We start from the raw sequence: 56,388 nt of genomic DNA, 5'->3' as shown, positions 1-56,388 counted from the left end.
GCTTGAAATCCACAGGACTTGCCAGGCTCTGCATGTGACATGCAGAGCTTTTTTTATGCGATTTTGCGGCGGAACAGCGCGTAGGCGGCGCTGCCGGTGGTGGCGGTGATCACCAGCAGCGGCCACAGGCTGTGCCAGATGATGCTGAAGCTGGCGTCCTTCAGATAGATCTGCTTGGTGATGTCGGTGAAGTGGCGTATCGGGTTAACCCAGGTCAGATCCTGCAGCCACACCGGCATATTCTCCACCGGCGAGACGTAACCCGAGAGCAGGATCGCCGGCATCATGAACACGAAAACGCCGATGAACGCCTGCTGCTGAGTGGCGCACAGCGACGAGATCAGCAGGCCGAAACCGACCAGCGACAGCCCGTAGATCAGCATGGTGGCATAGAACAGCAGCAGCGATCCGGCGAACGGGATCTGGTACAGGAAGATGCCGATCAACAGCACGATGCTGGCCTGGAAGCTGGCGACGACCAGCGCCGGCACCGCCTTGCCGATAAAGATCTGCCAGGTGGTGAGCGGTGAGACCAGCAGCTGTTCCAGCGTGCCCTGTTCGCGCTCGCGCGCCACCGACAGCGAGGTGACGATCAGCACGCCGATGGTGGTGATCATGGCGATCAGCGACGGCACCACGAACCATTTGTAGTCCAGATTCGGGTTATACCAGTTGCGCACCACCAGCTCGCTGTTGTTGGGTTTGGCGCGGTTGCCGAGCAGCTCGTTCTGATATTCCTGCACGATCTGCTGCACGTAGTTGGCGGCGATCTGCGCGCTGTTGGAGTTGCGCCCGTCGAGCAGCAGCTGCAGCGGCGCGGTGTTGCCGGCGGCGATATCGCGCGAGAACTGCGCCGGGAAGCGGATCAGCAGCAGCGCCCGCTGGTTATCGATGGTGGTCTTTATCTCCTGCGGGCTGCGCAGCAGCAGCACGTGTTGAAAGGCCTTGGCCTTGGCGAAGCGCTGGGTCAGCTCTACCGAGGCCTGGCCGCTGTCCTCGCTGTAGACCGCGATGGTGGCGTTGGTGACTTCCAGCGTCGCGGCGAACGGGAACAGCAGCACCTGCAGGATCACCGGCATGATTAAAATGGCGCGGGTTTGCGGATCGCGCAGCAGCGCCTGCATTTCCTTGATGATGAGCGTCAACAGACGATGAAACATCGCTCTTTCTCCTCAATCCAGCCGACGCTGGGTTTTCCAGGCCGTCAGGCCGATGAACACCACGGCGGAAGCGATCAGGAACAACAGATTGATCAGCAGCACGGTGCCGACGTTGCCCGCTAGGAACAGCGTTTGCAGCGTGCTGACGAAGTAGCGCGCCGGAATGATGTAGGTTACCGCGCGCACGATGGCCGGCATGCTGTCGATCTGGAAGATGAAGCCGGACAGCATGATCGACGGCAGGAAGGCGGCGTTCAGCGCCACCATCGCCGCATTGAACTGGTTGCGGGTGAGGGTGGAGATCAGCAGGCCCATGCCGAGGGTGCTGGCGAGGAACAGGCTGCTGATCAGCAGCAGGATCAGCAGCGAACCGCGATAGGGCACGCCGAGCACCCACACCGCCACCGCCATGCACAGCGCCATGGCGATCATACCGAGGAAGTAATATGGGATCAGCTTGGAGAGCAGCAGCTCGCTGCGCGTCACCTGGGTGGACAGCAGGGCTTCCATGGTGCCGCGCTCCCATTCGCGGGCGATCACCAGCGAGGTGAGGATGGCGCCGATCACCGTCATGATGATGGTGATGGCGCCGGGAATGATGTAGTGCCGGCTGATAGCCGCCGGGTTGAACCAGTAGCGCATCTGCACGTCAATCAGCGGCTTGTCGCTGCTCCCCCGATCGGCGGCGCGCTGCTGCTGCCAAACTTGCCATACGCCCTGGGCATAGCCTTGCACGAAGTTGGCGGTGTTCGGCTCGCTGCCGTCGGTGATCACCTGGATAGGGGCGCTGTCGTGCGGGCGCGCCATGCGCTGGTCGAAATTCACCGGGATCACCATCAGGCCGCGTATCGTGCCGGCCTGCATCTGCTGGATCAGCTGTTGGCGGTTGTCGCTGATGGTCGGTTCGATATAGGGCGAGCCGGCGAACGCCTGGGCCAGATCGCGCGCGTCTTCGCTCTGTTGCTCCATCAGAATGCCCAGATGCAGCTTGCTGGAGTCCAGGTTGATGCCGTAGCCGAAGATAAACAGCAGCATCAGCGGGATGACGAAGGCGATCAGGCCGCTGCTGGGATCGCGCAGTATCTGCCGCGTTTCCTTCAGGCACAGGGCGCGCAGCCGGCGCCAGGAGAAGCCGCTGTCGTCGATTGGGGTACGGTTATCGCTCACCGTGATTCCTCCTCGTCGTAGCCCTGCACCAGCTCGATAAACGCCTGCTCCATCGAGGGGCTGGGATTGTCGTCGCGCGCCACCTGCTGTTTGAGATCGTCCGGCGTGCCGGCGGCGATGATCTTGCCGCGATAGACCAGGCCGATGCGGTCGCAGTACTCCGCTTCGTCCATAAAGTGGGTGGTCACCATCACCGTGACGCCCTTGTCGACCATGCCGTTGATGTGTAGCCAGAACTCGCGCCGCGTCAGCGGATCGACGCCGGAAGTCGGTTCGTCGAGGAACAGGATATCCGGTTCGTGCATCAGCGCGCAGGCCAGCGCCAGGCGCTGTTTGAAGCCGAGCGGCAGCGCGTCCGGCGTCTGATCGAGGATCGGCGCGAAGTTGAAGGCGCGCGACATCTCGTCGATTTTGTCGCGCTGCGCCTTGCCGTTCAGGCCGTAGACGCCGGAGAAGAACTTCAGGTTCTGCGCCACCGTCAGGTTGCCGTACAGTGAGAATTTTTGCGCCATGTAGCCAAGGCGTTGGCGCGCCTGGCCGGAGCTGGTCTTGAGATCCATCCCCAGCACCAGCGCCTTACCGCTGGAGGGGATCAGCAGGCCGCACATCATTTTGAAGGTGGTGGACTTGCCGGCGCCGTTCGGCCCGAGCAGGCCGAAAATTTCGCCGCGCCGCACCTGGAAATCAACGTGATCGGTGGCGGCGAAGTCGCCGAATTTTTTGGTCAGTTGCACCGCTTCGATCACCGTTTCACCGCTTGCGCCGTTGACGGTCGGCATGATCTCCGCCAGCGCCGAGCGGTGATTGGGGCCGCCGCCGAGCAGATCGATAAACGCATCCTCGAAGCGCGGATCCGCTTCATCCAGTTCGGCGTTCGGCAGATCAAGCGCCTGCAACAGCTGGCGGTGATCTTCGCCTTCCTTCAGGATCAGGCGCAGGTACTTGCCCTGGATCACGCCGTCGGTGACCGCCGGCAGGCAGATCGCCCGCTGCAGCAGCGATCGATGGCTGCCGGGGGGCGCGGCGATCAACACCGTGCGCCCGGCCATACGGCGGGTCAGCGCCTGCGGCGCGCCGCTGAACAGCAGCTCGCCCTCGTTGAGCAGCAGCACTTCGCGGCACTGCTCGGCCTCATCGAGATAAGAGGTGCTCCACAGGATCAACATACCGTCGTTGGCCAGCTCGTGCACCATGCGCCACAGCTCGCGGCGCGAGATCGGATCGACGCCGACGCCCGGTTCATCCAGCAACAGCACCTGAGGTTCGCCCACCAGCGTGCAGGCCAGTCCCAGTTTCTGCTTCATGCCGCCGGACAGCTTGCCCGCCAGGCGCTCGGTGAAGCGGGTCAGATCGGTGAATTTCAGCAGCCGTTCGAAGGTCTGGCGGCGAAGATCGCCGGTGACGCCGCGCAGATCGGCGTACAGCGTCAGGTTCTCCATCACCGTCAGATCCTCATACAGCCCGAACTTCTGCGGCATATAGCCGAGGATCGCGTGCAGTTGACGATCCTGGGCGATCGGATCCAGCCCGGCGACCCGCAGTTTGCCGCTGCTGGGCTGCAGCAGCCCGGCCAGCATGCGCAGCAGGGTGGTTTTTCCTGCGCCGTCCGGGCCGATCAGCCCAATGACCGCACCGCTGCGCAGGGTGGTGGTCAGGCTGGCGACCGCCGGTTTCTCAAGCGACGGGAAGCGCTTCTCCAGCCCTTCCAGCTCAATGGTGTGCGCCTGTTCCATAGCCGGCCTCAGGGTTTGGCGAAGCGCAGGGTGACCGGCATGCCCTGGCGCAGCGCGTCGTCGGCGTCGGTGACGATCACCCGCAGGCGGTACACCAGATCGGTGCGCAGGTCCGGCGTTTCAACGCTTTTCGGCGTGAATTCCGCGGTCGGCGAGACGAAACCGATCTTGCCGTGGTAAGGCTTGTCGGGGCGGCCGTCGGTGTAGATCTCCAGTTCGGTGCCGGGCACCGCCTGGTTCAGGCTGGTTTCGTTGACGTAGGCGCGCACCCACACCGGCCGGGTCAGCGACAGGGTGAATACCGTGCCGCCGGCGCCGAGCATGGTGCCCGGCTCCACCGCGCGGGTCAGCACCGTGCCGGCGGAAGGGGAGACCAGCGTGGCGTCTTGCAGGTTCAACTGCGCCTGCGCCAGCGCCGCTTCACTCTGCGCTACGTCGGCCTTGGCCTGTTCAATCTCTTGCGGCCGGTTGCCGCTGCGGTATTGCGACAGCTTGTCCTTCGCCGCCTGCAGGTTGGCCTGCGCCTGATTGCGGGCGGTGCGCGCATCCTCCAGCGCGTCGGCGGACGTGGCGTTTTTCGCCCACAGCCCCTGTTGGCGTTTCAGGAAGCTGTCGGCATAGGCGAAGGCGGACTGGCGCTGCGCCATTTCTGACTGCACCTGGGCTATCTCTTCGGTGCGGTAGCCGGCCTGCAGCAGCGACAGTTTGGCGCGCGCGCTGCCGACGTTGGCTTCGGCCTGCTGCAGCGCGTTGCGGTAGGGGGCATCGTCCAGCTTGCCGAGCAGCTGGCCCGGCTGAACGGCATCGCCTTCATCCACCGCCAGCGACGCCAGACGGCCGTCGACGCGAAAGCCGAGGTTGACCGTGCGGATATCGACATTGCCGTACAGCGTCAACGGCTTATCCTGCCGTTGTTGGTAATGCCATACCCCGTAAGCGGCAGCCGCAATCAGCAGAATTAACAATACGATCAAGGCACTGCGTTTTTTGTTCATAACACTCCCTGCCTGAATTTACGCGCCATGACGTTGGCGCAGCCCGGTAACCAGAATCTCAATATGTTCGCTCAGCACCGCCGCGATTTGCGCCGCTTCGCCCTCGCCAATGGCTTGCCAGCCGGCCTGACGGCGGATGGTTTCGCGCGCCACGCGAAACGACAGCACCTCGCCGATCAGCGCATGGGTATGCAATACGAGGCGGGTCGCCTGTTCGTCGATGCCGGTCGCGGCCGACAGCAGGCGGCACAGCCGCTCGTGCATCGGCGCGATCACCTGGCTGTGGATTAGCGGATAGGCTTCGGTCGGGGCGAGCTGTTCGCGCGACATGATTTTGCTCAGGTTCAGCGTGTGCGGCTGGGTCATCAGTTCGCTGAAGGCCAGCAGGCCACGCTGCAGCAAACGCAGCGCCGCGTCGGGTGAGCGCTGCGTGGTGGACTGTTGCCAGAAGCGATCGGCCTCGTCGGCCAACGGGGCGAACGCCTGCTGGATGAAATCGGCGAGCGACTGCGCCACGGCCAGATACAGCCCCTCTTTGGAGCTGAAGTAGTAGGTGATGGCGGCGATATTCTGGCCGGCGCGCTGGGCGATGTCGCGGGTGGTGGCACCCTGCAGACCGCATTCGCCGAACAGTTCGGTCGCCGCGGCGAGCAGCTGCCGGCGCGTTTGCTCGCCGCGCGCTCGGCCGGCGGCCTGATGAGGGACGGAAGCTGGCATAGGTCACGCTCGAAGTTAATCAATCATATGATTAACTTTATGCCAGATTGTTTAAAATGCAACCTCTAACCACAATGAGTTATGTGATCGGCTTCAGACAATGCTGAATTTACGGCAGATTGTGCTCTGGGTGCGTAAAAGTGCTTTTTATGGCGCGACTTCTGTTACAATCGGCGCCTGGTGCACTGCAGTTTGTGCCAATCCCTCGTGGTCATGCTTAATGCCCCGTCTGATCATCCTCCCAGGAAACTGCACCGAACACCGTTAGGTTAGGGGGGATCTGGAGTTTTTCTCTTTATGTCATTTGAAACCCTCGGCTTAAGTGCTGAAATTGTGCGCGCTGTTGAAGAACAGGGCTATCGCGAACCGACGCCAATTCAGCGTCAGGCTATCCCTGTCGTGCTGGAAGGTCGTGACCTGATGGCCAGCGCCCAGACCGGCACCGGTAAAACCGCCGGTTTTACCCTGCCGCTGTTGCAGCTGCTGAGCAAGCATGATCATCCGGTCAAAGGCCGCCGCCCGGTGCGCGCGCTGATCCTGACGCCAACCCGTGAGCTGGCGGCGCAGATCGGCGAAAACGTCGATGCCTACAGCAAACACCTGCGCCTGCGTTCGCTGGTGGTGTTTGGCGGTGTGAGCATCAACCCGCAGATGATGAAGCTGCGCGGCGGTGTCGATATTCTGGTGGCCACGCCGGGCCGTCTGCTGGATCTGGAACATCAGAACGCGGTTGACCTGTCCAAAATCGAAATTCTGGTGCTGGACGAAGCGGACCGCATGCTGGACATGGGCTTTATCCACGACATCCGCCGCGTGCTGGCCAAGCTGCCGGCCAAGCGTCAGAACCTGCTGTTCTCCGCGACCTTCTCCGACGACATCAAGGCGCTGGCCAACAAGCTGCTGCACAACCCGGCTTCGGTAGAAGTGGCGCGCCGCAACACCGCGTCTGAGCAGATCGAGCAGAGCGTGCACTTCGTCGACAAGAAGCGTAAGCGGGAACTGCTGTCGCAGATGATCGGCGAAGGCGACTGGAAACAGGTGCTGGTGTTTACCCGCACCAAGCACGGCGCCAACCACCTGGCGGAACAGCTGAACAAAGACGGCATCACCGCTGCGGCGATCCACGGCAACAAGAGTCAGGGTGCCCGTACCCGTGCGCTGGCGGACTTCAAAGACGGCCGCATCCGCGTGCTGGTGGCCACCGACATCGCGGCGCGCGGTCTGGATATCGACCAGCTGCCGCACGTGGTGAACTACGAGCTGCCTAACGTGCCGGAAGACTATGTACACCGTATTGGCCGTACCGGCCGTGCGGAACGCACCGGCGAAGCTATCTCGCTGGTGTGTGTGGATGAGCACAAGCTGCTGCGCGACATCGAGCGCCTGCTGAAGCGTGAAATTCCGCGCATTGCGCTGCCGGGCTACGAGCCGGATCCGACCATCAAGGCCGAGCCGATCATCAACGGCCGCCAGGGTGGCGGACGCGGCGCCCCGCGCGGCAACGGCGGTGGCCAGCGTTCCGGTAACGGCGGCGGTCAGCGCAGCGGTAACGCGAACGGCGGCCAGCGTGAAAACCGTGGCAACGGCAACGGCAACGGTAACGCTCGCCCGCAGGGGGACGGTCAACGCCGTTCCGGCGCGCCGGCCTCGCGTCGTCCACGTAGTCGCAAACCGGCCGAATAAGCCTGATTGCTCAAAGAGTAAGCCGCCGATACGGGCGGCTTTTTTTTTGCCTGGCGGAACGGCATTTTCGTACTAGGCTGGACGGTGGCTAACCCTAGATTCCAGGAGACGGAGATGAAATTGAAGTGCGCAATTCTCGATGATTACCAGCAGGTGGCGCTCAAGATGGCGGACTGGTCGGCGTTGGCCGATCGGGTGGAGGTGTCCGCCATCAGCGCGCACTTTACCGATGAGACGGAGCTGGCGGTGCATCTGCAGGAGTGCGACATTCTGGTCATCATGCGCGAACGCACGCCGATGACCGACTCGCTGCTGGCGCGGCTGCCGAAGCTGAAGCTGCTGATCACCTCCGGCATGCGCAACGCGTCTATCGATTTGGCCGCCGCCGCCGAGCGCGGCGTGGTGGTATGCGGCACCAGCAGCGGATCGGCGGCGCCGATGGAGCTGACCTGGGCGCTGCTGCTCGGGCTGGCGAAGCATATCGTGCCGGAAAGCGTCGGGCTGCAAAGCAACGGCCCGTGGCAGCGGGATCTCGGCGTCACCCTGCAGGGCAAGACGCTGGGGCTGCTGGGATTGGGCAAGATCGGCGGTCAAATGGCCAAGGTGGCGCAGGCGTTCGGCATGCGGGTGTTGGCCTGGAGCCAGAACCTGACGGCGGAACGGGCGGCGCAGGAGGGCGCTTTGCTGGCGCCGTCCAAGCGGGCGCTGTTCGAGCAGAGCGATTTTGTTTCCATTCACCTGGTGCTGAGCGATCGCAGCCGTGGGCTGGTGGGGCGTGACGAATTGACGGCGATGAAACCCACCGCTTACCTGATCAACACCGCGCGCGCGGGGATCGTCGATCAGGCGGCGCTGGTGGACGTGCTGCAACAGCGGAAGATTGCCGGCGCCGGGCTGGACGTGTTCGAGACGGAGCCGCTGCCGGCCGACGATGCGTTTCGTCAGTTGCCCAACGTGCTGGCGACGCCGCATGTGGGTTACGTGGCGGACGACAACTACCGCGCCTACTTCACCGAGGCGGTCGAGGACATAGCGGCGTTCCTCGCCGGTCAACCGATTCGCCGGCTGGGCTGACGGCATTTTTAATGCCCGCAGAGGCTTGTCTGGCGCGGGCATTCACCCGTATCATTGCGGGTCTTTTTTTAGCTGGGATTGGTCATGCGCGTATTATTGGCTCCGATGGAGGGCGTTCTCGACTCTTTGGTGCGTGAGTTGCTCACCGACGTGAACGACTACGATCTGTGCATCACCGAATTTTTGCGCGTGGTCGATCAGCTGCTGCCGGCCAAGTCGTTCTACCGGCTGTGCCCGGAGCTGCGTCACGCCAGCCGCACGCCGTCGGGCACGCTGGTGCGGGTACAGCTGTTGGGGCAGTACCCGCAGTGGCTGGCGGAGAACGCCGCGCGCGCGGTGGAACTGGGCTCTTACGGCGTCGATCTCAACTGCGGCTGCCCGTCCAAGCTGGTGAACGGCAGCGGCGGCGGGGCGACGCTGCTTAAAGATCCGGAATTGATCTACCAGGGCGCCAAAGCGATGCGCGCGGCGGTGCCGGCCCATCTGCCGGTCACGGTGAAGGTGCGTCTGGGCTGGGACTCCTCCAACCGCAGCTTTGAAATCGCCGATGCGGTGCAGCAGGCGGGCGCCAGTGAGCTGACGGTGCACGGCCGCACCAAAGAGGATGGCTACAAGGCGGATCGCATCAACTGGGCGGCGATCGGCGAGATCCGTCAGCGGCTGAGCATCCCGGTGATCGCCAACGGCGAGATCTGGGATCACCAGAGCGCGCAGGATTGCCTGCAGACGACCGGCTGCGACGCCATCATGCTGGGGCGCGGCGCGCTCAACGTGCCGAACCTGAGCCGGGTGGTGAAGTATAACGAACCGCGCATGCCCTGGCCGCAGGTGGTTGAGCTGCTGCAAAAATACGTCCACCTGGAAAAGCAGGGCGACACCGGCCTGTATCACGTGGCGCGCATCAAACAGTGGCTGGGCTATTTACGCAAAGAATATGATGAAGCCACCGAACTGTTCAGCGAAATACGCGCGCTGACGACGTCAGGGGATATTGCGCGCGTTATCTGCCGTAGCTAAAAATAAACCCGCACGCGGCGGGTTTATTTAAATCGGTATTATCAGGCAGCTTTGTCGAGACGATTTAATTCTATCTCGATATCCTGAATGGTTTTTTCCAGCCCTTCCAGGCAGGCACCCTGTTTATTCAACAGGTCGTTAATGGCTTCGGCGAACGCCTTATTTTTGCATTCACCCTGATCGAAGGCCAGCCAGTGTGCGGAGAGCGTCTCGGTATTCGCCTGCGCATAGTGGCGCATTTCCTTCAGCTGGGAAGCGACGTTACGTAAATTATCCAGCTGCGCCTGTGCGTTTGCATTGTTGCTCATGAATTTCTCCTTGAGTTGGCCGTTAAATAATTTCGACTGCGGGATCAAGCTTACCCTATCTAAATAAAAAAATCACCCTGGGTGGCCTTGGAGGTTATTTTTTAATGAATGCGGTTATATTTATTTTTCGGCTGAACAAGGACTTGGGTAGAATTGTAAAAATAGATAAATACGGTATTTTTGGCGATTATTAACGGCCATTCCATGCGGAATGACCGTTATTCTAACGCTTAAGGGTGATGCTTATTATGCCGCGTCCGCCAGCATAAACATGCCGTAGGGGTGTATTTCCAGATAATACTGCTCGCCGACGTTCGGCTGCAGGCGAGTGGCGTTAACCTGCAGCAAAATCTGCTGCCCGTGCCATGCCACCGTCACTTCATACTGCGGCCCCATGTAGGCGACATGTTGGATCACGCAGCGCTGGCTTTCCTCGCCGTGCTCGCTCAGCGTGATCGCTTCCGGCCGCACGCCCACCGTGCCGGCGCCTTGGGTGGCAAAGTGGGCGGGACGCGGCAGGCGATAGCCGCTGATATCGACATAATCGGCGCTGAAGCCGGCCGGGAACAGGTTGGCGTCCCCCATAAAGCTCGCCATAAAGCGCGAAGCGGGCTGCCGATAGAGATCCTGCGGCGAACCCATCTGCATGATATGCCCTTTGTTCATCACCAGTACGGTGTCTGAGACCGCGAAAGCCTCGCTCTGATCGTGGGTGACGTACAGCGAAGTGATATCAAACTGCTTTTGCAGCTCGCGGATCTTTTCGCGCATGCTGCGGCGCAGGTTGGCGTCGAGGTTGCTCAACGGCTCGTCGAACAGCAGCACTTTCGGCTTGAGGATCAGCGCGCGCGCCAGCGCCACGCGCTGCTGTTGGCCGCCGGAGATCTGATCGACATAGCGATCGTCGAACCCCGCCAGATCCACCATCGCCAGCGCTTCCTGCACGCGCGCTTTCACTTCGGCGCGCGGAATGCCGAGCATCTTCAGCCCATAGCCGACGTTTTCTCCCAGCGACATATGCGGGAACAGGGCATAAGACTGAAACACCATGCAGATGTCACGCTGCTGGATGGAACGATGGGTCACGTCTTCACCATCAATGAATATCTGCCCGTCACTCGGCTTTTCCAGCCCGGCGACCAGGCGCAAAATGGTGGTCTTGCCGCAGCCGGAAGGGCCGAGCAGCGTCACCATTTGCCCCCGTGGGATGGTGAGCGTGATGTTATCGATCACCGTGTTGCTGCCGAACCGTTTGGAGACGTTGCGCAGTTCAACGAAATTTTTCTGGCTCATCATGGGCTCCATTACGCCTGGTTTTTGGCTTTTGAACGGGAGATGCGTGCCTCGCCGATCAGCCAGTCAAAGAGGAAAATAATCGCCAGCATCACCACGATCAGAATTGAACCGTAGGCGATCGCTACGCCGTATTCGCCGTCCTCCACGCGGTTGAGGATGTAGGCGGTGGCCACGCGGGTATCGGGGGTGACCAGGAAGACGATGGCGCTGACGGTAGTGATGGCGCGCACGAAGCTGTAGATCAGCGCCGACAGGATCGCCGGGCGCAGCAGCGGCAGCAGGATGTGCGTGATGGTGCGCAGCGAGCCGGCGCGCAGGCTGAGCGAGGCTTCGTCCAGCGATTTGTCTATCTGGCCCAGCCCGGCGATCCCGGCGCGAATGCCTACCGGCACGTTGCGCATCACCATCGAGATAATCACGATGGCGGCCGTCCCGGTGAGGTACACCGGCGCGCTGTTGAAGGCGAGAATGTAAGAGACGCCCGCCACGGTGCCCGGCACCGCAAAGCACAGCATGGTGGTGAACTCGATGGTCTTTTTGCCCTTGAACTGCTGACGCACCACGATCCAGGCGATCAGCAGACCGAACGCGGCGGTGATCGGCGCGGCGATCCCGGCGTACAGCAGCGTGTCGAGCAGCGAAGGCCACGCGCCGTCGCTCATGCCCTGGCCGAACAGCTTGATGAAGTTATCCAGCGTCAGCGTGTAGTCCACTCCCCAGTTGACGGTGAAGCTGCCGTAGAAAATGCTGCCGTAAAGCAGGGCATTAAAGGCTACCCACACCGCCAGCAGCGCGATCACGCCCCATACCAGTGTGACCGGTAGCGGCTGTACGTCGCCGCGGTAGGATTTGCCGGACACGGTGACGTAGGAACGCTTGCCGATCCACAGGTACTGGATGCAGAACACCAGCAGCGAGAACAGCAGCAGGAAGACGCCGAGGGTGCTGGCGGCCTGATAGTCGAGCTGCGAGCCGGTGATGTAGAAATAAATTTGCGTCGCCAGCACGTCGAAGTTGCCACCGAGCACCAGCGGGTTGCTGAAGTCGGCCAGCGATTGCACCACCACGATCAGAAACGCGTTGGCCAGCGCCGGTTTCAGCAGCGGCACGAACACGCCGTTAAAGGTTTGCCAACGGCTGGCGCGCAGGGTGTAGGAGGCCTCTTCCAGCGAAGGATGAATGGTCTTGATCGCGCCGTCGAGGATCATGAAGGCCATCGGCGTGAACGCCAGCACCTGCGCCAGCCAGATGCCGGTAAAGCCGTACAGCCAGTTGGTGTTGGTCAGGCCGAACCAGGCCACCATCCACTCGGTGACGTAGCCGGAACGCCCCATCATCAGCGTGACGCCCAGGCCGACGACGAACGGCGGCGTGACGATGGGCAGGATGGAGAAGATGCGGCCGATAATGGCGCTGCGCTTGGCGATGCGGGTGGTGTAAATCGCCAGCACCAGGCCGAAGAAGGTGCAGCCGGCGCCGACCGCGATCGACAGGGCGATGGAGTTGAGGATCACCTGAACGATATGCGCCTGCGACAGCACGTTCATAAACGCCAGCGGCGCGAATGCCCCCGTCTGGTCGGTGAACATCGGAATGAAAATCGCGATGCTCGGCCAGACGATGAAGACGCCGATCAGCGCCACGATGGTGACCAGCGCACCGATAACGAAACGGTCGCCACCCAGCCAGTCGAGGCGGGTCAGCGCCAGCGTCATGATGGCGCCCAGCGCGGTCAATTGCACCAGGGGGGCGTAGCCTAAACCGCGTCCTGCCACCGTGGCGCTGACGACGATAAAGGCCATGCACAGCAGTGCCCAGCCGGCATCGAACGCGTGGCGGCGCCGCTGCTCACGGCCCGCCGCAGCGTAAGGACGCAGCAGCAGCAGGCTCGGCAGCAGGCACCAAAGCCAGCTGATATTGCGGTGTGACCAGCCGTAGGCCGCGAGGATTTCATCGCCGGTGGATTCCAGCAGGCCGTAATCCAGGCTCCAGCTCGGCAGCAGGGCGAACGCCAGCCAGCCAAGCAAAACCCAAAGGAATATCGCATCTCGTTTTTTCACGAGATGGAGTGCATGTGTATGTGACATAAGTTTCCCGGATGTTCAGGCCGGGTAAGGCATGAGGCTTACCCGGCAACAGGCGCAGAATGTGGGTTTATTTACCCATCTTGACTTCGCTGACCCATTTATTGATCAGCGCCTTGCGGACCTCGGTCGAGCCGTACTTGTCCATGTCGTAGTTGATCAGTTTCAGATCGTCGAGCTTCAGCGAGTTCGGCGAGGTATCGGCGGTGGTGTTGGTCAGGATCTGATAGGATTTGCCTTTCTTCCACGCCAGCTCCTGCGCCTCTTTCGACAGCACCCAGTCCACGAACAGTTTGGCGTTATCGAGGTTGCGCGCGCCTTTGAGGATGCTGACGCCGCCGATTTCGTAGCCGGTGCCTTCACAAGGCGAGATCAGCTCAAGCGGCGCGCCCTGTTCTTTTTCGAGCGAGTAGTCATGCAGGAAACCGATGCCGATCGCCGTTTCACCGCGGGCGGCGTTGCGCGCCGGGGCAATGCCGGACTTGGTGTACTGCGAAACGTTGGCGTTCAGCTGCTTGAGGTAATCGAACGCCTGATCGTCCCCCCACAGTTGGGCAAAGGTCGCCAGCGCGGTGTAGGCGGTGCCGGAACTTTGCGGATCGGCGATTTGAATCTCGCCTTTGTATTCCGGTTTGGTCAGGTCTTTCCAGCACTTGGGCACCGGCAGGTTTTTCTCTTTCAGGCGCTGGGTATTGACCCCAAAGCCGAGAATGCCGACGTAGACCGCCGAGGAGTAGTTGCCTTTCAGCTTGGCTGGATCGCGGAATTGCGTCATGACTTGTTCGAGGTTGGGCGATTTGTACGGTTGCAGCAGCCCCATTTCACCGGCCTGGGATTGCGGATCGAGCGTGCCGCCGTACCAGACGTCCGCCTGCGGGTTTTTCTTCTCGGCGTCCACTTTTGCCAGCGTGCTGCCGGAGCCGTTGCGGATGAACGAGGTTTTCACGTCATATTTCTCGCCGAAGGCTTTGGTCTCCGCTTCGCACATTTCATTGGTGGCGCTGCAGTAAACCACCAGGCGGCCCTTGGCGTGCGCGGCGCCGCTCAGCGTGGCCAGCGCGATGCCGGACGCTATCAGGGTAGTGACCCACGTTTTTTTCATTGTTTTATCCTTCTCTCGGTAGAGGTGGTAACGCTCGCCATCAGCAGCGGCATCAGCAATAAACCCATAAGAACGGCGGCGATCGACAGCAAACTGAACATGCCTGACCAGCCGTAGCCTTCGATGACCTGCGACAGCGGCCAGCCCGCCAGCGCTGCCCCCAGATAGGCGAACAGGCCGAGAAAGCCGGTGATGGAGCCCGCGGCGCCTTTGTGCCCGCATTCCACGGCGGCGAGGCCAATCAGCATCTGTGGGCCGAAGACAAAAAAGCCCACCGTAAAGAAACAGCCCGCCAGCAGCGCGTAGTGATGCACCGGCGCCAGCCACAGCGCGGCGACGGAAACCATCAGCCCGAGCGTGAACAGCAAAATCATCGGCGCGCGCTGCCCGCCGAACAGCACATCCGAGCCCCAGCCGGCGAACAGTGCGCCGAGCAGGCCGCCTATCTCGAACAGCATCACCGTCGCGTTAGCGCTAAGCAGGTTGGCGCCGTGGCTTTCCGTCAACCAGAGATTGCCCCAGTCGTTCAACGCGATGCGGATCAGGTAGACCAGCACGTAAGAGACGCCGAGCAGCCAGATCATCGGGTTCTTCAGCATCGTGGTGCGCAACATCTGCCACAGCCCCATCGGCGGGCTGTGCTGTTCCTGGCGCAGCTCCAGCGGATCGTGGCGCCACTGGCCGACCGACGGCAGGCCTTCTTCCTGCGGCGTGCCTGTCAGCCGCCGCGTGAGCCAGATGCCCAGCACCATGCTGACGGCGCCCGGGATCAACATCGCCGCCTGCCAGCCCCAGCGCTGGGCGGCGAAGGCACTGATCAACGGCACGATCGCGCCGCCGAGGTTGATCGACATATTCCAGCAGCCCCACCAGAAGCCGCGTTCGTTGCGTGAATACCAATGGGTCAGCAGCCGCGCGCAGGGCGGCCAGCCCCAGCCCTGAAAGAAGCCGTTCAGCGCCCAGACCGCCAGCAGCAGCGTCAGCGATTCGCCGAAGGCGAACGCCACGTTCAGCAAACCGGTGGCGAACAGGCCGATCCCCATAAACCTGCGCTGCCCATGGCCGTCGTGCCACAATCCGGCGGCGAATTTCGACAGGCCGTAGCTCAGGTAAAACAGCGAGCCGAGCAGGCCGATGTCCCCTTTGTCCAGCCCCAAATCCGTTTGCAGCGCCGGCAACACGTAATTCACGCTTTTGCGCGTCAGGTAAAAGGCGGCGTACCCGATGACCATGTACAGCAGCAGTCGCGGGCGCAGCGCGCGGTAACGATGATCGATTTCAGATGCCGAGCGTGCCTGCATAGCCGCCTCCCTGGTGGTGACTATAAGAAGGTGAAAGGGAAAGGGGATGAGAGAAAGTCCGGAGTGGCTAAGACTTTTTCCTAGTTAGTCGGCGGTTTGTTGCAAATTTGTGGGCAGGTTAACAATTACCCGGGTACCGCGCTGCGTTTCCAGCGTCAGTTCGCCGCCGAGTGCGCTGACCCGTTCGCGCATCCCCTGAATGCCGAAGCCGGGCACCTTGTCCGCACGGATGCCGATGCCGTTGTCCCACACCTCGAGGTGCAAAAGCGCCCCCTGTTGATACAAGACGATGGCGACTTCGCTGGCTTCGGCGTGTTTGCACACGTTGTTGAGCAGCTCTTGCAGCAGCCGGTAGAGGGTGAAGCGCACCGTCTCGCCGGCGGGCGTGTCGATGAGTCGGTAGTCGAAACGGCAGCGGATGCCCCGTTCGCTAAAGGCGAATTCGCTCAGCAGGTGGTGAAGCGCGTCTTTGAACGCCAGCTCGTCCAGCGCGGGCGGGCGAAGCTGGCGCAGCAGCTGGCGCGTGGAGTGATGAATGCGCCGGGCGAGCTCGCTTATCTGGTGCGCGGCGGCCTGGGTTTGCGCCGGATCGTGCGCCCGTTTGACCAGCTGCGACTGGATTTGAATCGCGGTGATGTTCTGGCCGATTTCATCGTGCAGCTCGCGCGCCAGGTTTTTCCGCGTGTCTTCTTCGGTGTGGATCAGTTTTTCGGTCAGCGCCCGCCGTGCCGCCAGCTCTTCTTCCAGGCGTCGGCGATAGTGGTGCAGGTTTTGCGCCAGGTGCTGCTGGCGGCTGATGGCGATGCCCAGGCCGATACCGAGCAGCGCCTGCGTCGCCAGAAAGATTTCCAGCTCGACCAGATTGCCGAACCCCACGCCGACCTGCCGGGCGAGGGTGATCATCATGCTGCCGAGCAGGCCGGACAGCACGCCGCCCTGCCAACCGAACTTCCACGCCATCACCACGTTCGGCAAGAACACCACGATCAGCAGCAGGCGTTCGATTTTCGGCGACAGCACCATCTGGGTGCCGATGCCGATAACGAAAAACAGGCTGCACCAGATGATTAAGGACGCGCGCAGCGGCGGGTTGGTGGTGTCCAGCCCCAGCAGGTGGTAACGGTGCTGCTGGCGCAGAAATTCAAAGATCAGGTAGACGAACGGGGTCAGCAAGACGCCGCCGGTAAACGACGCCAGGCCGAGCAGCATCGCCGGGCTGTGCGCGAAAGGCGAAAGCAGGGCGGTATTGAGCAGCGAGGCGGCGGTTACGGTGGCCAGCAGCAGCGTCAGCCGCTGCCAGTAGAGCGGAAAACGGCGCCAGAATCGTTGCGCGACCGCAGCCGGAAGCAGGGTGATAAACGGCGCGGCCAGCAGACCGTAGCCGCTCAGCAGGCGCTCGCCGTGCAGCCAGAGCAGCAGCAGCACCGGAGGTACCAACAAGGCGGGCCAATAGCGGCGCGCCAGCAGGATCAGCAGCGCGAGATAGACGCCGTGCGGCAGAAACAGCGCCGCCTGATTGCCGTTGTGGGTCAGATAGAAACCGAGCGTCCACAGCGCCAGCCAGCCGCTGCCCCAGGCCAACAGGATAAACAGCGAGATAACCCAGGGCCGGAAGCGCGGTGCCATCAATGCCCCGCCAGCAGCTGATGATCGAGGGCGAAATGCACCAGCTCGATGGTGCTGTTGCACTGCAGCTTGCCCAGGACGTTGGCGCGATGTACATGCACCGTTTTATGACTGAGCTCGAGCTTGAAAGCGATCTCCTTTACGCTGTCGCCTCTGACCAGCAGATCGAAAATTTCGCGCTCGCGCGGGGTCAGCCCTTCCAGCGCCGTGGCCGGCTGCTCGCCGCCACGCAGCGCCCGCAGCGCGTCGGCACACAGGTAATGGCCGCCCATATCAACGGAACGCACCGCCTGCACCAGCTCTTCCGGCCCGCAGCGTTTGGTCAGATAGCCGCTGGCGCCGGCGTCCAGCGCGCTCTGCACGAAGGTGGGGGAGTCATAGATGCTGAGGATGATCGCGCGGAACTGCGGCTTCTGCGCCCGCAGGCGTTTCAACAGGCTCAGGCCGTTTTCATCCGGCATGGCGATGTCCATCACCGCGACGCTGACGTCGTCGCGCAGCAATGCCGGCCAGGCCGCCGCCGCGCTGCTGTATTGCCCCACCACGTCGAGATCGTCCTCGAGGCTGAGCAACTGCGCAAAGCCGGAGCGCACCACCACATGGTCATCCACCAGTATCACACGGATCATTTTTCGCACTCTGTTGCCGAATCATGGCCCTATGATGCCTGCCGCCGCGGTGCTGGCAATCAGCCAAGCGCGGTTATGCAATCGGTGTAACAGAATCGTAATAAAAGGGCGCCGCCGGCGCCGTCAACGATCCAAATCGATGGCGAAATGCTGCCACAGCGCGGCGCGGCGTTCCTCTTCCGAATGCAACGTCGTTTCGTGGCGCTGGTGATCTTCGGTCACGATCAGCTTCATGTCGCTGAGGGTGACCCGGCCGTGGTCCGTCGGCCGTGAACATACCAGGCGTTGGGTGAAGTGCGATTGCGGCGAGGTGCTGTGGAAGTGGCACATCTCGTAGAACTCATGCAATTCGCGCGGCTGAACGGTAAAGCGATACAGCGTTTTGGCATGCGAACGCTGGTCGCCGTTGCGGCGCTCCAGCAGGTAATACTCGCCTTCCCGCTCCAGGTGGAAGGTGCCGCTGGCCTGCGGTTGCGGCTCGGCGACGACGATCTTCAGCGGCGTCAGGAAGGAATCGCCGAAACCGACGTCCACCAGCCAGGCCTGGCCCGCCAGATCCACCCGCAGCGCCAGATGGTCGTAGCGCGGGCCGAAATGGCCGTCGCGCGCGCGGATCTCGCCGGAGATGAAGCTCACTTTGAAGCCGAGCTCCCGCAGCAGCAGGGCGAACAGCGTGTTCAGCTCATAACAGAAACCGCCGCGGTTACGCTCGACCACCTTGCTGAACAGCGCCTCCGGCGCCAGCTGAATACCCTGATGATAAATAATGCTCAGGTTCTCGAACGGGACGCTCAGCATGTGGCGATGGTGCAGCTGTTGCAACGTGGGGAGGTCAGGGCGGGCGGCGCCGGTAAAGCCGATATGCTGCAGGTAGCGTTGGGTATCCACAGGGTGTCTCGCATGAGAAAAAGTAGGCATAAAATAGCGGGCTTTGCGGCTTTTGTGAGCGCATTACGTGCTGCGCTGTCGCTGCTGCCGCAAACTGTCACTGGTCGGCGCTAGCCTGTTCCCCGGAGTTCAACATTGCAGGAGAACGGCTATGCAAGATTTCAAACATCGGGTGGCGCTGGTGACCGGCGCTTCCACCGGCATCGGTGAAGCGATCGCCGCCGAGCTGTTTCGGCGCGGAGCCACGGTGGTGATGACCGGCCGCCACGCGGCGCCTCTCGCCGCCGCCGCCGCGCGGCTCGATCCCGACGGCCGACGGGTGATGACGTTGCGGATGGACGTGCGCGATGCGCAGTCGGTGCAGCAGGGTATTGAAGAGATAGTGCGGTGCTGCGGCGCGCTGCATCTGCTGGTCAACAACGCCGGGATCACCGGCCCGCACGAGGTGGGTATCGATCGGTACGCGGTCGACGATTGGCATGAGGTGATCGCCACCTGCCTGAGCGGCACGTTTTTCGGCATGAAGTACGGCCTGCCGGCGATCGTCGCCGGCGGCGGCGGGGCGGTGGTGAACCTCTCTTCCGCCAACGGCGTGGTAGGCATTGCCGGGATCGCGCCCTATACCGCCGCCAAACATGGCGTGCTGGGCCTGACGCGCTCGGCGGCGCTGGAATTCGCCACGCGCGGCGTACGCGTCAACGCCGTCGGGCCGGGCTATGTGGATACGCCGGCGATGGGGGCACTGCCGGCGTCGGCGCGGGCGCAGATGGCCGCTTCGCACCCGATGGGCAGAATGGCGACGCGGGAAGAGGTGGCGAAAACGGTGGCCTTCCTGCTCTCGGACGACAGCAGTTTCACCACCGGCGCGTTCTACAGTATCGACGGCGGTTATACCGCGCGTTAATGGCAAACAGACCCCTTGCGGGGCCTGTGTGGTTACCAGGATTTATGTGGGTTGCGTGAGACGATATCGATCTTTTGACACAGCAGTTGGGTGATGTCCACCGAGGTGGGCTGAGCGGCGCTGCCGGTAAAGTTTTTCAGCACGATGGCGATGCGGGCGTAATTGACGTAGCCCTCAGGCAGCGGCAAATACTCGGCAACGTCGAGCGCGGTAATGCGATCCGAGGTCATCGTTGCCGACGCGGCCGGCGTTACCGTGCCGGTGCGGGCCCACTGACAGGCTTTTTCCAGCAGGGGGGTGACGCCGGCATCGCCGCTCAGGGCATATTTGCCTTGGTAGGTGCTGATGGTGACATCAAGGCTGTTCTGGCCTTTCAGGTTGGCCAACGTGGCACGCCACAGCACCAGATCGTTTTTCGCGATCGGGAAGTAGATCTCGACGCGTTTGTCCGCCGTCGTCGCCGTTTTGGTGGTGGCGGTCAGCACGCCGTTTTGCAGCGTTACCGCCAGATCGGCGGTCGCCGTTTGCGAGAGACGTGCGCCGCCGAAGGCGTAGACGTTATTCAACGCCAGCGCGCCGCTTTCTTTCCAGCTCGGCTCCGGCAGATGGTTGACGCCATCGCCCAGATAGAGCAGGCGCCACATGTTGACGTAACCGGGTGCGACGATCTTTTTCATCTCGATGTGGTTGTTGGACCAGCCTTTTTTAATGTCTGCGTTCACCAGATCGAAACCGTCGATATAGCATTTTCCGCTCAGATCGCTGGACTTATCGAAGAAGAAATACTCGACGTATTGGTAGGGCACGCTGCTGCCGGCATCGGTGTTGTTGGTCATCACGCTGTGCCATTGGCTGTCTTTGATTTTTACCGTACCGCCGTTGTTGCTGGTAAAGACCGGCCGGTAGTTGCGGCAATTGGCGTTGCCCCACTCGAAGTGGCAATTTTTGAAGTCCAGCGTGCCGCCTTTAAGGTCGAACAAACCATAGTCGGTATTGGCCAACTGTTCGGTTTCATTGCTAAAGCCGCTGTAGTCGAACGAACAATCGCGGAAGGCCAGGGCATGTACCCCCTGATAATAGTTTCTGCTGTCGCCGAACAGGCATTTGTAGAAGACGATTTTTTCGCCGGCGTTAGCGGTGGTTTCAGACCAGATCGGCCAGAAACAGCCGCGCACCATGATGCTGTGCCAGCTCTGAATATAGGCGTTATTGCCAAAGACAATGCCTTTATACAGGTTGGTCAGCCAGACGTTTTGCACCAGCAGTTGGCAGGCCGGCAGGCCGTGCATGTTTGAGGCATCGCTGTAGACGCACAGGCCGCGCAGGTTGGCCGCCGCGCCAGGGGCACCCACGATGCGCAGGTTATAAATCGCCGGCGCTCCCAGCGAATATTGCACGCGTACGCACTCGATGTTGGTGGCGCCGCTGAAGTCCAGAATGGTGCCCTTAAAATCGACGGCGTTTTTCCACAGCTTCAGGTTGGCGGTGGTTTTACAAGAGCGAACGCCGCCGGGGCCAACCAGAGTAATCCCCGCCGGGGTCGTTGGGATAGGCAACTGCCACCACTCTTCGCCTTTGACCTGCAAGAAGTTGCACGCGCGGGTAATGGTCAGCGAGTAATCCAGTTCATCGCCCGGCAGGTGCCACCAATCGATGCAGTAATCGCCGTCATTGATGATGCGCTTCCAGCGACGGTTTTGCGCGTCGACGAGCAGGGTGACGCCGTTGTCCTGGCTGGTGGTATCCGCATCGTCTCGGGTAAATACGCCGTGATGGTAGCGGTTTTCGAGCATCACCGCGGTCTCGCTACCGGCATAGCTGCGCAGGTTGGCGTAATCATTTAATGAAATCATGGAATAGCCCTCGTTTTGGACAATAAGAGGCCGATGCAATATGGCGATTGCAGGGGCGGCGGCATAGGGAAATGGCATTGTGGCCGAAGGGGGAATCGGTTCGCGATCCCGGTCGGCAGAGATAAATTAACAGGCTGAGGTGAGAGGCTTAAGCGTTCAGGGTTGTGCCTGACGCCAGCAAACATCGCCGCCGGGGTTCAGGTTTGGTCTGTAGATACGAGGGTTTGCAACCAGGCCAGAAACGCCGCTGCGCCGGGTTTTTCCAGCGTGCGCGGCGGGTAAACTACGTAGTAGGGTTTGCTGAGCGGCAGCGCCGGTTCGGCCAGGGTGACCAGCTGGCCTTCCGCCAGTTCACGGGCGATCAGCCGCCGCTGGCCGAGTAGCACCCCGCGCCCTTGCACGGCGGCGTCGATGGCCAGTGACGTCAGGTTATAGGTTAGCCCGCGCCGCGGCGGCGGCGGCCGATCGGCGGCGGTGAACCACTCGTGCCAGCCCGGCAAAAACTGGCTCTCCTTGCCCCAGTCGACGTGGATCAGCGGCAGCTGCGTCCAGTCGCCGCACTCGCGCAGCGCCGGGCTGCACACCGGCTGCACCCGATCCTGAAACAGCTGCACCTTTTCCAGCAGCGGGTAATCCTGATCGCCGAAGCACAGGGCGAAGTCCGCCGCCGAATGGGCGAAATCGACCGCCGCATGGGTGGCGTGCAGCCGCAGATCGCCGTCGGGGCACTGCGCCAGCCAATCGCCCAGCGCCGGGTTCAGCCACTTGGAGGCCAACGCCGGCAACGCGAACACCGTCAGCGCCTGTTTGCCGCGCTGGCGTTCGACGTGCTGCTGCGCCACGCGCAGCGTTTCGAACGCCTCCTGAACGTAGGCCAGGTAGTCCGCGCCCTGTTCGGTCAGCGTGACGCCGCTTTTGGCGCGAATGAACAGCGTGATGCCCAGATGCTGTTCGAGCTGGCGGATTTGCTGGCTGACGGCGGCGGCGGTCAGCGCCAGCGCATCCGCCGCACGGGCCAGGCTGCCGGTGCGAGCGGCGGTTTCGAACGCCAGAATGGCGCTCAGCTTGGGCAGGCGTGCACGGGACGGTGGGGGCATGGGCAGGACTATCGCTAAGAATTCGTTAGCTTATCCATAACGTATTTTTGTTATGGCGGCAATGCGCCATTCGCTACAGTGAGAGGCATCCGGCTATCGCACACGAGGGGAACGTCATGCCGCAACTTGCCGATATTATCGATCTGCCCGCCCATCCCATCGACGACGCCGCATTCCGCGCCCGTTGCAGGCAAACGCTGGAGCGCGCCGGCGCGCTGGTACTGCCGGGATTTCTGCGCCCCGCCGCGCTGGCGACGGTAAGGCTGGAAGGCGCCGAACAGCACCACGCGGCGTTTTACGCCAGCAGCAAACACAACGTGTATCTACGGCCGCAGGACGACGCGCTGCCGGCCGACCACGCGCGCAACCGGCTGGTGGTGTCATCCAAGGGCTGCATTACCGACGAGGATATCCCATCGCAGTCGCCGCTGCGTGCGCTGTACGATGCCCCGGCGTTTCGCGAGTTTCTCTGCGCGGTGTTGGATGAGGCGCAGCTGTATCCCTACGCCGATCGGCTGTCGTCGATCAACCTGCATTACGCCCACACCGGTCAGGAGCTGGGCTGGCATTTTGACAACTCCTCGTTCGCCATCACGCTGTTGATCCAGAAGCCGCAGGCGGGCGGCCGTTTCGAATACGTGGAGAACCTGCGCGACGCCGATCGCGGCGAGATGAACTATGCCGGGGTCACGCAGGTGCTGGACGGCGAGCGGGCGGTCAAACAGCTGGCGATTGAGGAGGGGGATTTGGTGCTGTTTCGCGGGCGCAACGCCATGCACCGGGTGACGCCGACCGAAGGCGACACCACGCGCATGCTGGTGGTGCTGGCCTACAATGCGCAGCCGGATGTCATGCTGTCGGAAAGCGCCAGAATGACGTTTTACGGCCGGTTATAGCGGATAAAAAAACCGCCCCGGAGGGCGGTTTGTCGATTCAGTGCGGGTTCTGCTCTTCGTGAGCCTGCTGCTCCCGCTTCACTTCCTGCGCGCGCTTGCGCAGGCCGAACCAGCCCAGCGTCAGCAACACCGCCAGCACCGGAATAGTGGCGATGGTCCAGGTGCCGTTCGGGTAGTCGAACGCCATCATCACCACCACGATCAGCAGGAACGCCAGCGTCAGCCAGGAGGTGAACGGCGCGCCCGGCATTCTGAACGAGACCGGCTGCGCGCGGCCTTCGCGCACGGCTTTGCGCAGGCGCATCTGGCAAACGATGATAAACGCCCAGGAGGCGATGATGCCCAGCGAAGCGATGTTCAGCACGATCTCGAATACCCGCGACGGTACCAGGTAGTTGAGCACCACGCCGATCACGTAGATGCCGCAGGTAACCAGGATGCCGGCGTAAGGCACCTGCTGGCTGCTCATTTTGGCCATCAGCTTCGGCGCGGAGCCGCCCATCGCCAGCGAGCGCAGGATACGGCCGGTGGAGTAGAGGCCGGAGTTAAGGCTGGACAGCGCGGCGGTCAACACCACGATGTTCATGATGGTGCCGATGTAAGGCACGCCCAGCTTGCTGAAGAAGGTGACGAACGGGCTTTGGCCGGCCTGATAGGCGTTCCACGGCAGCAGCAGCACCAGCAGCACCACGGAGCCGACGTAGAACAGGCCGATACGCCAGATCACGCTGTTGATCGCTTTGGGCATCATTTTAGCCGGATCTTTACACTCGCCGGCGGCGGTGCCGATAAGCTCGATGCCGGCGAAGGCGAAGATCACCCCTTGCACCAGCACCAGCGCCGGCAGCAGGCCGTGCGGGAACATGCCGCCGTTTTCGGTGATCAGGTGCATGCCGGTGGTGTGGCCGGCAACCGGCGTGCCGGTGCCGAGGAAGACGACGCCGACAATCAGGAACAGCGCGATGGCGACGACCTTGATCAGCGCAAACCAGAACTCCATCTCGGCGAACCACTTCACGCCGATCATGTTCATGGTGGCGACGATACCGAGCGCGCCGAGGGCGAACAGCCACTGCGGCACGTCGGCAAAGGTGCCCCAGTAGTGCATGTACAGCGCCACTGCGGTGATGTCGACGATACCGGTCATCGCCCAGTTGAGGAAATACATCCAGCCGGCGACGTAAGAGGCTTTCTCACCGAGAAACTCGCGGGCGTAAGAAACGAAGCTGCCGCTGGAAGGGCGATGCAGCACCAGTTCGCCCAGCGCGCGCAGGATGAAGAAAGAGAAGATCCCGCACACCAGATAGACCAGCGCCAGCGCCGGCCCGGCCAGTTCGAGACGGCCGCCGGTACCGAGGAACAAACCGGTGCCGATCGAACCGCCGATGGCGATCATTTGGATCTGCCGGTTGCCCATGCTTTTGTGATAACCGGATTCATGAGAGTCTAGCCAGCGTCTTCTGGCGGCGTGTTTGTCATCCGCCGACTTTTTTTGTGAGTGCATTATCCGTCCTGTTTACCTGTCTATGATGAACTCCGCCCTGAGCTGCAGAGCAAACGATTGCCATCAGCAATCGTAATGAGAATGAGGTCGTGGCATCATTCCGCTGTTTATTGTGTATACAGCCGCCGTTAAATAACGGCGTGGCATGCTACCGTTTCCCGATAAATGTGGCAAAAAAACCTGCGTACAAAGTGTGAACAATGGTGTGTATTTTTTAAACTGAAAACAAAAGCGCATATTATTCAGTAAGATGAGTCTCATTATCAACACGGAAATATCGAACGATAAAAGTGATTGAAATCACAGAATAATAATTACCGCGCAAATTAAAGGGATTTTGAGGTTATTTCGCGTGAGGGGGGAAAGCGGGCGGAAAATAAAACGATGGCGCCTGCGCGGCAATGAGCGTGCGCAGGCGAATCGGACGAGGGGGAGGCTTAGGCGGATTCACCGGCCGGCAGAGCCGAAGCCGGCAGGCCGAACAGCTTGTCGAACGCCCAGTTAAACAGGAAGGTGTAGCAAGGAATGATGACGATCAGCGCCATATCCAGCAGCAGCGCCTGCCACAGCGTGATGCCCATCCACCAAGCGATCAGCGGGATCAGATACACCACCAGCGTCAGCTGAAAGCCGACGGCGTGCAAAATGCGGCGTTTGAGCGTGCGGGTGCGCGACACCTGGCGGCTTTCCCACCACTCGAATACATAGTTGTAAATAAAGTTCCAGCTTACCGCGATGGTGGTGATCACCACCGCCAGCGGCCCGGTGCTGCTTGGCGCATGGCCCGATAGCAGCGCCAGCCCCAGCGCCGAGATCGCCATGCCGATGATTTCATAAGCGGTGACATACACCAGTTTGCGTTTGACGCCTTGCATCGTTTTCTCCCGAATCTGTTTTTAGTTGCCTCTGTGGCGACGGCGGCTAAGATAACGTCAATCACATTGATAGAAAAAGTCAGGAGCTGTCAGTTAATCTGACAGGTTGAGCGATGAATTTTTCCAGCGACAACATCGAACTGTTTTTGGCGGTGCTCGACCGCGGCTCGTTTTCCGCCGCCGCCCGCGCGTTGCGGCGCGTGCCGTCCGCCGTCAGCATGGGCATCGCCAACATGGAGGCGGAGCTCGGCTTTGCCTTGTTTGACCGTTCTCACCGTGAACCGACGCCGACCGCGCTGGCACTGGCTCTGGCGCCGCACGCCCGCCTGATCGCCGGGCAGCTCAAGCAGCTGCAGGTGCATGCCATCGAACTGTCCCAGGGGCTGGAGAGCCGGCTTTCGATCGGCGTGGCGTCGGATATCAACGGCGCCGGCCTGCTGGCGGCGGTGAAAACGCTGTCGCAGCGTTATCCGCTGCTGAACATCGAAGTGCTCAGCGCACCGCAGGACGACGTGCTGCACATGCTGCATCAGGAGCGCATCGGCGTTTGTCTGGCGTTCGGCGGGCTGAACATCAACAGCGCGGAACAGTTCCACTTCGTCGGCGCGGAATCGCTGGTGGCGATGCTGTCGCCGCAGCATCCGGCGCTGGACGGCGCGGCGGGTGAGCTGTTTCTCGAAGATCTGGTCAACGTGCGGCAGATCATGGTGGCCAGCCGCGATCTGCCGATCGGCGATCTGCGTCCGCAGGTGGCGGAGGCGTATTGGCGCACCGACAGCCTGCCGATGGCGCTAAACATGGTGGAGGCGGGGCTGGGGTGGGGCAATTTCCCGCTGTCGCTGGCCGAGCCGCTGTTGGCGCAGGGGCGGCTGGTGCGGCTGAAATTCAAAAATACCAAGAACGAGCTGCGCTTGCCGATGCATTTGATCTGGCTGAAGAACCGCCCGTTGGACAAGGCGGCGCGCGAGCTGGTCGAGCTGATGCGCGCGGCGCCGCAGGAAAGCTGATGCCAGGCGCGCTGGCTTATTCCGCGTGGCGTTTGCGCCACCAGAAGCGCACCAGCAGGATGGTGGCGATCGCCAGCGCGACAAACAGCAGGCTGGAGAGTTTTTTGTCGAAGCCGGTAACGAAACTTTCGATCGCCTGGCCGCCGAAATAGCCGAGCATGACGAAGATTGTCGCCCACAGAATGGCGCCGAGGAGGTTGAGCGGCACAAAGCGCGACGGCGGCAAGCGGCTGGCGCCGATCAGTACCGGGCCGATGATGCGGAAACCGTACATAAAGCGCACCCCGATAACGAACAGCATCGGGTGGCGAGCGATCAGCCTTCTGGCGCGCGCGATGCGCTTTTCCTGCCCCTTGAGCCGCGCGATGACCCGGCCTTCGAACCGGCGGCCGGCGAAGTACAGCAGCTGATCCCCCAGCGTGCCGCCCAGCGCCACCACGGCTATCACCCACGGCCAGTGCAGCAGCCCTTCGTGGGCGGCGATGCCGCCCAGCAGCGTGATGGTTTCCCCTTCCGCCAGGCAGCCGATAAACAACGCCCAGTAACCGTAGTCCGTAATGTAGTGGGCCAAATCGGTCATTCCTTACTCCTTATGTGACTGACGCATAAGGGCAAGTATACGCCCGATCGCTAGCCTTGGGCGATCTGGGCCACCAGCGCTCTGCGCCGCGCCAGGCTTTCCGCCATTTGTGCCTGTACCTTGGCGTAAATGTGCGGCGGGGCCAGTTCCGGCGTGCCGCCCGTGAACGGCGGAGCCGGGGCGTATTCCAGATAAAGCTGGATCGTCTGGGCTGTGTCTTCGCCGTGCAGTTCGGCGATCAGCGCCAGCGCAAAGTCGATGCCGGCGGTGACGCCGCCGCCGCTGATCACGTTGCCGTCGCGCTCTACGCGTGCTGAGCTTGGCACGGCGCCGAACAGCTTCAGGCTGTCGCGCATCGACCAGTGGCAGGCGGCGCGTTTACCCTGCAATAGCCCGGCGGCGGCCAGGATCAGCGAACCGGTGCACACCGAAGTCAGGTAGCGGGCATCGGCACCCAGCCGACGGATCTGCTGCATAAAAGCCTCATCTTGCAGCGCCTGGGTGCAGCCGCTGCCGCCCGGCACGCACAGCACGTCGCAGCGCGCGATCTCCGGCAGCGGGCGCAGTTGGGTGAAGTGCAAGCCTTCCGATTCGACATCCGCGCCGTCTACCGAAGCGACGATGATTTCCGCGCCCGGCATGTGGCGCAGAAACTGCAGCGGGCCGGTGAAGTCGAGCTGGGTGACGCCTTGATAGATGGGAAATACAATCACGAGTGGTTCAGACATGACATTCGCCTCATTTTTATCGTTGGACCTGGGCCATAATAGCCGCCCTGTTTTTGGCTGATATGACAGATAACCCTCAAAAAGCGCCATCATGAAAACGATCGGTTTTGTGGTTTTTCCCGGTTTTAACCTGCTGGACTTTGCCGGCCCGCTGGCGGCGTTCGATAACGTCAGCCAGTTTACCGATCCGCCGGCTTACCGCTGCGTGGCGATTTCGCCGCAGGGCGGGATGGTCGCCAGCTCGGCCGGGGTGGAGATCGCCACGCAGCCGTGCGGCGACGAGCGTTTCGATACGCTGGTGGTGGCCGGCGGCAGCGGCAACGTGATGGCGGCGCAATCGCCGGCGCTGGTGGCGTTCCTGACGACCCACAGCCGGCGCGCGCGGCGCATCGCCAGCGTGTGCACCGGCGCGTTTATTCTGGCGGCCTGCGGTTTACTGGACGGCAGGCGCGCCACCACCCACTGGTATCACGCGGCGCGATTGCAGCAGAGCTATCCGCGTATCCGCGTCGACAGCAACCGCATTTTCATTCGTGACGGCGATATCTGGACGTCAGCCGGCATCAGCGCCGGTATCGATCTGGCGTTGGCGCTGATCGAGGACGATCTGGGCGCCACGATGGCGGCGGGCGTGGCGCGGCAGCTGGTGGTCTACCACCGGCGACCCGGTGGGCAGTCGCAATACTCGCTGCTGCTGGCGTTGAATCCGTCGTCGGATCGCATGCGCGCCGCGCTGTCGTACGCGCGCGAACACTTGCACCTGCCGCTGTCGGTGGCGGATCTGGCCGACGCCGCCTGCCTGAGCGAGCGGCAGTTCGGTCGGCTGTTCCGCGCCGAAACCGGGCAGACGCCGGCCAAGGTCATCGAGCAGCTGCGGGTGGAGGCGGCCAGGGTGCGCATCGAAGAGAGCGCCGAGCCGCTGGAGGCGATCGCCCGCTTGGTGGGGTTCAGCGATCCGGAGCGCATGAGGCGGGCGTTTATCCGCGTATTTGGCCTGTCGCCGCAGGCGATCCGCCGGCTCGGCCGCGCGGGATAATTTTTTTGCCACGCCTGGCGGCGGGGCACACCAGAGGAGCAACGGATGTATCAGGATTTTGAGAGCGAATTGAGCTGGGCGACGCGCCATATGCCGCGCACCCGGGCGGCGGTGGCAGCGTTGCCGGACCTGCACGGGGTGCGGCTGGCGTGCAATATGCACCTGGATCTGAAAATGGCGCCGCTGGTGGCCGGCCTGCTGGACAAGGGCGCGGCGATCTTCCTGACCACCTGTAATCCCACCACGGTACAGAACGACGTAGTGGCCTGGCTGGAACGGCGCGGCGCGCAGGCTTACGCCTGGCGTGACATGAGCGTCGGCGAATGGTCGGAATCTTTCGATCGCGCGCTGGCCTGGCAGCCGACTCATCTGTGCGAAATGGGGGCGGATCTGACCACCCGTCTGCACCAGTCGCCGAGCGGCCCACAGATCGTCGCCGGGTTGGAGGCCACCGGATCGGGCATCAGCCGGTTAAACGGCGTGGCGCCGCGCTACCCGATCTTCAACTGGGACGATCTACCGGTGAAAGAGGGGTTGCACAATCGGCATATGGTTGGGCTGACCGCCTGGCACACTTTCTTCCAGACCACCCATTTGACGCTGCACGAAAAGCGCGTGCTGGTGATCGGCTACGGCCTGGTTGGGCAGGGGACGGCGGCGGCGGCCAGGGCGTACGGCGGCCAGGTGATGGTGGCGGAAATCGATCCGGCGCGCGCGCTGCAGGCGCGTTATGACGGCTGGCAGGTGGTGGATCTGGCGAGCGCCGTCGCGCAGGCGGACGTGATCGCCACCGCGACCGGCGCGAAAAACGTGCTCTCGGCGCAGCATCTGCAACTGGCGCAGGACGGCGTGTTTATCCTCAACGTCGGCCACGTGGCGGAAGAGATCGACGTCGGCTTCCTCAAGGGCTTGCCGCACCACGAGCCAATGCCTTATGTGAACGCTTACCAACTGAATGAAAAGACGGTCTATTTGCTGGCCAACGGTTCGATGTTCAACCTGACCGCCGGCTATGGCGATAGCCTCAACGCCTTCGACGTGACGCTGGCGGTAATGGCGGCCGGCATCGGCCATATCGTCGGTGCCGGGGCGCGGCAAACGCCGGGGCTGTACCTGCTGCCGCAGTCGGCCTGGCAGCCGGCGCTGTAACTTTTTCGACGCGGGCGTTCATCCCAGAGCGCCCGCGGGCTGCGTCGTTTTTCGGCCGACAGAATTTGTCACAAATCCGCCATACAATCCCAGTGCCAAGCGCTGAACCCTCACATATAATTCGCTGAATTCAAGCCCCCATTTCAGAGTAATGCCTGTGAAAATACGTGTTTTGGTTCTGACTCTGCTCGCTTTGCAGGCGGGCGCAGGCTTTGCGCCACGCGCGCTGGCCAGCGACAACGCCGCCGCCGTGCACGCCACCCAGCCGGAGCTGGCCTCCGGCAGCGCGATGGTCGTCGATATGCAAACCCATAAGGTGATGTACGCGCGCAACCCGGATGAGGTGGTGCCGATCGCCTCGATCACCAAGCTGATGACCGCGATGGTCACGCTGGACGCGCACCTGCCGCTCGACGAGATGCTGGCGGTGGATATTCACCAGACGCCGGAGATGAAAGGGGTGTATTCGCGGGTGCGGCTGAACAGCGAAATCAGCCGTAAGGATATGCTGCTGCTCGCGCTGATGTCGTCGGAAAACCGCGCCGCCGCCAGCCTGGCGCACCACTATCCGGGGGGTTACAACGCCTTCATCAAAGCGATGAACGCTAAGGCCAAGGCGCTGGGCATGACCAATACCCATTATGTGGAACCGACCGGGCTCTCTATTCATAACGTGTCGACGGCGCGCGATCTGACCAAGCTGCTGATCGCCACCAAGCAATACCCGTTGATCGGCCAGCTCAGCACCACCACCGAGCGCATGGCCAGCTTCAAAGACCCGAACTACACGCTGCCGTTCCGCAACACCAACCACCTGGTGTACAACCCGAAATGGAACATTCAGCTGACCAAAACCGGCTTCACCAATCAGGCGGGCCACTGCCTGGCGATGCGCACCATGATCGGTAACCGCTCGGTGTCGCTGGTGGTGCTGGACGCCTTCGGCAAATATACCCACTTCGCCGACGCCAACCGTCTGCGCAGCTGGATTGAAACCGGCAAGGTGACGCCGATCCCGGCCGCCGCCCGCGACTATCGTCGCCAAAAAGACGCCAGCCTGGCGAAAAACGCCACCGAATGACCCGCCTGACGGCCTGCTCATTTGCAGCAGGCCGCTATCGGCCCTCGGGCCGCCTGATGACAAATCCCCGCTCGCGATCGCCGTCGAAACCCGCTTTGAGATAAAGCTGGTGCGCGCCGGTGCGTTGCTGCCCCGACAGCAGCATCACCTTGTAACAGCCCTTGCGCCAGGCCAGCTGCAGCGCGTATTCGATCATCGCGAGTGCCACGCCGTGGCCGCGATAGGGCTCTGCCGTCACCACGTGTTCGATGACGCCGAACGGTTGCGCCTGGTGCGCCAGCCCCGGGATCAGCGCCAGCATGCAGGTGGCGATCGGCTGTTCCTCATCCGCTGCCACCACCAGACGGATCGCCGAATCGTCCAGCAGGCGTTGCAGGGCGCGGCGCGCGTCGTCGGTGCGCAGTGGCGCATCCTGTGGGCGCAGCTCGCGATAGAGAGCCAACAGGCCGTTGAGATCGTCCGGCTGCGCCAGGCGGTGAATGATGCTCATGGTTGCTCCTTTCCGCCGCTTCAACGGTAATCCGCTATCCTCCATTAATACCACAACGATTGCCGGAGAGGATGTTATGAGTCAGGTTTCGACCTTTGTCATGTTCCAGGGGGAGGCGCAGCAGGCGATCGACCTCTACAGCCAGGTGTTTGAGCGTTTTCGGCTCATGCAGGTGCAGCATTACGACCCGACGCCGGACGGCCGGCGGTTGATCAAGCATGCCACCATCGATTTTGACCGGCAGAACCTGGTGTTTATCGACAGCCCAATCAGCCATGATTTCAGCTTCACTCCGGCGGTGTCGCTGTTCATCAACCTGCCTAACGAACAGGCGCTGGAGCAGGCGTTCCGCCGCCTGGCGGAGGGCGGCAAGGTGCTGATGCCGCTCGACGACTACGGCTTCAGCGCCCGTTTCGGCTGGCTCAACGATCGCTTTGGGCTCTCCTGGCAGCTCAATGTGCCGGCGGGCGATCTGCCCTGACGTTAAGGGCGAGCGTGCAAAAGGAATGGTAATTACTGCTGTTATTTCATATTGTTATCACCACTTTGGCGAGGAGCTTTGCCGTAGGAAATACCGACAACATTCATGGAAAGGTGCGCTTTGATTGATTTTGACCGCTATGTTGAGCAAGCGAAGTCTTACGGTGAGTGGCCGGGCGGGCATGTGGACATGTCGTCCGGTCGCGTCGAGGGGTTGAGCTATCGTCTGTATCGGCAAACTGCCGAGAGTGAAGACGTGATCCTGGTCTATCACGGCGGCGGGGTTAACAGCGCCGCCGGGTATGACATTCTTGCGCGCCAGCTGGCTGCCGAGCCAATGCTCGCGGTGTGCCTGGTCGATATTCGAGGGCATGGCGATTCCACGGGAGAGCGGGGGACGGTTGAGCGGCCTGAGCGGATTTGGCGCGATGTCGATGCCATTCTGGCGGAAATGCGCCACCGTTTTCCGTTGGCGCGCAGGCACCTGCTTGGCCATTCCAGCGGCGCCGGGATGTTGCTCAACTATCTGACCCGCTATCCTTGCGAGCAGCAGGCGGACAGCCTGATCCTGCTGGCGCCGGAGCTGGGGCCATTTTCCGGGATGGCCCGCGATCTGCCGGCGGCCGCTCGTTTTGCTCAGGTGCGTCAATGGCCCTTTGTGGCCAATGCGCTGAGCGGCGGGCGGTGGTTTGGGCAATCCCGGGCGGTCAGCCTGAATTTTCCCCCGGCCGTGCTGGCTACCGCCCCCGATTTTGTCTGCCAATATAGCGTCAATATGGCTAACGCGTTGACGCCACGCACCCCGGCAAAGCAACTGGCGGCGCTGCGATTGCCGACCTTGCTGCTGGCGGCAGCGCAGGATGAGTTGTTCAGCGCGCAATCCTTGCAGCGTTTCGTCGAACAGCACGGCAGTGCACATGTTGCCTTTGGTTTGCTTGAGGGCAGTACGCATTTATCGTGCGTTTTTGAGGCCCACGGTCATGTCCTGCGTTATCTCTCGCGCGTTTTCGCTATCGCATCCGATTGAGACGCTCCCGTGTATCTGTTTGTTTATTAATCACTTCTTTGCCACTGTTAACTGGACGGAGGAGTGGTGATTAAGATCACGAAATTAGTTAATAAATCTTTATGAATTTGATTGCATAATGTTAACATCCTGCCGCTTTCATTAGGCTTGCTAATGATATTCTTATTGTCAAGGAATGCTCAGGATGGATTACCAAAACGTCTTTCAGTTGACGGATCAGGAACGAAACGAGTTATTTTCGGCATTAGATAAAATTGCTTACGATCCCGCCGGTGGTGATGCGTATATTCACGCCATACGATCGGCCATGATCACCCACTTGCCCCACAGATTAAGCGCCGCATTAAGCCAGCAAAAGGCGTCAATCAAACCACGGCCTTATCTTATTTTAAAAAATGTGCCGGTGGATAAAGAAGTGTTCTTTTCCCCTTGCCCGAACCAATATACGCCTTCGGCCAAGTCAGGGAATATCAGTGAAAACCTGTTGGTCGGCATCTCTTCGTTAATTGGTGAACCCTATTCGATGTATTTCGAAGGGAAGGAACTGATCAATAATCTGATCCCCAAACGCGAAGCCAAAAAAGAATATACCGGTCTGGGGTTCGATGTTGAACTGGACTTCCATATTGAAAATGCGGCCCTGAAACACCTGGAACAGTTCAACGTTTCGCCAATGGGATTGCTGTTGGCCGGCGTGCGCCGCGATCCGCACAGCCCGATGACGCGCATCTCCGATTCGCGTTTGGCTATCGCTCAACTGAGCCGCGAGGACGTCGAAACGCTGGCCAGCCCACTGTACAGCATCAAGCTGCCATACCGTTGGCGTCAGTCCACGCAGGCCGGGCGCGAAGAAACCGCGCTGGTGCCGCTGATTTCGCAAAACCATGTTCTGCCGGATGTGAGCGCCGTTTTCTATCCCGGCATGATTGCGGCCAGCACGCCGCGAGCGGAAGCCGCGCTCGAGCGTTTCTACGGGCTGGTGAAAGAAAACGCCATCGGCATCGATATTTGCCCGGGCGATTTGGTGTATATCGATAACCGCTTTGCGCTGCATTCACGCGATAAATTCACACCCTCTTTCGATGAAAGAGATACGCCGTTACGCTGGGTGCAACGCGTCTTCATTTCGGCAAGCTTGTGGAATCATCGCAACCTCAATCAGGTTGAAGAGCGTATTTTCTCGATTTAAGGTTATTATTCATGCTGAACGTTTTTCTTTCTATATTGCCGATTTTTTTGTTAATCGTACTGGGCTATTTGTCAAAACTCTATGTTAAAGACGTTGCCGTATTTTGGGGCTTCTCAGACAAATTCGTTTATTACCTGTTTTTTCCGGCGCTGTTGATATTGGATATCAGCGAGGCGGATTTTAGCGGCGCGGACAGCTTCTATCCCGTTGTGGCGACCATAGTTTCCACGCTGGCCATCGCGTTGATTATTTTCGTTGGCAAACTGTTTTTCAATACGTCGGCCGATCTGTTTACCTCTATTTTTCAGGGCGGAGTCAGATACAACTCTTATGTATTCATCGCGCTGTCGCAATCGCTGTTCGGCAGCGAGGGGGTGGCGCTGTCCGGTTTCTTCGTGGCGTACATGATCATTCTGACCAACATCATGAGCGTGTTGGTGATGAACCACTACGGCACCGGCAGCAAGAAAAGCCTAAGCGGCGCGCTGCTGGCGCTGACGAAAAACCCGCTGATCATCGGCGCGTTGTTCGGGGTGCTGATGAACCTGTGTAACCTGCACATTACCGGTGCGCTTAAACAGCTGTTCGTTTATCTCTCCAACGCCGCCACGCCACTGAGCCTGATGTCGGTCGGCGCAGGGTTGATCGTCAGCATGCATATCCGCAAGCTGGTTTCCATCTCTTATGCGACCGTGCTGAAATTGGTAGCCATGCCGCTGATTACCATTGCGCTGGTGCACTATTTCGGCGCGACCGGCGTGCCGGCCAGCATCGCCATTCTCTATTCCGCCGTGCCTTGCGCCGGCAACGCCTATATTCTTGCGCGGCAAATGGGGGGCGATCATGAAGCGATGGCCTCCATCATCACCTGGACGACGCTGCTGTCGGTTATCACCGTGACGTTCATCCTGGGCAGCGTAGCGCTCTAACGTCGGTGCCGGGCGGCATTCGCCCGCCCGGCGTTTTCCGCAATCCTCTCATATCCTTTCATGACGCTTTACCGCTATGCTAAAAATAGAATGGCCCGTGAATATGAAAAGGATGAATCATTTTGGCAGGAAGTAGCTTACTTACCCTCATCGACGACATCGCCTCGTTGTTGGACGACGTCTCGTTAATGAGCAAGATGGCGGCAAAAAAAACCGCCGGGGTGCTGGGGGACGATCTGGCGCTCAACGCGCAGCAGGTCACCGGCGTTAAAGCCGATCGCGAACTGCCGGTGGTGTGGAGCGTCGCCAAAGGTTCGTTGATCAACAAGGCAATCCTGGTGCCGCTGGCGCTGCTGATCAGCGCTTTTGCACCCTGGGCGATTACGCCGCTGCTGATGGTGGGCGGCGCCTACCTGTGTTACGAAGGGTTCGAAAAGGTGTTTCACAGCCTGAGCCACGGCAAGGCGGCGCAGGAGGAAAAATCGGACGGGCCCAGCGCCAATGAGGACGCCGCGGCCTATGAGAAGCGCAAGGTGAAAGGCGCAATACGCACCGACTTCGTGCTCTCCGCCGAGATTATCGCCATCACCTTGGGCACGGTCGCCGGCGCCACCTTCAGCCAGCAGGTGATCGTCTTGTGCGGCATCGCCGTCGTGATGACGCTCGGCGTGTACGGCATCGTCGCCGGCATCGTCAGGCTGGACGATCTGGGGCTGTATCTGAGCCGCAAAGGCAGCGCGTTGGCGCGCGCCATCGGTGGCAGTATCGTGCGCGCCGCGCCTTATCTGATGAAAACGCTGTCGATCGTCGGCACCGTCGCCATGTTTATGGTCGGCGGCGGCATCCTGACCCATGGCCTGCCGCCGGTGCATCATCTGTTCGAAGACTGGGCCTCGTACACCAGCGTGGTGCCGACGTTTGGCCATCTTTTGCAAGGTGTGGTTCCGGCACTGCTGAACGTGGCGTTCGGGCTGGTGGCCGGCGGCGTGGTGCTGGCGGTGGTGTCGGCGCTGGGCGCGGTACGCGCGCGTTTCAAGGCATGATGAAAAGTCTCGCCCCGGAAGGGGCGGGACGGTGTAGACGTTTTAAAAAATCAGTTTGAAAACGCCGGTAATCGTCAACAAACCCACGATGAAGATGATGGCGACAATCCACAGAATAATTTTCATTTGATTCTCCCTTACCCGTTAAATGTGGTGAGCAACTGGCGCTAACTCAATGAAATCCCTCTTCACTATAGACGCTAACTCTCTATCGTGCGTCGTCAATCATTCACGGGCGCTGATTGTCACCTGCGCCCAGCACACGCTGCATGATGTGGGTATCGCGCCATTCCCCCAGTTTGAATCCCACGGCCTTTAACGTTCCGACGCTGGTAAAGCCGAGCGACTGGTGCAGCGCCAGCGAGCCGCGGTTGGCGGCGGAATCGCCGACGATCGCCAGCATCTGGCGCCAGGGGCCTTGCTCGCAGCGGGCGATCAGCGCGCTCAGCAGCGCCTTGCCGACGCCTTTCCCCTGCTGCCCTTCGGCGATATACACCGAGTCTTCCACGGTAAAGCGATAGGCCGGCCGGGGGCGATACGGCGTGGCATAGCAATAGCCCATAATACGGCCTTCGCTTTTCGCCACCAGCCAAGGTAGCCCGGCTTCTTGCACCTTGCTCAGCCGCAGCTGCATTTCCGCCAAGGTCGGCGGCTGTTCTTCAAACGAGGCTGCGCCATACAGCACGTGGTGGGTGTAAATTTGCAGCACGGCGGCCATATCGTCCGGCGTGGCATCGAGGAGGCTGAGTACGGGAGCGGAGAGCGTCATGGTAATGCCTGTTTACCTTGGAAATCAGCGGATAAACGCCATTATGCGCGCCGCTTGCCGCCGGGATAAATCGGGTTTTCTTATGGTGAGATAAGAAAAACCTATGGGGTTGTCAGCCGCACAATGCGGCGATCTGTGCCAACTGCTGGTCCAACATGGCGATCTGCTGCTCAATCACCGCCGGAAGCGCCGGCCCTGAACGCGCCAGAATTGCCCCGACTTCCGCCAGTGAAACGCCCATCCGGCGCGCCAGTTCGCCGACTTTCAATAACCGATCTAGCTCCTCCCTTGTGCATGACGGGAGACTAAAGCCTGACGCCAGGTAAGGGACAAGAGCGGGAAGAAAGGATGACGTTTTAAAAATCGGTGGGCGCCAGAGAGGCAAAAGCCCAGCTGGATGGCTGGGCTTCGCAGGTCCCTGAAAGGGAGGGTATAGCATAAGGGCCTTTATCGGCTACGGCGACAATTTCACCTGATTTGTCTGTTTTGTCAACAACAGCGTACTGGTCAGAACAGCATATTTTTGGCATTGATCGACTTAATGACGGCGCGTTGTATGTCAGCAACAAGCTCGCGCGACAGACACTGGGTAAGAAAGCCTCTCTCTTTACGGGCTCTGTTCAGTCGTTGGCGGCTGACTTGCTGCACCAGATCGCCCTTTGCCCAGCGCGTTTGCGGATGAAAGAATCTCATATCTTCGATGAGTTCACGCGTAATTTCGATGTGCAATCCCCGTTCGATCTTGTTCGAATCTCTGGTGGTCGACAGCGGTACGATAATGCAGGCGTTGCCGTTAATTTTGCCGTTTAACACAACAACTAAACGGTTCTTCACCATTTCTGGTGGAATGTGGCCATCATAAAAGCCGGCTTCATGCGGTTGGCAGACTGAGAGGGGATAGTTGCCATAGTTGCACTCGAGAATTTCCCCGACCTTGGGGGCAAATTTGATCGGCATCGAGACACTCCTTTGTTGTGAACAATCCGTGTTATGAAGGAATGAGCATGCGGGCGTTTTGCTTTTAGAGAAAGGTGTGGCGTAAGGAAACGGGGAATGAAAGTGAAATATTGCGGATTCGTACGCAGAATCCGCCTTGATGGTGGCCGAATTTACCAGCCTTTCACCGCGCCGCCGTTGAAGATTTTCTCGGCGGCCTTGGCCACTTCGTCCGACTCATAGGCCTTGATGAAGTTCTGCACGTTCGGCGCGTCCTTGTTGTCTTCGCGGGTGACGATGATGTTGGTGTACGGCGAGTCCTTATCCTCGATGAAGATGCCGTCTTTGGTCGGCGACAGGCCGGTTTGGTTGATGTAGGTGGTGCTGATGACGGCGACGGTGACTTTCGGATCGTCCAGCACGTGCGGCAGCTGCGCGCCTTCCAGCTCCATGATCTGGTAATGATGCGGGTTGGCGCTGATGTCCAGGGCGGTGGGCAGCAGCCCTTTACCTTGTTTCAGCGTAATCAATCCGGTTTTTTCCAGCAGCAGCAGAGCGCGCCCCAGATTGGTAGGATCGAGCGGGATGGCGATCACCGCGCCGTCCGGCAGCTCTTTCAGCGATTTTATCTTTTTGGAGTAGCCGGCCATCGGGAAGACGAAGGTATTGCCGACCGCCACCAGCTTATAGCCGTGATCGTTGTTTTGCTGTTCGAGGAACGGGCGGTGCTGAAACACGTTGGCGTCCAGTTCGCCTTTGTCGGTGGCGTCGTTCGGCAGCAGCGAACCGCTGAAGCCGACCAGCTCGACGTCCAGCCCGTATTTCTCTTTCGCCACCTGCCTGGCGACTTCCGCCACGTCCTGTTCCGCGCCGTTGATGACGCCGACTTTGATATGGTTTTGGTCGGTTTTTTGATCGCAGCCCTGAAGCGCCAATACGGCGGCGAAGGCCGCCGCCAGAGGGGTGATACGCCAGCGTAAGGTCATCGAACTCTCCCTGAAAAGAACAATAAAATCAGTTGGTTTTTGTTCTTACAGCTAACCCTGAACCGCCGATGAAGTCAAACGCTCGTTCAGCATAAACGGCTATAGCTTATAGCCGTTATGCGGCGGGGGATTATCGGCTGAGCGAACGCAGCACCACGATGCCCGGCGTAGCCATCACGTAATCCATAAAGGGTGAGTCGACGACCTGCATGTTGGCCTTGCGCGAGGAGGCGTTGCGCAGCACCGGGCCATGGTCGGTCATCACGAAGATGCCGGTGTGGGTCACGTCCAGCCCGGCGAGGTTGGTGTAAATGCCGATATAGTCACCGGTGCGCAGCTGAGCCAGCACCTTGTCGTCGATGTTGTCGCTGGGAATATAGGTGACGCTGCGCTGCACGTTGGGCAAGCCGGGCAGGTAGCTGCCGCCGTCCGCCTTCTGGTTGAGGTTTTTCACGAGGGTGACGGCATGCGGGCTGAGCTGCGCGGTGATGTCTTCAGCCACTTTTTTCGGCCGCTGCGCCCAGTCGGTGAAGAAGTGTTTGCGCTGCGGGAAGGCGATGTTGCCGTCGACGTAGCGAATGTCTACCAGACGCTGGACGAACTCGCCCTCGCTGCGGGCGGTGCTGAGCGCTTCCACATAATCGATGTAGGTGAAGCAATCCAGCCCGCGGAAGTCGATCACCAGCTGCTCGGGCGTGCTCTGCGAACCGATCAGACGGTTGGCGAGATACGGCGTGCCGAGAAACTCGCGCGAAATCAAATCGACGGTGCGGCCATGCGGCTGCGCGGCGGGCCAACCGGCGCGCAGCGCGAGGATCTCACGCAGCTTGCTGCGGGTGCTGGCGTCCATCTCCGGCTGCACGCCCGGCGGCGAAACGGTGACGTCGGTCGGCGGCGTCGCGGGGGAGACGGCGGTGGAGCGTTCGGCGCATCCGCTCATGGCGATAGCTAACATCAGTAAAACAGCCTTGTTCTTGTTCATACGGCCCTCCATGGGTGTCGCTGGCTTATCAGAGTAAGTGATAACAGTTCTCATCCGATGGTAGGGGTTAAAAAGTAAACATCACCTCAATGACGTTCGATAAATCAGTAACCGATTTCGCTATTGAACGGCAAATACCAGAACAGCGCGATTTCGTGATCGGCGATCTCCGGTTCGGCGCGGTACAGCAAACGGTCGATGCCGCCGAGGATAAACCCGTAATGCTGGTAACAGCGGCAGGCCGCCAGATTGTTGTTCTGCGTTTCGAGCATCATACCTGAGGTTTCCTGCTGCCGCGCCCACCGTTTGGCGCAGTCCAGCAGCGCCCCGGCGATGCCCTGACGGCGCGCATGAGCGCTGACGGCGATCTCGTCGATCAGGGTGTAACCGTTCCAGTTTTTGCTCAGCGTGATATGGCCAACGGCGTCATTCTGGCGATACGCCAGGAAGGTCACGCTGTCTTCGTTGGCGAACGGCGCCAGCGGATACCGTTTGCGAAATGGCGCCACCGGGCGGGTTGGCCAGCTGTCGACCGGGCTGTCGAACTGTGGCAGAGCGTAACAGGCGATGGTGAAGCTGAAATCGCCGCGCGTCAGATAATCATCGGGCAGCGCCTCAATGGCCGCGATGCGGATGGCCGGGGTCATTACGGCAGCTCCCGCAGCAGGCGCGCCGGGTTGCCGGCATAAATCCCCTTACGGGTGATGTCACGGGTCACCACCGCCCCGGCGCCGATCACCGCGTCGCTGCAGATCTCCACCGCCAGGATCGTGGCGCCGGAGCCGATGGATACCCGATCGCCGATGCAGGTGCGCCCCCAACTGGCCGGATCGGCGTTGGGCGCGCCATCTTTGAACAGATCGTTGGCGAAGGTGACGCCGTGGCCGACAAAGCACGCTTCGCCGAGGGTGACGTATTCGCAGATAAAGCTGTGCGACTGAATTTTACTGCGCGCGCCGATGCTGACGTGGCGCTGGATCTCGACGAACGGGCCGACGAAGACATCGTCGCCGAGCCGGCAGCCGTAAAGATTGCAGGGCTCGACAACGGTAACGTTGCGCCCGGCGTCGACGTCGACGATCCCCGCCTGGCGGGTGGTGATTACGGATGACATGACCTTCCTCGCAGCCTGGTTTTTATGGTGGGAGTATAAGACAAAGCGCCGCGGCGTTGCGCTTTCCGCACGTTTTTTCGCCGAAAGACTATAATTAGTACAGGGGAGAGAGCCCCGTGGCCGCAATCCTCGCACGGGTAGCAGTCCGTCGGAGGTGTGAAATTCGTTCGCCGATCGCGGCCTACGGCGAGATAGGAGGTGTCTCATGGTCAGTCATGTTTGGGGACTTCTGGCGCATCCCAGCGCCGAGTTCGAACAGATCAAAAGCGAGAATGAAAGCGTCTCGCACCTATACACCCATCACGTGTTGCTCTTGGCAGCCATCCCGGTGGTCTGCGCCTTTATCGGCACCACCCAGTTGGGCTGGCTCTCCGGCGAGGGACATGCCATCAGGCTCGACATGTTTACCGCGCTTTATACCGCCGTGGCGTTTTACCTGCTGATGCTGGCGGGCGTAGCGGCCATGGGGAAAGTCATTCACTGGATGGCGCGGCGTTATGAATCGCGCCCCAGCCTGCACCGCTGCATGGTGTTCGCCGGCTACGTGGCGACCCCGATGTTCCTCAGCGGGATTGTGGCGCTCTATCCGGTCGTCTGGCTGTGTCTGTTTGTCGGCATTATCGGCCTGTGCTATTCGGGCTATCTGCTGAATCTGGGGATCCCGCACTTCCTGAATATCGACAGTAAGGAAGGGTTCATCTTCTCCAGCTCGACTTTCGCTATCGGCATTCTGTTGCTCGAGCTGCTGCTTGGGGTGACGGTGCTGCTGTGGGGGTACGGTTCCTGGTTGTTCTGAGTTAACGGCTGTTGTTGTCGCCCCCGCGCCGGTGGAACGGCGCGGGGGCTTTTGCTTTTATACGCGGCGGAAAACCAGCATCACGCCGAGCACGATGCTCGCCATGCCCAGCAGGCTCAGCGCCGCCAGCGCGTGGCCGAGCAGCAGGTAGTCCAGCAGGGCGGTCACCGCCGGGATCAGATAGAACAGGCTGGTGACCTGCACCAGGTTGCCGCGCTGGATCAGGCGATACAGCAAGAACGTCGCCAGCACCGAGATCACCACCGCCATCCACAGCAGCGGCAGCACGAACGCCGGCCGCCATTCGACCTGCAGCGGCTCAAACGGCAGCGCCAGCGTACACATCAGCAACCCGACGGCATACTGCAGCGGCAAGACCGCCAGCGGCGGCTGCGTCATGCCTTTTTGCAGCAGGGTGCCGGCGGTCATGCAGCCCAGCGCGATAAAGGCGAACAGCATGCCGCTCAGCGAGAAGTGGGCCACCATCAGGCTTTGGTACACCACCAGCGTCAGCCCGACCATTGCCAGCGCCAGGCCGAGCGCCCGCAGCCCGGTGCAGCGCCGTTCAGTGATGAACTGGGTGAGGATCGGCTGTACGCCGAGCAGCGTCGCCAGCACGCCGGGCGTAATACCCTGTTCCAGCGCCAGCAGATAGCAGATTTGATAGCTGCCGATCATCAGCACGCCGATCAGCGCGACGCGCCGGCGGGTGCCGGGAGCGGGCAGGCACTGGCGTTGCCACAGGCCGATGGCCAGCAGCACCGCCAGCGCGATGGCGCAGCGGAAGAACAGGAAAGCGAAGGCAGACGCGTGCTCCAGCCCCCAGCGGGAGAAGATCGCGCCGCTGCTCCAAAGCAGGACGAACAGCGTAGCCAGGCCGGCATTGGCCCAGAGAGAAGGTAATCGCATATCAATTTCACCGGTCGTGAAAATTACAGGCTCCGGCGCGTGCGGCGGTCTACGCCTGAACGCAACAGATCAATAAGCCGGAGATAAAAAGTCGGTTTGGCTTAGCGCACAACCACAATGCGTGGCGGGTAAGCGGCAACCGCTGAAACGACAGAGGAAACGGCGGGTGGGGCGGAGGATGCACACAGCAAAACGACGGCCGGAACGGTCGCGTCTGTCGGATCGGTGCTGTGCGCCAGGTAGGTCATGTGAGTTCCTGAGAATCGGGAATGAAACTAATCGCTTCAAACATAACCAAGTTCGCCGGGATGCGCAATCGGAAATCACAATACCTTAATTGATAATGAAAATCATTATCATCAATAAAAGGCTGTGCTATGTTGCTTGAGACGCGCAGTGTTGACGCAGGGGGCGCGGCTTTTGTTGCCTGCCTAGGTTCACGCAGCGTGCGCGGCAAAAGGCGTTGCGATTCGCTTTTGCAGAAGGCGGGCAATCGTGATAAATATATTGATATGTTATAATATAACAATTGATGCATGATGAATCCAGTTTGCGACATCCTCCACGTTGATAGGGTTAGCCTGACCGGCCATGGCGGGGCATTGATACTCGACAACATCCATTTCGCGCTCCGTTCCAGTGAAAAGCTGGCGGTGATCGGCCCTAACGGCAGCGGCAAGTCCAGCCTGTTGCGCGCCCTGATCGGCGAAACGCGGCCGGACAGCGGCGGCATTTACTGGCGAGGGCAAGCCTTGTCCGAGTGGCCGGCGGCGGAGCGCGCCAGAAGCATCGCCTTTCTGGCGCAAAACGATCTGCCGGATTTGCGGCTGTCGGTTGAGGACTACGTGGCGTTGGGCCGTTTACCGCATGGCGAACGCTCTGCGGCGGGAAAACGCATCGTTGACGAGGCCATCGGGGAAACCGGGCTGGCGCCACTCAGGCACCGCCCGTTGGGGCGGCTCTCGGGCGGCCAGCGTCAGCGCGCTGCGCTGGCTCGGGCGTTGGCGCAGTCTCCTGACCTGTTGTTGTTGGATGAACCGACCAATCATCTCGATCCGCCTGGGCGCTCGGCGCTGCTGTCGTTAGTGAAAAATAAAGATATCGCCGTGATTGCGGTGCTGCACGATCTGCCCGTGGCAGAGGCGTTTGCCGATCGGATCCTGGTGCTCAACGAAAGCCGCCAGGTAGCCTGTGGTACGCCCGAGACGGTGTTGCAGACCCCGGTGATTTTGCCGGTGTTCGGCATGAACAGTTTTAAGGTGGTGCACCCCGTTAGCGGGAAAACGCTGCGTATTTTTGACGTTCCCCATTGCGCTTGATAAACCAGAGAGAAACATGAACACACGCGTATTCCCCCTGCTCCTGCTGCTGGCCAGTGGGGCGGCGGCGGCCGAAAAATTTCCCGTCACCGTAGAAAGCTGCGGTACGCCGGTCACCTTCAACCAGGCACCGCAGCGCGCCGTCATCAACGACATCAACATGGCCGAGATGGCCTTTGCACTGCATTTGCAGGATCGCATTGTCGGGCTGACCGGCATCACCGGCTGGTACAAACTGACGCCCGACTTCAAGGCCGCGATGGGCGCCATTCCCGAACTGGCGCCGAAATATCCTGCTCTGGAAACGCTGCTGGCAGCGCAGCCGGACTTTTTCTTCGCCGGCTGGAATTACGGCATGAAGATCGGCGGCGACGTCACGCCGGAGAAGCTCGCCCCGTTCGGCATCAAAACGCTGGTGCTGAGCGAGAGCTGCGTACAGGCCGGCGGGCGGCCGCAAAAGGCCGATATGAACCTGCTGTATGACGATGAGCTGAAGCTCGGCAAGATTTTCGGCAAGCAGCAAGAGGCCACCGCGCTGGTTGCGGGCTGGCAGCGCCGGTTGGCTGCGCTTCCCGCCAGGCCGGCGGGCCAGCCGCCGCTTAAAGTGTTCGTCTATGACTCGGGGGAGGAGAAGCCTTTCACCAGCGGCAGATACGCTATGCCGACGGCGATCGTCGAAGCGGCGGGCGGCCGCAACGTGATGGACGGTTTGCCGGCGAGCTGGACGACGGCGTCCTGGGAGGCGGTGGCGGCGGCCGAGCCCGACTTCATTATTCTGCTGGATTATCAGACCGGGTCAGGCGCCGATGCGCTACGGCGCTTCCTCGAGTCTCACCCGTTGATGAAATTGACGCCTGCCGTACGGCACCACCGCTATCTGAAACTGCAGTATGCGGAGCTGACGCCGGGGCCGGCCAACATCGGCGCGGTGGAAAAGCTGGCGCGGGCGCTGTACGCGCCGGAGGCTGAATGAACTCGCCGACCCGGCGATTTATGCTGCTCGCGCCGTTGGCGCTGTCGGTATTGTGCGGGTTAATGATCTGGAGCCTGCAGCTGGGCAGCGTTGCGCTGTCATGGCGGCAGACGATGGCGGCATTGGGGCTTTCATCGGCGCCCCTTTCCGGCATGCTGGACACTATCGTTGTGCAACTGCGGGTGCCCAGGGCCTTGTTGGCGGCCTTGACCGGTGCCGGGCTGGCGATGACCGGCGCGCTGCTGCAGACCACCACCCGCAATGAGCTGGCCGATCCTTTTTTGTTTGGGCTCTCCTCCGGTGCCTCCGCCGGCGCGGTGCTGGTCATCACGCGCTTTGGCGATGCGCTGGGCGCGCTGACGTTGCCGCTGTCCGCTTTCGCCGGCGGCGTTTTGTCCGCGATGGCGGTGATGATCCTGTTTCGCGTCAGCCGGGTCAGGCGCGCCGAGCAGCTGATCGTCTGCGGTCTGGCGGTCTCGTTTTTGTTCAGCGCGCTCACCAGCTACCTGGTGTTTTCCGGCGATCAGCGGGCGGCCGGTTCGGTGTTGTTCTGGTCACTGGGCGGGCTGGGGTTGGCGCGTTGGGATAATCTGTTCATTCCGTTGGTGAGTTTCGTGCTGCTGGCCGGGTTTACGGCGCTGCGTTGGCGGGCGCTGGACGCGTTGCTGGCGGGCGAGCAAACCGCCCATTCGATGGGGGTCAACGTGGCGCGCCTGCGCACCGAGACCTTTCTGTGCTGCGCACTGTCCACGGCGTTTCTCGTTTCGCTGACGGGCGTGATCGGTTTTGTCGGGCTGATGGTGCCTTATCTGGCCCGGCGCCTGGTGGGCGTGCGCCACCGCTTGTCCGTGCCGATGTGCGGCCTGCTGGGGGCGATGCTGCTGACCGGTGGCGACATGCTCAGCCGCAGCCTGATCCCCAATCAGGAGCTGCCCATCGGCATCATTACGGCGGGGCTCGGGGGCGCGTTCATCGTCTCCTTGCTGCTGCGCGCGGAACGATGAACGCCACCCTGTCTCAATAGAGTTCCAGATGCAGGCGCTGCTGCTCAATCAGCGTCTGCCACAGGTTTTCCGCCCCGCAGGCGTGCTCCAGCGCCGTCGCCACGGCATGTTCCAGATACTGGCGATTGCCGCACAGGTAGACATGGGCGCCCCGCCGCAGCAGGCCGCTGATGGCATCGGCATGGTCGTCGATCGCATGTTGCACATAGTATTTGGCGGCGGCGTCGCGCGAGAAGGCGGTGATGAGCCGCGTGAGCACGCCCGCCGCGTTCAGCGCAGCCAATTCCTCGTGATACAGAAAATCTTCATCGCGCCGTTTTTCGCCGAAGATCAGCACGGTTTCGCGCTGTTCGCCCTGGGCGGCCATTTCGCGCAGCAAGCCTATCAAGGGCGCGATGCCGGTGCCGGTGCCGATAAGCAGCACCGGCACAGTGGTATCGCGCGGCAGGTAAAAGCCGGGGTTGGCGCGGCAGAAGAGGCGGAAAGGGCCGGGGTGGTTGAGCAGCCAGCCGGTCGCCGTGCCGCGCCGGGTGCGGCCGCCGCGTTCATAATGTACGTCGCGCACGCACAGATCGAGGCTCTCTTCCCGCGTTGCCGAAGCGATGGAGTAGGCGCGCGGCAGGCAAACGGGCAGCAGCGCCAACAGATTCTCCAGCGTGACCGTCTGCGACGAGCAAAAATCGTGCAGCACGTCCAGCAGATCGGCGCCGTACAGATAGCTCTCCAGGGCTTTGCGCTGGCGGATCTTGAGCAAGCCTTTGAGATCTTCGCTGTCGGCCAATTGCGCCAGTTCGCGCAGCGTCGTTTTGCTGAGCTGGCGCAGCTCACGGCGGCGCAGCGCGTCGGCGGCCTCCGGCCTGCCGAGCCAGTCAGCCAGCCGGGTCAATAATCCTTCGTCGTTCTCCGGCAACAGATAGACGGTATCTCCCGCCCGGTAAACGATGCCGCTGCCGGCGATATTGAGCCGTAGATGCCAGGCCTGCGGCGTGCGTGCGCTGAGCGGCCGCCGTTCGAGAAGGGCGGCGCTGAACGCATGGTCTTCACCGTAGGCGGTCACGCGCAGATGCAAATCGCGGCCGGCCTGGGCATCACCGGCCAGCACCTTCTCCAGCGTCGTCAGCCAGGTTGCGAAGAACGGTTCGAAGTTAACGTCGGCGTCGACGCGATTGACGATGGTGCGGGCGCCGCATTGCGTCAGGCGCGCATCCAGCGCCTGCGTGAAGCCGCAGAAATGCGGGTACGCGGTGTCGCCGAGACCGAAGATAGCGTAGCGCAACCGGGGGTGATCCGGCCATTGCGCCAGCGCGTCGGAAAAACGCTCGGCGTTGGCGGGCGGTTCGCCGTCGCCAAATGAGCTCGAGACGATCAGCAGGGCATCACGCTCGCCCACATCGGCGGGCTGGATGGCGTTGAGTTCTTTCACGACGGGGCGGTAGGGTTGCAGGCTGCTTTGTTCACCCAGGCGCATCGCCAGCGCCCGGGCGTTGCCCGACTCCGAACCGTAACCAATCAGGATGCGTTCGATAAGGTCGGCCATGGTGGTTACTTGTCGTAGTGGTTGTCGAACTGTTCTTTGGCGAATTCCACCGATTCGAAGTCGGTCATCAGATCGTTGATCACGCGGCGGATGCTGATATAGGCCTCGATATTGCCCTGGGCGTCATACAGCGGCTGCACCGTGGTGTCGACCACGTACAAGACGCCGCCCTTGCCGACGTTCGGGATGATGCCGGTCCAGATGCCGCCCGCCTTGATGGTGTCCCACATCGCTTTATAAACCGCTTTCGGCACGGAAGGGTGACGCACGATGCTGTGGGGCTGGCCCACCAGCTCTTCCCGGGAAAAACCGGTCAGCTGGCAAAACAGATCGTTGACGTAGGTGATGGTGCCCTGCAGATCGGTGGTGGAGATCACCATCACTTTATCCAGCGCGGCCAACAGCTGGGCGGTATCGAGGGTCTGACTCATGGTAGGTTCCTTCTCATTAACTTCGCGGTGAATGCCACGGCGGACGTCATGTATCCGTCATGACAGTTTTGTAATTGATTCTCATTTGCGATGAATGGTAATCGGGAATTTTATAAGTTGCAATAAAAATGCATCTTTAAGGGCGCAGAAAGATCGTGATGAGGCAGGCAGGGGGGAGGAAGCCCGCGCCGGGTGCGGCGGCGGGCCTATCGGGCGGTCTTAGCGGGGATCTTCGGCCCAGCCTTTGCGTTTGCTGGTTTTGCCGATGCCGGGGTTGAAGCTGTTGGTCGGATCGGCGGTGCGGTAGAACGCCTGCAGATCCGCCTTGGCGTGGTACAGGTGGCCGACGTTATGCTCCGCCGGGTACTCGGCGCCACGCCGGTTAAGGATCTCGAGCATCTTTTCCTTCAGCGCGTGGCTGTCGACGCCTTTTTTCACCACGTAGTCCTGATGGAAGACGTGGCACATAAAGTGGCCGTAATACAGCTTATGCACCAGCTGGCTGTCGATCTCCGGCGGCAGGGTTTCGAACCAGTCGGTGTCGTTGCGGCGCAGGGCGATATCCAGCGCCAGAATATCCTCTACCTTATCGGCGTGCACCGCATGGTAGCGCACGGCGGCGCCGGCGGCAGCGAAGCGGTGCAGGAAGGCCTTTTTGCCTTCGTCAGGCGTGCAGGCGAAGAAAGCGCCCTCGGCCTGGGCGAAGTACTCGGTCAGGTAGCGCTGCGCCTCGTCTACGCCGGGGCCGGCCATCTTCAGCAGCAGGTGATGTTCGAAACGTTCGCGGTAATCCTTCATGCGCTTCGGCAGGTGGCTCGGCGCCAGATGGCTCAGGCCCTGCATCAGCCGATCGGTCAGGTTGTGCGGCAGCAGCGGCAGCTTGTTGAGGCTGGCGTCCATGCGGCCTTTCAGGGTGAAGAAGCGCGGCATTTGATCGGTGCCGAGCTTGTCGATCATCATGAAGGTGTCTTTGCCGTACACCTCGGCGATGTCGAAGATATCGCGGTGCATATACTCACCGGCCACCGGCAGGTTTTCGAACTGGCTCAGCATGTGGCGGCGCAGTTCGGTCAGCACCGCGGTGTCGTTGGTGCCGATATAGAACACCTGCTCTTTGCCCTCTTTCTCGAAGGTGTCGAGCCGCACCGCGAACACCGCCAGCTTGCCGGCGCAGCCGGAGGCCTCGTACAGACGGCGTTTGTCGGCGTTGAAGCGGGAAGGGGTGTCGGCATCGACGTCGCGCACCCGGCTGGCGTACTCGTTATCCGAGGCGCGCAGCTCGCCGTACTCGACGTCTGTCGGGCGATAGTCGCCTTTTTCCAGCCGGGTAAGGATCTCTTCCGGCGTGTCGCCGAGGCGGATGCCCAGATGGTTCACCAGGCGCAGCTGGCCGTCTTCCCCTAGCTGGGCGTACAGCGCCATTTCGGTGTAGGCCGGGCCGCGTTTCACCAGCGAGCCGCCGGAGTTGTTGCACACGCCGCCGATCACCGAGGCGCCGATGCAGGAGGAACCGATCACCGAATGCGGTTCGCGGCCGTAGGGTTTGAGCAATTTCTCGAGGTGGTGCAGGGTGCTGCCGGGGAAGCCGACCACCTGCTTGCCGTTATCCAGCACCTGAATATGGTCGAGGCGCAGGGTGCTGACGATGACGATGTCGCGATCATAGTCGTTGCCGCTGGGGGTTGACCCTTCGGTCAGGCCGGTATTGGCGGCCTGCATGATGACGATTTTGTCGGCGGCCACGCAGGCCTGCAAAATGCGCCACAGCTGCAGCAGGCTGGTGGGAAACACCACTGCCAGCGCCTGGCCTTCGCCGGAGCGGAACCCCTTGCGATACCGCTCGGTGTTGCGATCGCCGGTCAACAGCTGCGGGCCGCCGACGATGTCTTTAAGCTGGTTGAGAAATGCCTGATTGCCTGACTGCATGCTGCCTGTCTCCCTGTCATCTCCGCTGTTTTAGCTACGGTGCCGAAGTGGCGTATGGCAATAATATGTCAATGGCGGCGTTCCAGGGGAAGCGTTTTTGCTTTTGGCCAGCGGTCAGGTTGTTTATCAGTAACGCCTGTTTGGCGTAGGAGGGCGGTGATACCGCTCCCGGGTGGGTTCCCTGCAGGGCGTGCGCAAAATCGGGATCCTGCGGGGAACCGCCTCTCAAGCCTGTAACAGCTTAATAAGCTCTTTAGCCAAATGTGCATTTTTGGCGGTCAACAAATTACCGCTTGCTAATATTCCTTGCTGGTTGCCATTAAGATCCATAACGGTGAAGCCGGCTTCTCTTGCACAAATAATGATGGCCGCACTGTCCCAGGGTTTCATTATCGTATCAATCGCCGCATCCGATGAACCATTGAATACGGATACATGCTGGATACAGTCCCCTGAGAACTTGAATAATTTCGCACTTTCCAGCACGGCAATGAGATTCCAGGGCGTATCGCCGTTCTCAAGCCATGTCGAGGTGCCATGGATACCTGATGCCGTTATTGTCGCTTGTTCTACCCGCGTCGCTTCGGCCTGATCCGCCTCAGTGAACAATCTCCTGACACTATTTTCACCCGTATGAATAAAGCACCCTTCGTTTTTTCCGGCATACACTAGAGTATTGATTGCGGGTAAACCGATGGTGCCCATCACCGGCTCTCCTTCTTTGACTAAAGCGATGAGGGAGCCATATACCGGGATGCCTAACTTATACCAGGTCGTGCCGTCTATAGGATCTATCAGCCAATATAACTGGCAGTCATCGGCAATCTCACAGCCCAGCTCCTCGCCATAAACGGGGATATCAGGGGTTAATGCCTGTAGTCTCTCCCTTATATACGCCTCTGTTTCCACATCGGCCTCACTCACAATGCTGAAATCCTTCTTTTCAAAAAACGTCACTTCATTTTTTTTGCCTTCAATTATTGAGAAGGAGGACAAGGCGATCTCTTTAACTTTTTGTAATAAACCGCTGAATTCCAATTCGTTCACTATTCCATTCCATATCAATTAGTTAGTGGTTGTATGGCCCGTAAAAATGCCCTTAAAAAGACGCTCGAAAAACGCCGCGAAAGGCGAAAAAGGGGCCTGTTGCCCCAAAATATACCCATTGGCTAAGATAGCAGCATTGTTTTTTCTGCCATGCGCACCACGGCAGGATCGTCGGTGATGGATTTGACTTCACTAATGGGTATCCATTCCAATTTCGTCGATTCTTTGGAAAGCACTGTCTCGGCGTGTTTATCTGCGATCAAACACAGGGTGATATCATAATGAAGATGGGCTGCGGTTTTAGGGTTTTCAGGTATTGGATGTATGTCGATATCAATCACAAAGGCCCCGTCAGCCGCTATGTTCTGGATACCGCTTTCTTCCTGCGCCTCTCTTAGGCAGGCGTCTAAAAATGTTTTATCGCTGCGCTCGATGTGCCCGCCCAGTTGGAACCACCGATTTAACTTTGCATGCAGCGTCAGCAATACTTTAGTCTTATCATGGTTTAATACCCAGGCGGATGCCGTAAAATGCCCAAGTTTAGAGGTCTCAAATAATACATCATCTCGGCTTTGCAGAATACTCAACATATTCAGCTTATGTTCTTGCTCCTTCTCATAGTTGGTTTGGTAGTTTTCCAATAAACTGTAAATTTCATTTTTCATAACGTCAAGCTCACTTTGAATTAAAATGATGTCACCAATAAAACATTAAAATGCATCATAAGAGATATCTTAAATGGGGCAAAATAACCGATGTCTAACGATTAAATCATTAACTACATGGCGGCTACCCAGTTTTTTGCCGATTTATGGGCCAGGGAAAAGAGCTCGTCATGATTCAGGTTGCTATGGGCCAAGCTGACAAAGGAGTTGTGCCCCTCCATAATCAACAAACCATTCCGCATAAGCTCACTCTTCAAACGGCCTCTCTGCATAGCGTCATTGACCAGATCTTGACTAAACACCAGGTCAAAAAGAGCGTTATTGAAAAGTGGTTTAGCCATCAATAGATTATCGGCGCCAGCTTCTTTAAAGGCAGAGTTCAACGTCGTCACGATAGCCCCACCGGCCTGTGAAATCAGGTTATAACCATCGCACTCTTTCATGATTTCCGCCACGGCAAGGGCCGCATGGGAGGAAAGGATTTCTTTGGTGTGCGTTCCGCCGATACGCGCTTCGCGATAGATAGCAATGCTGTCAGGTTTCCCGATCAGAACAGCAAGAGGCAAGCCATTTCCTATTGCCTTACCTAACACCACATAATCAGGATCGAAATCTGGGTTGTTCGCCAAATAACCGCCAGGGTTGGTTCTTCCCGCCGTTTTCGTTTCATCCAACAGTATTTTTATGCCATAAGCCTTGCACATCTCTATTGCAGACTTAATCTTCTCCTCGGGGAAAAAAGCCAATTGATACACGTCCAGTGCAAATATGGCAATGTCGCTTCCATGTTCCTGAAGCAGTTTATCAAATTCAGACAGATCGCCATTAATCCAGTTGAAAACGGCCTCTTCACCGGTGACGCCGCGCATGCCTTTTACATAACGTAAATCATTTCTTTTAGCGCTGCCCAAGGCTTCATGCCAGCTCGGCGACATATAGAGCTGGGCGTCATGCCATCCCAAGAAACCGCACCTCAGGATCTTTTTGCGCTCGGTTTCCATCATTGCGCACCGGAACGATGCCGTTACGGCCTCAGAGCTGGTTTTAAATAAGGAGATAACTTTAGAACCGACATAGACACTTTCAAACAGGTCGGACAGCAGGCTGTGCACCTCACCGAATCCAGGGAAAGACAATCCCAAACAGAGAGCATCACTCAATTTTTTATTAAAATCGGGATGGCTGTGTCCTAATATAACGGGCCCGATACCTAAAACGAAATCCAAATACTCATTGCCGTTAGTATCTTCGATTCGGTATCCCTTTCCCTTTCTGAATTGAATGGGATGCCCGTTTGTATCTAAAAGTCTGTCACTGCCCACTAATGGTGAGAACATTTTAATTAATCCTTATCAATCAAGCTAAAACAACGTGTTGTTTTTCTGGGAGGTGTTTAAGTTTTTTCCACGAGCTATGTGAAAAGCCATACATTCTAATTAACCAGCGATCATTCCCATCATAATTTGCCGAACCGGAAAGATTATCCCTCCCATGCAGGGCAATCCTGTTGTTGATGATGAGGATGTCGCCAGGCTGCAAAACAACTTTGTTGATATATTGGGGATCAGAAAGATGCTTTCTGAGTTTTTCCAGTGCTTCATTAGCGGCATCGTTGATCCCGACAAGCTTAGAATTGCTGTATCTAATCACCAATCTGCCGTTGATATCCCCAATAACACTGACATTCTCTATTTTTGAGTCAACGTCAAAACTGGATTGGCTATTGGCGATATATTCAGGCCGCATTAGCTGTTCTATGGTCGAATAGCTTAAATTGTTAAGAATGTCATCCAATGACCAAATTGTTGTTGCCGCTTGAATCGGGTTTCTCAAACACGCCAGTGCAAAAACCTCAGGAGCAATAATCTGATTTTGAGTATCGTCAGGCAGCATTTCCGACCAGTGGCCATTGACGACTTCAGTATGTGGAGATAACGACTTTGTAGAGCGAACCCAAGACTTTTCATTGTTTTTTGCAGGCATAACCATATGCGCCAATCGGCCTTGCATTTCATTCAGGTAAGAGGAAACGGTGTGTCCCGTAACACCTAGCAGGGCCATTAATGTTGACGCGGGTTCAATCCATAAACTGGTATCAGGTGCTTCATCATTGCAAGGAGTAGGGGGGAGTGCTGTGGTCGAAAAACAATTACGCATTAATAAATATCCGTATTTTTGCCTTTCAGAAAACCATGACAACTCTGAATAAACATTGCCGTCATTGGCTAGCTGTTTGCGAATATTTTCTTCTGCAATGCTTTTTACTATATACGGACTGATTTCTTGATTGTAAATCGTGAACTTACTTTTTGTGATTATATCTTTGAGGTTAAAATTAGATAAATCAAGCGTTAGCCCTAACGATGACAATTTGACATTCCGTGATAAATGCCTCACACATTATCTCCTTTGAGGTGACTTAAAAATAAAGTTATTTATGCACTGTTATTTAACGCCATATAAATTTTTTAATATAAAAAACTGTACTGCATTGAATATGCGTACTTTGAGTTGCCATGCAAGATTGATAGCTATTGATTATGCAAGAACGAAAATAAAAAGGATGGTTTGCAGTCAAAGTGATGAAGTAGAGAATTACCCCCTCACACAGTCATCATCCATGCTGGCATAACAATATCTCTATCTCGTTCAGTAGTACCGGTAATTTGTAAACAAAATGCTATTTTTAATTACAAATTACGAAAAAATTATACAAATACATAACGTAATGTAAAGTGATTTTTTATATTCATGTTCAACCATAATACTAAATATAATTTATAAATAAATAATACCTTAATGTAATTAAAAAGCCCTTGATTTATCTTGGAAATAAAATCATGCTCACTATCACGATGGATTATGCATGAATCAAAAAAAACTGAGATGGGTATATATTTTTGATTTTTTTGATAAAAATAAAAATCCATGTCGCTATCAAGATGACTTTACGACAAGGTATGTGTAGCCTTTAATTGGTTTTTTTGGTTGTGTGATTTAATTTTAATTAGTTTTATTTATATTTTTATGCTCTGGAATCGTCAGGAACTCTGTATGCGCAAATGCCTCACATGCTGTCTTATGTTAATTTTAATTTATCCTTTAGGTGTGGACTTATATCTTGTTGGCTTGCCTGATATCGCTAGGGACCTGAATGCTTCTGCCGTCGACCTTCATACCGCATTTTCAATTTATTTGGCGGGTATGGCATCAACCATGATTATCGCAGGGATAGTTTCCGATCGGTTTGGTCGAAAACCCATTGCGTTATTGGGGGCGCTTATTTTTTCCTGTGCTTCATATGGTGCAGCATTGACTATCACGGCCGAGCAATTTCTTTTTGCACGGTTTTGGCAAGGCGTCGGCGCCGGTTTCTGTTATGTCGTCACTTTTGCCATTCTGAGGGATGCTCTGGACGATGATAAGCGTTCAAAAGTGCTCTCCGTAATTAACGGCATTACCTGCATCGTTCCCGTTATCGCCCCGGTGCTGGGATATTTACTGTTAATGAATTTTAAGTGGCCAAGTCTTTTCACCGGCATGGCTATTTTCGCCGGGATATCATGTTTTGTCTGTTTAGTTTGGCTTGATGAAACCTATCACAAGAATAAAGACGCACATCAAGCAACAGACCGCAGTGGTGAAAGCCTACTCTCATCATTATTTTTAAGCCGTTTGTTCATCACCTGCCTGTCAATCACAGCGATCTTGACCTATGTGAATACCTCGCCAATTATTTTAATAAACCAAATGGGGTTTTCTACCGCTCAATACTCTATCTCGATGGCTGTGCTTGCAAGCTTTAGCATGGCCACCTCATTTTTAATGCCTTACTTACTTTCCTGGCTGGGCCAAACAAGGGTTCTATTCCTGTCACAGATGTTATTTTTAGTCTGTGCTTGCGTATTTTTCTTTACGCAGGCGCTATACCTGAGCACCTATTTAAATCTTGTTGGATTCGCCATGATTGGCGTTAGTTTCGCTATGGGGTTTGGGGTCTTAATGAGCCAGGCGCTTAAGCAGTTTAAACAAAATGCCGGATTGGCGAGCTCCGTACTGGCGATTTGCCAGATCGCTTTTTCTGCAGGCTACATCTGGACTATGGGGATGCTTGGCGTGAGCGCAGTCAATATGCTGATTATTCTGTTGGTGTTTTCCAGCATCGCAAACGCGATCATATTGATCGCTGTACCCAATGAGCAACGCAGCCTTCAGGTGTAGAGACTTCGTCGTTTGGCGTAGCCCTTTCTCCTGGACAAACACGGGCAGAAGAAAGGGCGTGAGCGCAGTCGAGTTCGCTATGCTGGCGTACTGCGTTCATAAGCTAATGGCTTATTAGCTTATTA

At 59.2% G+C, this 56,388-nt stretch carries 55 protein-coding genes and 1 pseudogene; 19 read left to right on the top strand and 37 right to left on the bottom strand.

The window, feature by feature from the left end:
- Positions 1–53: 53 nt before the first annotated feature.
- The 5 genes from FUU19_RS08485 to FUU19_RS08465 are packed head-to-tail and all read right to left on the bottom strand — an operon-like array spanning position 54 to position 5,772.
- Positions 54–1,160, bottom strand: coding sequence for an ABC transporter permease (locus FUU19_RS08485; RefSeq protein WP_141970300.1), 1,107 nt, complete (start codon positions 1,158–1,160; stop codon positions 54–56).
- Positions 1,161–1,172: 12 nt separating this feature from the next.
- Positions 1,173–2,327 (bottom strand): ABC transporter permease, encoded by a 1,155-nt coding sequence (locus FUU19_RS08480; RefSeq protein ID WP_230490143.1) that lies wholly within the window; start codon positions 2,325–2,327, stop codon positions 1,173–1,175.
- Positions 2,324–4,060, bottom strand: coding sequence for an ATP-binding cassette domain-containing protein (locus tag FUU19_RS08475; RefSeq protein WP_230490144.1), 1,737 nt, complete (start codon positions 4,058–4,060; stop codon positions 2,324–2,326). Before FUU19_RS08475 ends, FUU19_RS08480 begins: the two co-directional genes overlap by 4 nt.
- 8 nt (positions 4,061–4,068) lie before the next feature.
- Positions 4,069–5,055: a secretion protein HlyD gene (gene hlyD, locus FUU19_RS08470; RefSeq protein WP_141970294.1), complete on the bottom strand. Its 987-nt coding sequence runs from the start codon at positions 5,053–5,055 to the stop codon at positions 4,069–4,071.
- 18 nt (positions 5,056–5,073) lie between these two features.
- The gene (locus FUU19_RS08465; protein ID WP_141970293.1) at positions 5,074–5,772 is read right to left on the bottom strand and encodes a CerR family C-terminal domain-containing protein; all 699 of its coding nucleotides are present in this window, start codon (positions 5,770–5,772) and stop codon (positions 5,074–5,076) included.
- A gap of 297 nt (positions 5,773–6,069) precedes the next feature.
- Between FUU19_RS08465 and rhlE the strand changes: the two genes are divergently transcribed.
- The 3 genes from rhlE (at position 6,070) to dusC (ending at position 9,546) form a co-directional block, all read left to right on the top strand.
- On the top strand, positions 6,070–7,455 hold the full coding sequence (gene rhlE, locus FUU19_RS08460) for an ATP-dependent RNA helicase RhlE (RefSeq protein WP_202669106.1): 1,386 nt from the start codon (positions 6,070–6,072) through the stop codon (positions 7,453–7,455).
- Positions 7,456–7,569: 114 nt separating this feature from the next.
- Positions 7,570–8,529, top strand: a complete 960-nt coding sequence (locus FUU19_RS08455; RefSeq protein ID WP_230490145.1) for a D-2-hydroxyacid dehydrogenase family protein — start codon at positions 7,570–7,572, stop codon at positions 8,527–8,529.
- An 84-nt stretch (positions 8,530–8,613) separates the two neighbouring features.
- A complete protein-coding gene (gene dusC / locus FUU19_RS08450) occupies positions 8,614–9,546 on the top strand; it encodes a tRNA dihydrouridine(16) synthase DusC (protein WP_141970289.1) in 933 nt (310 codons plus the stop codon).
- A 41-nt stretch (positions 9,547–9,587) separates the two neighbouring features.
- Here dusC and FUU19_RS08445 read toward each other — a convergent pair whose 3' ends face one another.
- The 8 genes from FUU19_RS08445 to FUU19_RS08410 all read right to left on the bottom strand — a co-directional run bounded on the left by FUU19_RS08445 (position 9,588) and on the right by FUU19_RS08410 (position 18,780).
- The gene (locus tag FUU19_RS08445) at positions 9,588–9,854 is read right to left on the bottom strand and encodes a hypothetical protein (RefSeq protein WP_004939738.1); all 267 of its coding nucleotides are present in this window, start codon (positions 9,852–9,854) and stop codon (positions 9,588–9,590) included.
- Positions 9,855–10,100: 246 nt separating this feature from the next.
- Positions 10,101–11,147 (bottom strand): ferric ABC transporter ATP-binding protein, encoded by a 1,047-nt coding sequence (gene fbpC, locus FUU19_RS08440; protein ID WP_230490146.1) that lies wholly within the window; start codon positions 11,145–11,147, stop codon positions 10,101–10,103.
- An 11-nt stretch (positions 11,148–11,158) separates the two neighbouring features.
- Positions 11,159–13,237 carry an ABC transporter permease gene (locus FUU19_RS08435; RefSeq protein WP_202669109.1) on the bottom strand — a complete coding sequence of 693 codons (2,079 nt, stop codon included), beginning with the start codon at positions 13,235–13,237 and terminating at the stop codon, positions 11,159–11,161.
- Between the two features lie 67 nt (positions 13,238–13,304).
- Positions 13,305–14,336, bottom strand: coding sequence for an ABC transporter substrate-binding protein (locus tag FUU19_RS08430; RefSeq protein WP_016928667.1), 1,032 nt, complete (start codon positions 14,334–14,336; stop codon positions 13,305–13,307).
- Positions 14,333–15,661: an MFS transporter family glucose-6-phosphate receptor UhpC gene (gene uhpC, locus FUU19_RS08425; protein ID WP_337925280.1), complete on the bottom strand. Its 1,329-nt coding sequence runs from the start codon at positions 15,659–15,661 to the stop codon at positions 14,333–14,335. Before uhpC ends, FUU19_RS08430 begins: the two co-directional genes overlap by 4 nt.
- 60 nt (positions 15,662–15,721) lie before the next feature.
- Entirely contained in the window at positions 15,722–17,263 is a 1,542-nt protein-coding gene (locus FUU19_RS08420) for an MASE1 domain-containing sensor histidine kinase (protein WP_230490147.1), read from the bottom strand.
- Entirely contained in the window at positions 17,263–17,892 is a 630-nt protein-coding gene (locus tag FUU19_RS08415; RefSeq protein WP_141970276.1) for a response regulator transcription factor, read from the bottom strand. The genes FUU19_RS08420 and FUU19_RS08415 overlap by 1 nt, the downstream gene beginning before the upstream one ends.
- A gap of 123 nt (positions 17,893–18,015) precedes the next feature.
- Positions 18,016–18,780 (bottom strand): arylamine N-acetyltransferase family protein, encoded by a 765-nt coding sequence (locus FUU19_RS08410; RefSeq protein WP_230490148.1) that lies wholly within the window; start codon positions 18,778–18,780, stop codon positions 18,016–18,018.
- Positions 18,781–18,931: 151 nt separating this feature from the next.
- Here FUU19_RS08410 and FUU19_RS08405 point away from each other — a divergent pair, with 151 nt between their 5' ends.
- Positions 18,932–19,684, top strand: coding sequence for an SDR family NAD(P)-dependent oxidoreductase (locus FUU19_RS08405; RefSeq protein ID WP_230490149.1), 753 nt, complete (start codon positions 18,932–18,934; stop codon positions 19,682–19,684).
- A 32-nt stretch (positions 19,685–19,716) separates the two neighbouring features.
- Here FUU19_RS08405 and FUU19_RS08400 read toward each other — a convergent pair whose 3' ends face one another.
- Positions 19,717–21,537: a hypothetical protein gene (locus FUU19_RS08400; RefSeq protein ID WP_202669113.1), complete on the bottom strand. Its 1,821-nt coding sequence runs from the start codon at positions 21,535–21,537 to the stop codon at positions 19,717–19,719.
- A 197-nt stretch (positions 21,538–21,734) separates the two neighbouring features.
- Complete coding sequence (locus FUU19_RS08395; RefSeq protein WP_197832973.1) at positions 21,735–22,634, bottom strand: LysR substrate-binding domain-containing protein; 900 nt, start codon at positions 22,632–22,634, stop codon at positions 21,735–21,737.
- Between the two features lie 116 nt (positions 22,635–22,750).
- Here FUU19_RS08395 and FUU19_RS08390 point away from each other — a divergent pair, with 116 nt between their 5' ends.
- Positions 22,751–23,530: a HalD/BesD family halogenase gene (locus tag FUU19_RS08390; protein ID WP_197832972.1), complete on the top strand. Its 780-nt coding sequence runs from the start codon at positions 22,751–22,753 to the stop codon at positions 23,528–23,530.
- Positions 23,531–23,567: 37 nt separating this feature from the next.
- Here the strand turns inward: FUU19_RS08390 and ansP are convergent, their stop codons facing one another.
- The gene (gene ansP, locus FUU19_RS08385) at positions 23,568–25,034 is read right to left on the bottom strand and encodes an L-asparagine permease (protein ID WP_141970263.1); all 1,467 of its coding nucleotides are present in this window, start codon (positions 25,032–25,034) and stop codon (positions 23,568–23,570) included.
- 437 nt (positions 25,035–25,471) lie between these two features.
- Positions 25,472–25,909: a PACE efflux transporter gene (locus FUU19_RS08380; RefSeq protein WP_141970261.1), complete on the bottom strand. Its 438-nt coding sequence runs from the start codon at positions 25,907–25,909 to the stop codon at positions 25,472–25,474.
- Between the two features lie 113 nt (positions 25,910–26,022).
- Between FUU19_RS08380 and FUU19_RS08375 the strand changes: the two genes are divergently transcribed.
- On the top strand, positions 26,023–26,916 hold the full coding sequence (locus tag FUU19_RS08375) for a LysR family transcriptional regulator (protein ID WP_197832971.1): 894 nt from the start codon (positions 26,023–26,025) through the stop codon (positions 26,914–26,916).
- A gap of 16 nt (positions 26,917–26,932) precedes the next feature.
- On the opposite strand, the gene FUU19_RS08370 is transcribed toward FUU19_RS08375, so the two are convergent.
- Together FUU19_RS08370 and FUU19_RS08365 are read right to left on the bottom strand one after the other, a co-directional pair.
- Positions 26,933–27,496 (bottom strand): DedA family protein, encoded by a 564-nt coding sequence (locus FUU19_RS08370; RefSeq protein WP_141970257.1) that lies wholly within the window; start codon positions 27,494–27,496, stop codon positions 26,933–26,935.
- A gap of 50 nt (positions 27,497–27,546) precedes the next feature.
- The gene (locus FUU19_RS08365; RefSeq protein ID WP_141970254.1) at positions 27,547–28,224 is read right to left on the bottom strand and encodes a DJ-1/PfpI family protein; all 678 of its coding nucleotides are present in this window, start codon (positions 28,222–28,224) and stop codon (positions 27,547–27,549) included.
- A 91-nt stretch (positions 28,225–28,315) separates the two neighbouring features.
- Here FUU19_RS08365 and FUU19_RS08360 point away from each other — a divergent pair, with 91 nt between their 5' ends.
- The 3 genes from FUU19_RS08360 (at position 28,316) to pbpG (ending at position 31,490) form a co-directional block, all read left to right on the top strand.
- Positions 28,316–29,260 carry a GlxA family transcriptional regulator gene (locus FUU19_RS08360; RefSeq protein ID WP_141970252.1) on the top strand — a complete coding sequence of 315 codons (945 nt, stop codon included), beginning with the start codon at positions 28,316–28,318 and terminating at the stop codon, positions 29,258–29,260.
- 45 nt (positions 29,261–29,305) lie between these two features.
- Complete coding sequence (locus FUU19_RS08355) at positions 29,306–30,409, top strand: adenosylhomocysteinase (RefSeq protein WP_202669119.1); 1,104 nt, start codon at positions 29,306–29,308, stop codon at positions 30,407–30,409.
- A gap of 151 nt (positions 30,410–30,560) precedes the next feature.
- A complete protein-coding gene (gene pbpG / locus FUU19_RS08350; protein ID WP_141970248.1) occupies positions 30,561–31,490 on the top strand; it encodes a D-alanyl-D-alanine endopeptidase in 930 nt (309 codons plus the stop codon).
- Positions 31,491–31,524: 34 nt separating this feature from the next.
- Here the strand turns inward: pbpG and FUU19_RS08345 are convergent, their stop codons facing one another.
- On the bottom strand, positions 31,525–31,980 hold the full coding sequence (locus FUU19_RS08345) for a GNAT family N-acetyltransferase (protein ID WP_043136772.1): 456 nt from the start codon (positions 31,978–31,980) through the stop codon (positions 31,525–31,527).
- A gap of 76 nt (positions 31,981–32,056) precedes the next feature.
- On the opposite strand from FUU19_RS08345, the gene FUU19_RS08340 reads away from it, so the two are divergent.
- The 5 genes from FUU19_RS08340 (at position 32,057) to FUU19_RS08320 (ending at position 36,648) form a co-directional block, all read left to right on the top strand.
- Positions 32,057–32,461 (top strand): VOC family protein, encoded by a 405-nt coding sequence (locus tag FUU19_RS08340; RefSeq protein WP_230490150.1) that lies wholly within the window; start codon positions 32,057–32,059, stop codon positions 32,459–32,461.
- A 120-nt stretch (positions 32,462–32,581) separates the two neighbouring features.
- Positions 32,582–33,487, top strand: coding sequence for an alpha/beta fold hydrolase (locus FUU19_RS08335; protein ID WP_185742314.1), 906 nt, complete (start codon positions 32,582–32,584; stop codon positions 33,485–33,487).
- A gap of 184 nt (positions 33,488–33,671) precedes the next feature.
- Positions 33,672–34,676, top strand: a complete 1,005-nt coding sequence (locus tag FUU19_RS08330; RefSeq protein WP_025301958.1) for a TauD/TfdA family dioxygenase — start codon at positions 33,672–33,674, stop codon at positions 34,674–34,676.
- An 11-nt stretch (positions 34,677–34,687) separates the two neighbouring features.
- Positions 34,688–35,605 carry an AEC family transporter gene (locus FUU19_RS08325; protein WP_025301959.1) on the top strand — a complete coding sequence of 306 codons (918 nt, stop codon included), beginning with the start codon at positions 34,688–34,690 and terminating at the stop codon, positions 35,603–35,605.
- Between the two features lie 122 nt (positions 35,606–35,727).
- A complete protein-coding gene (locus tag FUU19_RS08320; protein WP_141970241.1) occupies positions 35,728–36,648 on the top strand; it encodes a DUF808 domain-containing protein in 921 nt (306 codons plus the stop codon).
- Positions 36,649–36,690: 42 nt separating this feature from the next.
- On the opposite strand, the gene FUU19_RS24800 is transcribed toward FUU19_RS08320, so the two are convergent.
- The 8 genes and pseudogenes from FUU19_RS24800 to FUU19_RS08285 form a co-directional block, all read right to left on the bottom strand.
- Complete coding sequence (locus FUU19_RS24800) at positions 36,691–36,774, bottom strand: small membrane protein YohP (protein WP_020825765.1); 84 nt, start codon at positions 36,772–36,774, stop codon at positions 36,691–36,693.
- 103 nt (positions 36,775–36,877) lie between these two features.
- Positions 36,878–37,417, bottom strand: a complete 540-nt coding sequence (locus FUU19_RS08315) for a GNAT family N-acetyltransferase (RefSeq protein ID WP_141970239.1) — start codon at positions 37,415–37,417, stop codon at positions 36,878–36,880.
- Between the two features lie 121 nt (positions 37,418–37,538).
- Positions 37,539–37,664: pseudogene (locus FUU19_RS08310) on the bottom strand (MerR family DNA-binding protein); the annotation flags it as partial.
- A gap of 260 nt (positions 37,665–37,924) precedes the next feature.
- Positions 37,925–38,374, bottom strand: a complete 450-nt coding sequence (locus FUU19_RS08305) for a type II toxin-antitoxin system PemK/MazF family toxin (RefSeq protein WP_004939660.1) — start codon at positions 38,372–38,374, stop codon at positions 37,925–37,927.
- 152 nt (positions 38,375–38,526) lie between these two features.
- Positions 38,527–39,339, bottom strand: a complete 813-nt coding sequence (locus FUU19_RS08300; RefSeq protein WP_230490152.1) for a MetQ/NlpA family lipoprotein — start codon at positions 39,337–39,339, stop codon at positions 38,527–38,529.
- Positions 39,340–39,469: 130 nt separating this feature from the next.
- The gene (locus tag FUU19_RS08295; RefSeq protein WP_230490153.1) at positions 39,470–40,321 is read right to left on the bottom strand and encodes a DUF1460 domain-containing protein; all 852 of its coding nucleotides are present in this window, start codon (positions 40,319–40,321) and stop codon (positions 39,470–39,472) included.
- 104 nt (positions 40,322–40,425) lie between these two features.
- Entirely contained in the window at positions 40,426–40,968 is a 543-nt protein-coding gene (locus FUU19_RS08290; RefSeq protein ID WP_060444185.1) for a GNAT family N-acetyltransferase, read from the bottom strand.
- A complete protein-coding gene (locus FUU19_RS08285) occupies positions 40,968–41,435 on the bottom strand; it encodes an acyltransferase (RefSeq protein ID WP_202669124.1) in 468 nt (155 codons plus the stop codon). The genes FUU19_RS08290 and FUU19_RS08285 overlap by 1 nt, the downstream gene beginning before the upstream one ends.
- 205 nt (positions 41,436–41,640) lie before the next feature.
- Here FUU19_RS08285 and FUU19_RS08280 point away from each other — a divergent pair, with 205 nt between their 5' ends.
- Entirely contained in the window at positions 41,641–42,231 is a 591-nt protein-coding gene (locus FUU19_RS08280; RefSeq protein WP_004939641.1) for a Yip1 family protein, read from the top strand.
- Between the two features lie 57 nt (positions 42,232–42,288).
- Here FUU19_RS08280 and FUU19_RS08275 read toward each other — a convergent pair whose 3' ends face one another.
- Complete coding sequence (locus FUU19_RS08275) at positions 42,289–43,140, bottom strand: DMT family transporter (RefSeq protein WP_230490154.1); 852 nt, start codon at positions 43,138–43,140, stop codon at positions 42,289–42,291.
- Between the two features lie 244 nt (positions 43,141–43,384).
- Positions 43,385–43,678, bottom strand: coding sequence for a hypothetical protein (locus FUU19_RS08270; RefSeq protein WP_230490155.1), 294 nt, complete (start codon positions 43,676–43,678; stop codon positions 43,385–43,387).
- Positions 43,679–43,742: 64 nt separating this feature from the next.
- Here FUU19_RS08270 and FUU19_RS08265 point away from each other — a divergent pair, with 64 nt between their 5' ends.
- From FUU19_RS08265 to FUU19_RS08255, 3 genes are read left to right on the top strand one after another with little or no spacing between them, the layout of a single operon-like run.
- On the top strand, positions 43,743–44,459 hold the full coding sequence (locus FUU19_RS08265; protein ID WP_197833172.1) for an ABC transporter ATP-binding protein: 717 nt from the start codon (positions 43,743–43,745) through the stop codon (positions 44,457–44,459).
- A gap of 16 nt (positions 44,460–44,475) precedes the next feature.
- A complete protein-coding gene (locus FUU19_RS08260; RefSeq protein ID WP_141970222.1) occupies positions 44,476–45,432 on the top strand; it encodes an ABC transporter substrate-binding protein in 957 nt (318 codons plus the stop codon).
- The gene (locus FUU19_RS08255; protein ID WP_230490156.1) at positions 45,429–46,436 is read left to right on the top strand and encodes a FecCD family ABC transporter permease; all 1,008 of its coding nucleotides are present in this window, start codon (positions 45,429–45,431) and stop codon (positions 46,434–46,436) included. The genes FUU19_RS08260 and FUU19_RS08255 overlap by 4 nt, the downstream gene beginning before the upstream one ends.
- Positions 46,437–46,449: 13 nt before the next feature.
- Here the strand turns inward: FUU19_RS08255 and FUU19_RS08250 are convergent, their stop codons facing one another.
- From FUU19_RS08250 to FUU19_RS24725, 7 genes are all read right to left on the bottom strand, one after another.
- The gene (locus FUU19_RS08250) at positions 46,450–47,973 is read right to left on the bottom strand and encodes a flavodoxin domain-containing protein (protein WP_230490157.1); all 1,524 of its coding nucleotides are present in this window, start codon (positions 47,971–47,973) and stop codon (positions 46,450–46,452) included.
- Between the two features lie 5 nt (positions 47,974–47,978).
- Complete coding sequence (locus FUU19_RS08245; protein ID WP_230490158.1) at positions 47,979–48,404, bottom strand: PAS domain-containing protein; 426 nt, start codon at positions 48,402–48,404, stop codon at positions 47,979–47,981.
- A gap of 219 nt (positions 48,405–48,623) precedes the next feature.
- On the bottom strand, positions 48,624–50,330 hold the full coding sequence (gene dld, locus FUU19_RS08240) for a D-lactate dehydrogenase (RefSeq protein ID WP_141970217.1): 1,707 nt from the start codon (positions 50,328–50,330) through the stop codon (positions 48,624–48,626).
- Between the two features lie 225 nt (positions 50,331–50,555).
- Complete coding sequence (locus FUU19_RS08235; protein ID WP_230490159.1) at positions 50,556–51,377, bottom strand: inositol monophosphatase family protein; 822 nt, start codon at positions 51,375–51,377, stop codon at positions 50,556–50,558.
- A 122-nt stretch (positions 51,378–51,499) separates the two neighbouring features.
- Positions 51,500–52,042: an NUDIX hydrolase gene (locus FUU19_RS08230; protein ID WP_230490160.1), complete on the bottom strand. Its 543-nt coding sequence runs from the start codon at positions 52,040–52,042 to the stop codon at positions 51,500–51,502.
- Positions 52,043–52,155: 113 nt separating this feature from the next.
- Positions 52,156–53,379, bottom strand: a complete 1,224-nt coding sequence (locus tag FUU19_RS08225; RefSeq protein WP_230490161.1) for an aminotransferase class III-fold pyridoxal phosphate-dependent enzyme — start codon at positions 53,377–53,379, stop codon at positions 52,156–52,158.
- A gap of 19 nt (positions 53,380–53,398) precedes the next feature.
- Positions 53,399–54,439 carry a TauD/TfdA family dioxygenase gene (locus FUU19_RS24725; RefSeq protein WP_197832959.1) on the bottom strand — a complete coding sequence of 347 codons (1,041 nt, stop codon included), beginning with the start codon at positions 54,437–54,439 and terminating at the stop codon, positions 53,399–53,401.
- Between the two features lie 657 nt (positions 54,440–55,096).
- Here FUU19_RS24725 and FUU19_RS08215 point away from each other — a divergent pair.
- Entirely contained in the window at positions 55,097–56,263 is a 1,167-nt protein-coding gene (locus FUU19_RS08215) for an MdtL family multidrug efflux MFS transporter (RefSeq protein ID WP_230507107.1), read from the top strand.
- Positions 56,264–56,388: the final 125 nt, after the last annotated feature.

The sequence above is a fragment of the Serratia montpellierensis genome, assembly GCF_020858655.1.
Lineage (GTDB): Bacteria > Pseudomonadota > Gammaproteobacteria > Enterobacterales > Enterobacteriaceae > Serratia > Serratia montpellierensis.
The sequence above is the reverse complement of the archived record's forward strand: the minus strand, read 5'-3'. Positions and strand labels throughout refer to the sequence as shown.

Coding starts and splice junctions, on each gene's coding strand:
- FUU19_RS08485 (WP_141970300.1), bottom strand. CDS start 1,160: ATGTTTCATCGTCTGTTGACGCTCATCATCAAGGAAATGCAGGCGCTG.
- FUU19_RS08475 (WP_230490144.1), bottom strand. CDS start 4,060: ATGGAACAGGCGCACACCATTGAGCTGGAAGGGCTGGAGAAGCGCTTC.
- hlyD (WP_141970294.1), bottom strand. CDS start 5,055: ATGAACAAAAAACGCAGTGCCTTGATCGTATTGTTAATTCTGCTGATT.
- FUU19_RS08465 (WP_141970293.1), bottom strand. CDS start 5,772: ATGCCAGCTTCCGTCCCTCATCAGGCCGCCGGCCGAGCGCGCGGCGAG.
- rhlE (WP_202669106.1), top strand. CDS start 6,070: ATGTCATTTGAAACCCTCGGCTTAAGTGCTGAAATTGTGCGCGCTGTT.
- FUU19_RS08455 (WP_230490145.1), top strand. CDS start 7,570: ATGAAATTGAAGTGCGCAATTCTCGATGATTACCAGCAGGTGGCGCTC.
- dusC (WP_141970289.1), top strand. CDS start 8,614: ATGCGCGTATTATTGGCTCCGATGGAGGGCGTTCTCGACTCTTTGGTG.
- FUU19_RS08445 (WP_004939738.1), bottom strand. CDS start 9,854: ATGAGCAACAATGCAAACGCACAGGCGCAGCTGGATAATTTACGTAAC.
- fbpC (WP_230490146.1), bottom strand. CDS start 11,147: ATGAGCCAGAAAAATTTCGTTGAACTGCGCAACGTCTCCAAACGGTTC.
- FUU19_RS08435 (WP_202669109.1), bottom strand. CDS start 13,237: ATGTCACATACACATGCACTCCATCTCGTGAAAAAACGAGATGCGATA.
- FUU19_RS08430 (WP_016928667.1), bottom strand. CDS start 14,336: ATGAAAAAAACGTGGGTCACTACCCTGATAGCGTCCGGCATCGCGCTG.
- FUU19_RS08420 (WP_230490147.1), bottom strand. CDS start 17,263: ATGGCACCGCGCTTCCGGCCCTGGGTTATCTCGCTGTTTATCCTGTTG.
- FUU19_RS08415 (WP_141970276.1), bottom strand. CDS start 17,892: ATGATCCGTGTGATACTGGTGGATGACCATGTGGTGGTGCGCTCCGGC.
- FUU19_RS08405 (WP_230490149.1), top strand. CDS start 18,932: ATGCAAGATTTCAAACATCGGGTGGCGCTGGTGACCGGCGCTTCCACC.
- FUU19_RS08400 (WP_202669113.1), bottom strand. CDS start 21,537: ATGATTTCATTAAATGATTACGCCAACCTGCGCAGCTATGCCGGTAGC.
- FUU19_RS08395 (WP_197832973.1), bottom strand. CDS start 22,634: ATGCCCCCACCGTCCCGTGCACGCCTGCCCAAGCTGAGCGCCATTCTG.
- FUU19_RS08390 (WP_197832972.1), top strand. CDS start 22,751: ATGCCGCAACTTGCCGATATTATCGATCTGCCCGCCCATCCCATCGAC.
- ansP (WP_141970263.1), bottom strand. CDS start 25,034: ATGCACTCACAAAAAAAGTCGGCGGATGACAAACACGCCGCCAGAAGA.
- FUU19_RS08380 (WP_141970261.1), bottom strand. CDS start 25,909: ATGCAAGGCGTCAAACGCAAACTGGTGTATGTCACCGCTTATGAAATC.
- FUU19_RS08375 (WP_197832971.1), top strand. CDS start 26,023: ATGAATTTTTCCAGCGACAACATCGAACTGTTTTTGGCGGTGCTCGAC.
- FUU19_RS08370 (WP_141970257.1), bottom strand. CDS start 27,496: ATGACCGATTTGGCCCACTACATTACGGACTACGGTTACTGGGCGTTG.
- FUU19_RS08365 (WP_141970254.1), bottom strand. CDS start 28,224: ATGTCTGAACCACTCGTGATTGTATTTCCCATCTATCAAGGCGTCACC.
- FUU19_RS08360 (WP_141970252.1), top strand. CDS start 28,316: ATGAAAACGATCGGTTTTGTGGTTTTTCCCGGTTTTAACCTGCTGGAC.
- FUU19_RS08355 (WP_202669119.1), top strand. CDS start 29,306: ATGTATCAGGATTTTGAGAGCGAATTGAGCTGGGCGACGCGCCATATG.
- pbpG (WP_141970248.1), top strand. CDS start 30,561: ATGCCTGTGAAAATACGTGTTTTGGTTCTGACTCTGCTCGCTTTGCAG.
- FUU19_RS08345 (WP_043136772.1), bottom strand. CDS start 31,980: ATGAGCATCATTCACCGCCTGGCGCAGCCGGACGATCTCAACGGCCTG.
- FUU19_RS08340 (WP_230490150.1), top strand. CDS start 32,057: ATGAGTCAGGTTTCGACCTTTGTCATGTTCCAGGGGGAGGCGCAGCAG.
- FUU19_RS08330 (WP_025301958.1), top strand. CDS start 33,672: ATGGATTACCAAAACGTCTTTCAGTTGACGGATCAGGAACGAAACGAG.
- FUU19_RS08325 (WP_025301959.1), top strand. CDS start 34,688: ATGCTGAACGTTTTTCTTTCTATATTGCCGATTTTTTTGTTAATCGTA.
- FUU19_RS24800 (WP_020825765.1), bottom strand. CDS start 36,774: ATGAAAATTATTCTGTGGATTGTCGCCATCATCTTCATCGTGGGTTTG.
- FUU19_RS08315 (WP_141970239.1), bottom strand. CDS start 37,417: ATGACGCTCTCCGCTCCCGTACTCAGCCTCCTCGATGCCACGCCGGAC.
- FUU19_RS08305 (WP_004939660.1), bottom strand. CDS start 38,374: ATGCCGATCAAATTTGCCCCCAAGGTCGGGGAAATTCTCGAGTGCAAC.
- FUU19_RS08300 (WP_230490152.1), bottom strand. CDS start 39,339: ATGACCTTACGCTGGCGTATCACCCCTCTGGCGGCGGCCTTCGCCGCC.
- FUU19_RS08295 (WP_230490153.1), bottom strand. CDS start 40,321: ATGAACAAGAACAAGGCTGTTTTACTGATGTTAGCTATCGCCATGAGC.
- FUU19_RS08290 (WP_060444185.1), bottom strand. CDS start 40,968: ATGACCCCGGCCATCCGCATCGCGGCCATTGAGGCGCTGCCCGATGAT.
- FUU19_RS08285 (WP_202669124.1), bottom strand. CDS start 41,435: ATGTCATCCGTAATCACCACCCGCCAGGCGGGGATCGTCGACGTCGAC.
- FUU19_RS08280 (WP_004939641.1), top strand. CDS start 41,641: ATGGTCAGTCATGTTTGGGGACTTCTGGCGCATCCCAGCGCCGAGTTC.
- FUU19_RS08275 (WP_230490154.1), bottom strand. CDS start 43,140: ATGCGATTACCTTCTCTCTGGGCCAATGCCGGCCTGGCTACGCTGTTC.
- FUU19_RS08270 (WP_230490155.1), bottom strand. CDS start 43,678: ATGCATCAATTGTTATATTATAACATATCAATATATTTATCACGATTG.
- FUU19_RS08260 (WP_141970222.1), top strand. CDS start 44,476: ATGAACACACGCGTATTCCCCCTGCTCCTGCTGCTGGCCAGTGGGGCG.
- FUU19_RS08255 (WP_230490156.1), top strand. CDS start 45,429: ATGAACTCGCCGACCCGGCGATTTATGCTGCTCGCGCCGTTGGCGCTG.
- FUU19_RS08250 (WP_230490157.1), bottom strand. CDS start 47,973: ATGGCCGACCTTATCGAACGCATCCTGATTGGTTACGGTTCGGAGTCG.
- FUU19_RS08245 (WP_230490158.1), bottom strand. CDS start 48,404: ATGAGTCAGACCCTCGATACCGCCCAGCTGTTGGCCGCGCTGGATAAA.
- dld (WP_141970217.1), bottom strand. CDS start 50,330: ATGCAGTCAGGCAATCAGGCATTTCTCAACCAGCTTAAAGACATCGTC.
- FUU19_RS08230 (WP_230490160.1), bottom strand. CDS start 52,042: ATGAAAAATGAAATTTACAGTTTATTGGAAAACTACCAAACCAACTAT.
- FUU19_RS08225 (WP_230490161.1), bottom strand. CDS start 53,379: ATGTTCTCACCATTAGTGGGCAGTGACAGACTTTTAGATACAAACGGG.
- FUU19_RS08215 (WP_230507107.1), top strand. CDS start 55,097: ATGCGCAAATGCCTCACATGCTGTCTTATGTTAATTTTAATTTATCCT.